This is a genomic window from Streptomyces sp. NPDC023481 (assembly GCF_055560195.1).
Genome location: NZ_JBVHJE010000004.1, coordinates 285,429 through 341,466, shown reverse-complemented (window position 1 = coordinate 341,466; position 56,038 = coordinate 285,429). Strand labels below are relative to the sequence as shown.

The window sequence follows — 56,038 nt, the reverse complement described above, 5'->3', positions numbered from 1 at the left end:
TGTTGAGTGCCTCCCAGGCCATGCCTCCGGTCAGCGCGCCGTCACCGATGACGGCGACCACATGGCCCTTCTCCCCCAGCACCTGGTGGGCCTTGGCGAGGCCGTCGGCCCAGCCGAGCGCGGTGGAGGCGTGACTGTTCTCGACGACGTCGTGCTCGGACTCCTCGCGCGAGGGGTAGCCCGACAGTCCGCCCTTGCCCCGCAGCTTCGAGAAGTCCTGACGGCCGGTCAGCAGCTTGTGGACGTAGCTCTGGTGGCCGGTGTCCCACAGGATCCGGTCGGCGGGTGACTCGAAGACGCGGTGCAGGGCGACGGTCAGTTCCACCACGCCCAGGTTGGGCCCGAGGTGGCCGCCGGTCCGCGACACCGCGTGCACCAGGAACTCGCGTATCTCCTCGGACAGTTCACCCAGTTCCGCCTCGGACAGCGCCTTCAGGTCGCGTGGTCCACGGATGCTCTCCAGAATGGTCACGCTCGGGCCCCCTCTCGGTCCGTGCCTTGCCTCAATCCGACTGTTCCGCGGCGCTCGTCCGCTCGGCGAGCTTCATGGCCTCCTCGATGAGGGTCTCCACGATCTTCGACTCCGGTACGGTCCTGACGACCTCGCCCCTGACGAAAATCTGCCCCTTGCCGTTGCCCGAGGCGACCCCGAGGTCGGCTTCCCGGGCCTCCCCCGGACCGTTGACCACGCATCCCATCACGGCGACCCTGAGCGGCACTTCCATGCCGTCCAGGCCCGCGGTGACCTCCTCCGCGAGCTTGTAGACGTCGACCTGGGCGCGGCCGCAGGACGGGCAGGAGACGATCTCCAGGCCGCGCCGGCGCAGGCCGAGCGACTGGAGGATCTGGAGGCCGACCTTGACCTCCTCGACGGGCGGCGCGCTCAGGGAGACCCGGATGGTGTCGCCGATGCCCTGGGAGAGCAACGCCCCGAAGGCAACGGCGGACTTGATGGTGCCCTGGAAGGCGGGGCCGGCCTCGGTGACGCCGAGGTGGAGGGGGTAGTCGCAGCTCTCGGCGAGCCGGCGGTAGGCCTCGATCATGACGACCGGGTCGTTGTGCTTGACCGAGATCTTGATGTCCCGGAAGTCGTGCTCCTCGAAGAGGGACGCCTCCCACAGGGCCGACTCGACCAGGGCCTCGGGGGTGGCCTTGCCGTACTTCTGGAGCAGGCGCCGGTCGAGGGAACCGGCGTTGACGCCGATGCGGATCGGGGTGCCGTGGTCCTTGGCGGCCCGCGCGATCTCCTTGACCCTGTCGTCGAACTGCTTGATGTTGCCGGGGTTGACGCGGACGGCGGCGCAGCCGGCCTCGATGGCGGCGAAGACGTACTTGGGCTGGAAGTGGATGTCCGCGATCACCGGGATCTGCGACTTGCGGGCGATGGTCGCGAGGGCGTCCGCGTCGTCCTGCGTGGGGCAGGCGACGCGGACGATCTGGCAGCCGGCGGCGGTGAGTTCCGCGATCTGCTGGAGGGTGGCGCCGATGTCGGAGGTACGGGTCGTCGTCATCGACTGCACCGACACAGGCGCCCCGCCCCCGACCGCCACCGGCCCGACCTGGATCCGCCGCGAGGGCCGCCGCGGCGCGACCGGGCGGACCGGTACCTCGGGAACGCCCAAGGGGACGGCGGTCACCGGGTCAGTCCCGGTTTCCGGAGACGGTCTCGCGCATCGCCCGCAGCGACTCCTTCAGGGAGCCCATGGTGGCGAGGACGGCGGTGGGCTCGTAGCCGCAGTGCGCCATGCAGTTGGCGCAGCGCGGGTCCTTGCCGCGGCCGTACTTGTCCCAGTCGGTCTTCTCGATGAGTTCACGGTACGTCGGCACGTACCCGTCGCTCATCAGGTAGCAGGGGCGCTGCCAGCCGAAGAGCGAGTAGTTGGGGATCGCCCACGCGGTGCACGGGAAGTCGACCTTGCCCTCCAGGAAGTCCAGGAAGAGCGGGGAGTGGTTGAGCCGCCACTTCTTGCGGTTGCCGCCCGCGAAGGCCTTCTTGAACAGCTCGCGGGTCTGCTCGACGCCCAGGAAGTGCTCCTGGTCGGGGGCCTTCTCGTAGGCGTAGGCGGGCGAGATCATCATTTCGTCGACCTTGAGGTCGTCGTTGAGGAAGTTGAGCACCTCGATGATGGTCTGCGGGGTGTCGGTGTTGAAGAAGGTGGAGTTGGTGGTCACCCGGAAGCCGCGCCGCTTGGCCTCCTTGATGGCCTCCACCGCCTCGTCGAACACCCCCTCCTTCGCCACGGACTCGTCGTGCCGCTCACGCAGTCCGTCGATGTGTACGGCGAAGGCGAAATAGGGCGAGGGGGTGAACTTGTCCATCTTCTTGCGCAGCAGCATCGCGTTGGTGCACAGGAAGACGTATTTCCGCTTCGCCACCAGCTGCCGGACGATCTCGTCGATCTGGGGGTGCATCAGCGGCTCGCCGCCCGCGATGGAGACCATCGGCGCACCGGACTCCAGCACCGCGCCCACCGCCTGGGCGACCGGCATGCGCTGCTTGAGCACACCGGCCGGGTGCTGGATCTTGCCGCAGCCCTCGCACTTCAGATTGCAGGCGAACAACGGTTCCAGTTCCACGATGAGCGGGAACTTGTCCCGCCTGCGGATCTTCTGTTCAGCCAGGTATGTAGCGACCTTGATGGACTGGCGCAACGGCATGGCCATCTGGCTCACCTCCGGGGGAGCAGCAAAGAACGGTGCCATTCGAAAAATGCGGGAAGGATGGAACGCAGAACACGGAAGGCGGTTATTCCACCGCGCACCGTGCCGATCCGGACGAGTTCGTGTTCGGGAGCGTCCACGACCACCCGGACGGCCGCGACCGGGCGTTCGCCCGTGCGGACGGCGGCCAGCAGCGTGGCCGCGGACTCCATGTCGACCGCGATCGCGCCGGTGGCGAGCAGATCGGACCGCTCGGGCCCTCGGACGACGTGGCCGGAGCCGGTGAGCGGGCCGGTGTGGACCGTGCGGCCGGGCAGCAGCCGCACGAGTTCCTTGACCAGCCGTTCGGTGCCCACGCACGGGACGGTCCCGCGCGGGTCCCGGGTCTCCTCGGCGACGACCAGGTCGCCGGGGTGCATGCCGGAGGCGAGCCCGGCGCAGAAACCGGTGGCCAGCACGGCCGTGTCGGCCGCCGCCGGGCCGGCCAGGCGCCGGGTGACGGAGCGTTCCGCCGCACGGGGGCCCATGCCCGTGCGGACGAGGGTGACCGGCCCGCCGGCGCCGCCGTGGTCACCGGTGCGCAGGGCGAGGTGCTCGATGCCGAGCGCGCAGGCGATCAGCAGCGGGGCCGGTGCGGGCTGGTTGCTCACCTCAGCTCACCTTGGCCCCGGACAGCGGCTTCCTGGTGAGCAGATGGCGCTCGAAGGGGTCGCCGTGCAGGTACCGGCCGAGCGCGGTGAGCGGGAACACCTGCCGGTACAGGTGGTAGTTGATGGAGAAGTCCCAGGGGAAGCCGGTGCCGGTGAAGTACGGCTCGTCCCAGGTGCCGTCCTCCCGCTGGGTCTCGGCCAGCCACTGCACGCCGCGCTCGACGGCCTTGGACTCCTTCTCGCCGGCGGCGAGCAGCGCCATGAGCGCCCACGCGGTCTGCGAGGCGGTGGAGGCGCCCCGGCCGCTCCACTCCTTGGCGTACTTGTAGGAGCGCAGGTCCTCGCCCCAGCCGCCGTCGTCGTTCTGGACGCTCTCCAGCCAGGCCACGGCCCGCCGGATCGCGGGATGCGAGCCGGGCAGTCCGGCTGCCGTCAGGGCGGGCACCACGGACCCGGTGCCGTACACGTAGTTGACGCCCCAGCGCCCGAACCACGAGCCGTTGGGCTCCTGTTCGGCGAGCAGCCAGTCGATGCCGCGCCGGGTGCGCGGGTCGTCGGCCAGGCCCTCGGCGGCGAGCATCTCCACGACGTGCGCGGTGACGTCGGCGGACGGCGGGTCGATGACCTCGCCGAAGTCGCAGAACGGCAGCCGGTTGGGGAACGGGCTGGTGTTGTCGACGTCGAAGGCGCCCCAGGCACCGTTCTTCGACTGCATGCCGAGGTTCCAGCGCACCGCCCGCCCGATGGCCTTGTCCACCCGCTCCGGGTCGTGGTGGCGGACCCGGCGCAGCGCGAGGGCGACCTCGGCGGTGTCGTCGATGTCGGGGTAGTTGTCGTTGTGGAACTCGAACGCCCAGCCTCCCGGCGGAAGGTGGGGGCGGCGAACGGCCCAGTCGCCGGGCCGGACGATCTCCTCGCCGAGCATCCAGTCGGCCGCCTTGACCAGTTGCGGATGGTCGACGGGGAGCCCGGCGTCGACGAGCGCGATGGTGGCCAGGCAGGTGTCCCAGACCGGGGACTGGCAGGCCTCGATCATCCGGGCGCCGTCCTCGCGCCAGACGGCGAAGCGGTCCAGCGAGGCGAGGCCCTCGCGCAGCACCGGGTGCTCCAGGTCGTAGCCGAGCAGGTGCAGGGCGATCACCGAGTACACGGCCGGGGGCTGGATGCCGCCCCAGCAGCCGTCGTTCTCCTGGCGTTCGATGATCCAGCGGGCCGCCGAGTTCATCGCGGCTCTGCGGAGTCTGCGCACGGCGACCCTGCGGTAACCGCGGACCACCTTGTCCAGCCGCTGGAAGACGCCGTCCCAGCTCGCCACCGGGGCGAGCGGCTGCGGCGGGTTCGGCTGCGCGGGGTCGGTGTGCAGCTCGTCCAGGGCGAAGGGGGCCGGGCGGACCGGGCGTTTGGCGGAGACGATGGTGAGCGGCACGATGGTCTGCCGCGCCCAGCAGCCGAAGTTGTAGATGTTGAGCGGGAACCAGGTGGGGAAGTAGATGAGTTCCGGGGGAAGTTCGGGCAGGTCCTCCCACTTCCACCAGCCGAACAGGGCGAGCCAGATCCGGGTGAAGACCCGGGCGGCCGCGATGCCCCCGCGTTCGCGGATCCAGGCGGAGGCCTTGGCCATGTGCGGGGCGTCGGGCGCGTCGCCGGCCAGGCGCAGGGCGACGTACGCCTCGACGGTCGCGGACAGGTCGCCGGGCCCGCCGTAGAAGGTGGCCCAGGCGCCGTCCTCGCGCTGCTCGCCGCGGACGAACTTCGCGGCCGCCCCCGCGGTCTCGTCGTCCAGGATGCCCAGGAACTGGCGGAGCATCAGGTCCTCGGCGTCCATGGTGACGTTGGTCTCCAGGTCGCCCTTCCACCAGCCCTGGGCGTCCTGCGTGGCGAGCAGGAAGTCGGTGGCGCGGCGGGCGGCGCGGGCGGCGGCTTCGGGTACCCCGGCCGTCTCGGGGGTGGTGAGGGTGGTGTCGCTGGCCGCGGCAGCGCGGGACGGCAAGGTCGCCCCGGTGCTTCCGTCGGTCGTCGCTGTCATGGCTTCCCCTTCGTGCAGTCGTGCGAGTCGTGCTGCTGTGGGTCCGCCGTCGGCCGGTGTCCGTGAACCCTTCGGCACCGGCCGGCGACTACGCGAGGCTTATCAGGCCGATAGTGATCATCTCTTTCGTACGACGACGAAGTCCGCGAGCGCCGAGAAGGCGTCCCGCACCCGGTCGGGCATGTGGACGGCGTCGAGGGCCTCGATGGCGACGGTGTGCTGGCGGCGCGCTTCCTCGGCCGTCCACGCGCGCCCGCCGGCCTCCTCGATGAGCGCGGCACGGGCGGCGAACTCCTCCTCGGAGAAGTTCTCGAAGTCGCTGGCCTTGGCGTCGGCGGCGAGGATCTCGCCGAGTCGCTCGGAGGCGGGACCGCCGGCCGCGAGCGCGGCCACCACCGGCAGGGACTTCTTGCGCTGGCGCAGGTCGCTCCAGGTCTGCTTGCCGGTGGCCTCCGGGTCGCCCCAGATGCCGAGCAGGTCGTCCACGGCCTGGAAGGCGAGGCCGAGGTGGTAGCCGTACCGTTCCAGCGCGTCGGCGGTGGCGTCGTCCGCGCCGCCGAGGACCGCGCCGATGGAGGAGGCGCAGGCGAGCAGGGCGCCGGTCTTGTTGCCCTCCATCTCCAGGCACTCCTCGACGCTGACCCGGTCGCGGTGCTCGTAGGAGATGTCCTGGGCCTGGCCGTCGATCAGGGCGCGGGTGGCCGTGGTCAGGCGGCGGGTGGCGCGGCCGGCCTCGACCGTGCCGAGTTCCAGCAGGACCTCGCCGGCGAGCGCGAACAGGGCGTCGCCGACCAGGATGGCCTGGGCGGGGCCGTGCACCTTCCAGACGGTGTCGCGGTGCCGGCGCTGCTCGTCGCCGTCCATCAGGTCGTCGTGCAGCAGCGAGAAGTTGTGCACGAGTTCGACGGCGACCGCGCCCGGGATGCCCACCTCGGGGGCGGCGCCGGTGACCTCGGCGGAGAGCACGGCGAGCGCGGGGCGGACGGCCTTGCCGCCGTCGCCGTCGGCGGGGTTGCCGGCGGCGTCGATCCAGCCGAAGTGGTAGGCGGCGACGGTGTCCATGGGAGGCGCCAGGCGGTCGACGGCCGCGCGCAGCACCGGTGTGGCCAGGGTCCGGCCGCGCTCCAGCAGCGCGGTGACGTCCACCGCGGCCCGTGGAGCGGGCGTCGGGGCCGGGGGCACAGGGGGCACAGTCTCTCCTCTTGTTGCGGTGCCGGGGGTGCGGGGGCGCGCCGCCTGCTGATCGGGCATCAGGCCGCCTCCTCGAACTCGAAGAGGTGGCGGGGACGGGGCCGGCCCAGGGCGCCGAGGGCGGCGTCGGCCGCGCTCACTCCGCTGCGGACCGCACTCTCCATGGTCGCGGGCCACCCGGTGGCGGTCCACGCTCCGGCCAGGTACAGGCCGGGGGCCTTGGTGCGGGCGCCGGGCCGCAGCCGCCCGACGCCGGGGGTGGGGGCGAACGTCGCCGTGCGCTCCCGGGTCACGAAGAAGTCCTCCACCACGGCCGCGCGCGCACCCGGGACGATCCGTTCCAGCTCGGGCAGGTAGCGCTCGCGCAGCTCGGCGACGGGGGTGTCGATCTCGTCCTGCGCGGCCGACTGCGACAGCGCGAGGTACTGGCCCGAGCGCAGCCCGGACGCGTGGGTGCGGTCGAACACCCACTGCACGGGGCTGCCGAGGGCGGCGAAGAAGGGCCGCGCGAGCACCGGGCGGTCGTAGACCACATGGACGTTGAGGATGGGCGCGGTGCCGATCTCCAGCAGCCGCTCGGGCGCGTCGAGGGCGCCGGGCGGCAGCAGGTCGTGGGCCTCGCGCTGGGGTACGGCGAGGACGACGGCGTCCGCGGTGAGCGTCTCGCCGGGAACCTGAACGCTCCAGGCCCCGTTCTCGTTGGAGGAGACGGAGGTGACGCGTGTACGGACCTCGGTACGCACGCCCGCGGAGTCGAGCGCCCTGCGGGCCAGCCGGTCGTGCAGTTCGCCCAGCGGGACGCGGGCCCAGCCGATGTCGGCCGCGCCCGGGTCGGACAGCAGACCGGTCTTGAAGACCATCGCGGCGAGCCCCAGCGAGGCGTCGCCCGCGACCGCGTTGAGGGTGGCGACGCCGACCAGGTCCCACAGGGCCTCGACGGCGCGCGCCGACTGGCCGTGCGCGGCCAGCCAGCTGCCGAAGTCCTGGGTGTCCAGGGCCGGATCGGCGAGGTCGAGCCTCTTGAGCGCGAGCGCGGCACGCCCGACGGCCGCGCGCTCGGCGAGCGAGAGGTGCGGATAGGCGGCCAGGCTGCGCCCCAGGTGGAGGGGGACGGGCAGCGGGTCGCGCCGCAGCCGGCCGAGCCGCCGTCCCTCGGACTTGGCGGCGTCGACGACGGGCACGTCCAGGCGGTCCTGCAGCGGTGCCAGCGCCGCGCCCTCGATCCGGTCGAGGAACCAGCGGTAGGCGGTGCAGCAGCGCAGGTACACGTGCTGGCCGTTGTCGACGGTCAGTTCGCCGCGCTGGAAGGAGAAGGCCAGGCCGCCGAGCCTGGGCCTGCCTTCGAGCAGGGTGACGTGGACGCCCGCGTCGGCGAGGGCGAGCGCCGCGGTGATCCCGGCGAGGCCGCCGCCGACCACGACCGCACTGCGGCCTGTGGTGCGCGGGGCGCCGGGCCGCGCCGGTGCGGGGGGTGAGCCGTCGCTCATCGTGCGTCCTTCCCTACGTGCGCGTGCGCTGCGCGGGCCGGGCGGGGAGGGGCCGCCCTTCGTCCGCGGCTTCCTCGTGGCCGGTCGTGCCCACGCGGCGGTGGCCGCAGGCCCGACAGGGCCTCGCGGCCCCCGGGGGCGCGCGTGTGCTGGTTGAACGGTGCACGCCCGGCCGTCGCAGTCAGGGACGCCACGCCGCAGGGAGGGGTTGCCTGTCGCGTGTCGTCCGCTCTGGCCGGCTCTGGCGCGGTGCGCTGCATCAGGCGCGCCTCCGGACCGAGCGCCGGGAGACCTGGCGGGTCACGTGCCGGGTGTCGAGGCCGGACAGGCCGCGCACGGCGACGTAGGCCTTCTCGTGGCCGGGCAGCGAGACCCGGCCGCGCAGCACGGCCTCCGGGTCGCGCTCGATGCGGTCCAGCAGCCGGCGGTAGATGCCGGCCATCGCGGCCACACAGGCGCCGCTGCGCCGGTCGAGCATGGGCAGCAGCCGGTAGCCCTCGGCGAACAGGGCCCGGGCGCGTCGCACTTCGAAGTGGACGAGGCCGGCGAAGTCGGAGCCCTCCGGTGCGGTCGGCCCGTGGAACCCGGCCGAGCAGCCGAACTTGGCGAGGTCGTCGGCGGGCAGGTAGGTACGGCCGCCGGCCGCGTCCTCGCGGACGTCGCGCAGGATGTTGGTGAGCTGCAGGGCGAGGCCGAGCGTGTCGGCGTACTCGGCGGCGCGTTCGGCGCCGCGGGCGCCGGGTTCGGTGCCGAACACGCCGAGCGAGAGGCGGCCGATGGCACCGGCGACACACCGGCAGTACGTCTTCAGGTCGTCCCAGGTCTCGTAGGTCTCCCCTCGTACGTCCATCTGGACGCCGTCGATAAGTTCGTCGAGGCCGCCGAGCGGGATCGGGAAGGCGTCCGCGGCGTGGCTGAGGGCGACGGCCACCGGGTCGGTGTCGTCCTCCTCGACCTCGCCCCCGCGGATCCGGGCGAGCAGCGCCCGGGTGTCCTCCAGGCGCGTCAGCTTGACCTCGTCGGCCAGGTCGCCGTCGCCGATGTCGTCCACGCGCCGGGAGAACGCGTACAGCGCCGACATGGCTCGGCGCTTGGCCGTCGGCAGCAGCCGGATGCCGTACGCGAAGTTGCGGGCCTGCTGCCCGGTCACGGCCTCGCAGTAGCTGTAGGCGGCGAGTACCGGCGCGGACACGTGCGACGGAGACTCCACGGTCCGGATCACCCCTCTCCTCGCAGGATCACGCCCGCCTCGCGCAGCAACTGGACCTTGCCGGGTCTGGGCGGGCCGGGAAGTACGTCGTACTCGGCGTCGGCGATCGCCCGGATCGCCGCCCTTCCCCCCGCCACGAACCCCGCGAGCAGCAGCTTCAGCCTTCCGTGGACGCTACCCACCAGAGGGGCGCCTTCATTCAGCAGATCGCGGGCGCGTTGTGCTTCGTATGCAACCAGGGCGCGCACCGATGCGCCCGCGGTTTTCGCGGCGAGGTCCGTTTCCCGGACGTGGAAGCGCTTCATGTCCGCGGCGGGGAGGTAGATCCGGTCGCGGCCGAGGTCCTCGGCGACGTCCTGGAGGTCTTCCACGATCTGCAGGGCCGTGCAGATCGCGTCGGACAGCCGGACCCGTTCGGGGGTGGAGGTGCCGGTGACGGCGAGGACGAGGCGGCCGACGGGGTTGGCGGACAGTTCGCAGTAGGCGAGGAGGTCGTCGTAGGTCTCGTACCGGGTGACGAGCTGGTCCTGGCGGTTGGCGGCGATCAGGCCGAGGAAGGGTTCGGGGGTGAGGGCGCGGCGGCGGACGGTGGGCTGCAGGCGGCGCAGCAGCGGGTGGTTCGGGGTGCCGCCGAAGACGCGGCGCAGGTCGGCCTCGAAGGCGTCGAGCAGGACCAGCCGGTCCGCGGCCGCGGCGGGCGACACGCCGAGCAGCCGGGCGTCCGCGCCGCCGGGGGCGAGGTCGCCGTCGCCGATGTCGTCCACGAGGCGGGCGAAGCCGTAGACGGCCATGAGGTCCTCGCGCCAGGCCCGGGGCAGGAAGAAGGGGGCCACGGGGAAGTTCTCACCCGCGGCCTTGTCCAGCGTGGCGCGTTCCAGACCGGGCGCCGTGCCGGTGGCCGTCATCGGGCGGTGCCCGGGGCCGGGACGGCACATGCTGCGCTGAGCAGGGGAGTTTCCGTAGCCATTGCCGTCACATCTCCCGTTCTACACTGCCGACCCAATACACACTATTTCGGACACGCCGCCCCGCACCGCGGGGGGCCGTCCCGTCGCAGGGTGTCGCGTGTTATCGCCCCACTTGCCGGTTTCCGGCACCGGTACAGCTTACGTTGTACAACGATGCACGGACCGTCGGGGTGTCCTGCACATCACAACAACACACCGATTGATGCCAAGATTCCTAACGCCAGGCCGAGTTGACGTTTCCTTTGCAGACGCGGGGCCCCGCCGGAGGAGGTCCGGCGGGGCCCTGGCCGAAACGCGTCACTTGCCGGTGAACTTCTCGTACTCCTTCAGGACCTCTTCGGTGGGGCCGTCCATGCGCAGTTCACCGCGTTCCAGCCACAGCACGCGGTTGCAGGTGTCGCGGATGGACTTGTTGTTGTGACTGACCAGGAAGACCGTGCCGGCCTCCTTGCGCAGTTCCCGGATGCGTTCCTCGGAGCGCTTCTGGAACTTGCGGTCGCCGGTGGCCAGCGCCTCGTCGATCATGAGGACGTCGTGGTCCTTGGCGGCCGCGATGGAGAAGCGCAGACGCGCCGCCATACCGGAGGAGTACGTGCGCATCGGCAGGGTGATGAAGTCGCCCTTCTCGTTGATGCCCGAGAAGTCGACGATGTCCTGGTAGCGCTCCTTGATCTGCTCCCGGGACATGCCCATGGCCAGACCGCCCAGGATGATGTTCCGCTCGCCCGTCAGGTCGTTCATCAGGGCCGCGTTCACGCCCAGCAGGGAGGGCTGGCCGTCGGTGAAGACCTTGCCCTTCTCCGCGGGCAGCAGGCCGGCGATGGCGCGCAGCAGGGTGGACTTGCCGGAGCCGTTGGAGCCGATCAGGCCGATGGCCTCGCCGCGGTAGGCGACGAACGACACCCCGCGCACGGCGTGCACCTTGCGCACCCCGCGCGCCGTGTCGTCGGAGCCCCGCCTGAGGATGCGGCTCAGGGCCGCGGTCGCGCTGCCCCTGCCGGTCTTGGCCCCGTTGACCCGGTAGACGATGTGCAGGTCGTCCGCGATGACCGTCGGGCGCAGGTCCCCGCCGGACTCGGTGTCCGTCTCAACCACGGCCGTACCTCTCCTCCGCCTTCCAGAAGTACACGAAACCGCCGGCGAAGGCGGCCACGGCCCAGAACAGGGCGATGACCCAGACGTGCGGCGGAAGGTTCGAGGCACCGTAGCCGTCGATCAGGGCGTAGCGCATGAGGTCCATGTAGACGGCGGCCGGGTTGACCTGGAGCAGCCGGACCGCGATCTCGGAGCGGCCCTCCATCATCTTGTTGATGGAGAACATGACACCCGAGGTGTACATCCAGGTCCGCAGGATGAACGGCATGAGCTGGGCCAGGTCGGGGGTCTTGGCGCCCATGCGGGCCACGATCAGCGCGAGCCCGGTGTTGAACAGGAACTGCAGCAGCAGGACCGGCACGATCAGCAGCCAGGACGGGCCCGGGTAGCTGCCGAAGCCGATCGCCACGACGAACATGACGATCATCGAGAAGAGCAGCTGCTGGAGCTGCTGGAGCGAGAAGGAGATCGGCAGCGAGGCGCGCGGGAAGTGCAGGGCGCGCACCAGTCCCAGGTTGCCGGAGATCGCGCGGACGCCCGACATGACCGAGCTCTGCGTGAAGGTGAACACGAACACGCCGGTGACCAGGAACGGGATGTAGACGTCCTGGGACAGGCCGCGGCTCGCGTGCAGGATCACGCCGAAGATGAAGTAGTAGACCCCCGCGTTCAGCAGCGGTGTGGCCACCTGCCAGAGCTGGCCGAGCTTGGCCTGGCTGTACTGCGCGGTCAGCTTCGCCTGGGAGAAGGCGAGGATGAAGTGGCGGCGCCCCCAGAGCTGACGGACGTACTCCACGAGCGAGGGCCGGGCGCCGCTCACGGAGAGCCCGTACCTGGCGGCCAGCGCGGCCGCCGTCAGTCCCTCGTCGGGCGACGGGGCCGCGGTCGGCGCGGCCGTGCCGTCGTGCGTGGTCTCACTCACAGGTGTGCAAACTTTCGTCTTCGTCTTCGGTTCGCGTTCGTCCTGCCGGCGCGCGGGCGCACCGGCGCACAGGGACGAGCTTGTCAGATGACCGGGGGACGGCCCAGTCGGGTGAGCCGCCACACCGTACGCCAGCGCATCGGGCGGCGCGGTCCGCAGGGCGTGGTCCAGCCTTCCCGGAAACCGCCGAACCATGCCTTCAGGGCCGGTCCCGAGGGGCGGCGGAGCAGGGTGAGCAGCAGCCAGACGCCCAGATAGACCGGGACCAGGAGGGCGGGGAGGTTGCGGCGGGCGAGCCAGACGCGGTTGCGGGCGACCATGCGGTGGTAGACCGCGTGCCGCGAGGGGGCGGTCGTCGGGTGGTACAGCACCATGTCGGACCGGTAGTCGATCATCCAGCCGGCGTCGAGTGCCCGCCAGGCCAGGTCGGTCTCCTCGTGCGCGTAGAAGAACGCGTCGGGCAGGCCCCCGACCTCGGCGAGGACGCGGGTGCGGACGGCGTTGGCGCCGCCGAGGAAGGTGGTGACACGGGAGGAGCGCATCGGGTCGGAGGCGCGCAGCCGCGGCACGTGCCGGCGCTGGGTCTCGCCGGTGTCGGGGTCGGCGATGCGGAAGCTGATGATGCCCAGCTGGGGGTCGGCGGCGAAGGCCTCGCGGCACAGCTCGGCGGTGTCGTGCCGGGCGAGCAGGCCGTCGTCGTCCAGGAAGAGCAATATGTCGACATCGCGGCCGCTGGGGCCGAAGGCCTCTATGCCGACGTTGCGCCCGCCGGGGATGCCCAGGTTCTCGGGCAGCTCTATGGTCCGCACGCCCTCGGGGACGTCCGGGACGGGCGAGCCGTTGCCGACGACGACCACCTCGACCGGGTCACCCTCCTGCCGGGCGACCGAGTCCAGCAGGGCGCGCAGCTCCTCGGGCCGGTTGCCCATCGTGATGACGACGGCGCCGACCTTCGCGGGCGCGCTCACTTCAGCCTGCTGGAGGCGAGGATGGACACCAGGTGCAGCAGGGTCTGCAGCAGGGCGATGCCCGCGAGGACGGCCGTACCGAGGCGGGTGAAGAACAGGTCGCCGCGGGCCTGGTCCACGAGCGCGAGGACCAGGATGAGCAGCGAGGCCTCGATACCGAGGATCAGCCGGTGGAACTTCAGCGCGGCGGCGGCCCGCCGGGCCAGCGCCATCCCGGAGGTGCGCATCTCGGCGGCGGTCTCCTGGACCGGCGGCTTGCCGGCCTGGTGGCGGGCGACACCGACCAGGTCCGTCTCGGCCTTGATCAGGATCGCGCCGAGCGCGGCGAGGGTGCCGAGGAACGCCCACAGCCAGTCGACGCGGCCGCCGCCCCACAGGTCGGCGGCGCGCAGGCCGAGGCCGACCAGGACGGCCGCGTCGGTCAGGTACGCGCCGACGCGGTCCAGGTAGACGCCGTTCAGCGAGTACTGCTTCTTCCAGCGGGCGATCTCGCCGTCGACGCAGTCCAGCAGCAGGTACAGCTGGACGCACACCACGCCGAGGACGGCGCCCCAGACCCCCGGCACCAGCAGTGCCGGGGCGGCGAGCACGCCGAAGACGGTCATCAGGTACGTGAGCTGGTTGGGCGTGACCCTGGTGTTGACCAGGTAGCGGTCGACCCGCAGGGACACCTCACGCATGTAGAGGCGTCCCATCCAGTGCTCACCGCTGCGCCGGTCCTTCACCCCCGCGGGGTGGACGACCGGACGGAGTTCAGCTACCGATGGCCTTGACATAGTCGGCGTAGATGTCCTTGATCTGGTTCGTCTTGAGGTCGAGGTGTTCGAGGATCGTGTAGCGGCCGGGCCGGGTCTCGGGGGCGAACGCCACCGCGCGGACGAACTCGTCCAGCGTGAAGCCGATCTCCTCCGGGAGCACCGGGAGCCCGTGCCGGCGCAGCACCTGGGCCATGTACGCCGACTCCTCGTGGGCGCCCCGCAGGTACATCGCGAAGGCCGCGCCGAGGCCGCACTGCTCGCCGTGGGCGGCGGCGCGCTTGGGGTAGAGCAGGTCGAAGGCGTGGTTGATCTCGTGGCAGGCGCCGGAGGACGGACGGGAGTCGCCCGACACGGACATGGCGATGCCGGTGAGGACCAGCGCCTCGGCGAGGACCTGGAGGAAGCCGTCGTCGCCGACTCCGCCGGGGTGCCGGAGCACCGCCTCGCCTGCCTGGCGGGCCATGGCGGCGGCCAGTCCGTCGATCTTCTCGCCGTTGACCCGGGCCGCCAGCTCCCAGTCCGCGACCGCGGAGATGTTGGAGATGGCGTCGCCGATGCCGGAGCGGACGAACCGGACGGGCGCCTCGCGGATCACGTCGAGGTCGATGATGACCGCGATCGGGTTGGGCACGCCGTACGAGCCGCGGCCCGCGTCGTTGTCGAGGGTGGCGACCGGGGAGCACAGGCCGTCGTGGGCGAGGTTGGTGGCGACCGCGACCAGCGGCAGGCCGACCCGGGCCGCCGCGAACTTGGCGCAGTCGATGATCTTGCCGCCGCCGAGGCCGACGACCGCGTCGTAGCGGCCGCCCTTTATGTCGCCGGCCAGCCGCACCGCGTCGTCGATGGTGCCGCCGTCGACCTCGTACCAGCTGGCGCCGGGCAGTGTGGGGGCGATCCGTTCGCGCAGCCGGGCGCCGGAGCCGCCGCTGACGGCGATGGCCAGGCGGCCCGAGGTCGAGATGCGCTCGTCGGCGAGGACCCCGCCGAGGTCGTCGAGGGCACCCGGGCGGATGTCCACGACGACCGGCGAGGGGATGAGCCGGGTCAGTACTGGCACGCGATCTCCCGTCCACGGGCGAGATCGTCGTGGTTGTCGATCTCGACCCACTTGACGTCGCCGATCGGCGCAACGTCGATGCGGAAGCCCCGGTTGACGAGTTCCTGGTAGCCGTGCTCGTAGAACTGCTGCGGGTCGGTCTCCCAGACCGTCTTCAGCGCGTCGGCCAGCTCGGGGGCGGCGTCGCCCTCGATGAGGGTGACGCCGATGTACTCGCCGGTGGCCTCGGCCGGGTCCATCAGCTTGGTGATCTTCGTCATGCCCTTGTCGGGGTCGACGACGACCTTCATCTCCTCGTCGGCGAGGTCCTTGACGGTGTCCAGGGCCAGGATGATGCGCCGGCCCTCACCGCGCGCGGCGAGCAGGGTCTTCTCGACGGAGACCGGGTGGACGGTGTCGCCGTTGGCGAGGATCACGCCGTCCTTGAGGGCGTCACGGCCGCACCACAGGGAGTAGGCGTTGTTCCACTCCTCGGCCTTGTCGTTGTCGATGAGGGTGAGCTTGAGGCCGTACTTGGCCTCCAGGGCCGCCTTGCGCTCGTAGACGGCCTCCTTGCGGTAGCCGACGATGACCGCGACCTCGGTCAGCCCGATCTCGGCGAAGTTGCCGAGGGTCAGGTCCAGCACCGTGATCGAGTCCTCTATGCCCGCGGGCCCCACCGGCACCAGCGCCTTGGGCAGGCTGTCGGTGTACGGGCGCAGACGCCGTCCGGCGCCGGCCGCGAGCACGAGGCCGATCATGCGGTTTCTCCTTCGTCGTGTACAGCGGGCGCCCCGGCGGACACCCAGAAGCGGATGCTCTCGACGAGCACCACCAGGGCGACGGCCACGGCGAGGACCGTGAGCGCGGCCTTGAACTGCGCGGCGGTGAGCAGCGCGGCGAGGACGGTGACGAGCAGCGTCCGCCCCTCGTGCCCCCCGATGGCGCGCACCAGCCGGGCCGGCGGCGCTCCGGCGTTGCCGCGGATGCGGTACACCGTGTCGTAGTGATGGTAGGCGACGGCCGCCACCAGGCCGAAAGCCGCAGGAAGCGCCCCGTTCACCCCGGCCTTGGCGGCCAGGGCGAGGACCGTGCCGTACTCGGCGGCCCGGAAGAAGGGCGGGACCAGCCAGTCGAGGGCGCCCTTGAGGGGGCGGGCGACGGCGAGGGCCGAGGTGAGGACGTACACGGCGGCGCCGGCGACCGGCAGCGGGCCACCGAAGTCCGTGAGGGCCGAGGCCGCGGTGACGGCGGCGGCGCCGAGCAGGGCGACGGCGGGTACGGCGATCCCGGGCAGCCCCCGGCCGGCCAGGCGCCGCAGGGCCGCGGCGAGCGGTCCGGAGTCGGCGAGGTCGGCGAGGGCCTGGGCCGCCCGATCGGTCCGCCGCGCCTTGCGGGTCAGGGAGCGCAGCACCCGGCCCGCGGTGGTGTAGGTCGCGGCGAAGGCGCAGCCGGCGAGGAGGACGTAGAAGGTGATCCGCGGGGTGGTGGCCGCGGTGAGGACCGCGATCATCGCCCAGCGCTCGCCGATCGGCAGGACGATCATGCGGCGCAGCCAGACCGTCCAGCCGACGCTGTCGAGCTTGTCGGAGAGGGCGGCGGTGGGGCTGGTGTTGGCGGTGGCGTCGTGGTTGGCCTCGTTGAAGGAGAAGTCGACCACGTGCCGGCAGGTCTGCAGGATCATCGCGCCGAGGGCGAGGGCCCACACGTCGTCGCCGCCGCGGGCCGCGCCGAGCGCGAGGCCGGCGTAGTAGGCGTACTCCTTGGCCCGGTCGAAGGTGGCGTCGAGCCAGGCGCCGAGGGTGGAGTACTTCAGCGCGTAGCGGGCGAGCTGGCCGTCGGTGCAGTCCAGGACGAAGGAGGCGATCAGCAGCACACCGGCCGCGATGAAACCGGCGCGGGTGCCGGTCGCCGCGCAGCCCGCCGCTATCAGCGCGGTGAGCAGCGACGCCGTGGTGACCTGGTTCGGGGTCAGGCCGCGGCGGGCGCACCAGCGGGCGAGGTAGCGGGAGTACGGGCTGATGAAGAACGTGGTGAAGAAGCCGTCGCGGGACTTCACGGCCGACTTCAGGCGTACGGCCTCGTCGTCGACGGCGGCCACGGCCTGCCGGGCCTCGTTGCGGGCCTGCGGGTCGGCCGGGACGGTGGCGACCAGGCTGCCCAGCTCGGGCCGGTGCACCGCGCCGCCGTCGGCGTCGAGCGCGGTGGCGACGCGGTCGGCGAGGCTGTCCACGGCGAGCGCGGGGGCGCCGCCGGACCCGGTGGTGCCGTCGTCGGCGGAGGTCTCGCGGGCCAGGGCGCGGGTGAGCGCCTGCCGGGCGGCGGGCTGGGCGGTGACGGCGCCGGGCACGGCGGCGAGGGGGAAGCGCGGGTCGGTCAGGCCGAGGCGCAGCGCGTGCGGGTGGCCGACGAAGCGGGCGTCGACCAGGGCCACGCGCCGGTCGGCCGGTACGGCGGCGAGCAGGGACTCCGTCCCGGCGGCGTCGGCCGCCACCCGCACCTCGAAGCCGAGGGACCGCAGATCGTGCTCCAGGGTCGATCCGGGGACCGGCTGACCGGTGACGATGGCGGTCGGCAACCGAACTCACTCCCTGGGTGCCGGCGCGCGGGCGCCGGTCGTCTGCGTGGTGGGGCGCCCCTGCCTGCGGCACCCGGGCGGCATGTCGGCAGAGGCTATCGGATGGGCCGGAGCCCGTGTTCACCGGCCGTTCACGGCCCGGCCCCCGGGGAGCTGCCCCGGCCTCTGCCGCGATCATCATCGGGGATCGGGGGCCCGGCCCACAAACCGGTGGGGCAGACCCGGGCAACCGGGACACCGGGCGGCTCGGCATAGGGTGGTCGACCATGACGTGGCTGATCACCGGCGGAGCCGGATACATCGGGGCGCATGTGGCACGGGCCATGACGGGCGCCGGGGAGAACGTCGTGGCACTGGACGACCTGTCGGCCGCCGTGCCCGCGCGGCTGCCGGCCGAGGTGCCGCTGGTCCGGGGCTCGACGCTGGACGGGGACCTGCTCAAGCGGGTCTGCGCGGAGTACGGCGTGACGGGCGTGGTCCATCTCGCGGCACGCAAGCAGGTCGCGGAGTCGGTGGCGCAGCCCACCCGCTACTACCGGGAGAACGTGGGCGGCCTGGCCACCCTGCTGGACGCGGTCGCCGAGGCGGGCGTCGGCCGGCTGCTGTTCTCCTCGTCGGCGGCCGTGTACGGCAACCCGGACGTGGACCTGATCACCGAGGACACCCCGTGCGCGCCGGTGAACCCGTACGGCGAGACCAAGCTGGCCGGGGAGTGGCTGGTGCGGGCGGCGGGCCGGGCGCACGGCATCTCCACGGTCTGTCTGCGCTATTTCAACGTGGCGGGCGCGGCGGCGCCGGAGCTGGCGGACACGGGCGTGTTCAACATCGTGCCGATGGTCTTCGACCGGCTCACCCGCGGCGAGGCCCCGCGCGTCTTCGGCGACGACTACCCGACCCCGGACGGCACCTGCGTCCGGGACTACATCCATGTCGCCGACCTCGCGGAGGCCCATCTGGCGGCGGCGCGGCGGCTGGACGCCGGCGGCCTGTCCGGCGATCTGACGCTGAACATCGGCCGGGGCGAGGGCGTCTCGGTGCGCGAGCTGATCACGGTCGTCGGGGAGGTCACCGGGGACCGCCGGGCGCCCGTGGTGGAGGCCCGCCGTCCCGGTGACGCGCCGCGCGCGGTGGCTTCGGCCGAGCGGGCCGCCGAGGCGCTGGGCTGGCGGGCCCGGCGCGGGGTGCGGGAGATGGTCGAGTCGGCGTGGGCGGGCTGGCGGCTGCACCACGGCCAGTGAGCCGGACCAGCCGTGACCTGCGGAACGTTTCCGCAGGTCACGGCACATGACAACGGTGTTCAGTGCCGCGTTGCCCCATACCCCTACCCCGTAGTTCACTGGGCCTTCGGGCAGGCACACGGAAGGCGGTAGTCATGGGGGCAGGGCACGACCACGGGCACGCGCACTCCCACGCGCCGGCCCCGGGTACGGCCACGGCCGCGTACCGGGGACGGCTGCGGATCGCGCTCGGCATCACGCTCACCGTGATGGTGGTCGAGATCGTCGGTGGCCTGGTCGCGGACTCGCTCGCGCTGATCGCGGACGCGGCCCACATGGCGACCGACGCGGTGGGCCTCGGCATGGCGCTGGTCGCCGTGCACTTCGCGAACCGCCCGGCGAGCGCCAACCGCACCTTCGGCTACGCCCGCGCCGAGATCCTCGCGGCCCTGGCCAACTGTCTGCTGCTGCTCGGGGTCGGCGGATACGTGCTGTACGAGGCGGTCCAGCGGTTCGTGGAACCCGCGCCGACCCGGGGCGGCCTGATGGTCGTGTTCGGCCTCATCGGCCTGGTCGCGAACTCCGTCTCGCTGGTCCTGCTGATGCGCGGCCAGAAGGAGAGCCTGAACGTGCGCGGCGCCTTCCTCGAGGTGGCCGCGGACGCGCTGGGCTCGGTGGCGGTGCTGATCTCGGCGGCGGTGATCCTGACCACCGGCTGGCAGGCCGCGGACCCGGTCGCCTCGCTGGTCATCGGGCTGATGATCGTGCCGCGGACGCTGAGGCTGCTGCGCGAGACGCTGGACGTGCTGCTGGAGGCGGCCCCCAAGGGCGTCGACATGGCGGAGGTCCGGGCGCACATCCTGGCGCTGGACGGCGTGGAGGACGTACACGACCTGCACGCCTGGACGATCACCTCGGGCATGCCGGTGCTGTCGGCGCACGTGGTGGTCAGCTCCGAGGCACTGAACGCCATCGGGCACGAGAAGATGCTGCACGAGCTGCAGGGCTGCATCGGCCACCACTTCGACGTGGAGCACTGCACCTTCCAGCTGGAGCCGGGCGGCCACGCGGAGCACGAAGCGCGGCTGTGCCACTGACCGTACGCACTCCCGTTCGGCGCGTCCCCGGACGGTTCCCCCGGGTGGTCGCCGGGCACGATGAGCTACCGGGTCCGACTCCCGGTGCCGCGCCGCGCGCGGACCGTGGACGTGCCGGGAGTGCCGGATTCGTACGGCAGACTTGGGGTGCGAAGACCGAGGCGAAGGATGGGTATGCCGATCACACCTGCCACCGCGACGCACAGCTCGTCGGAGGGCACCGCAGAGCCGATTTTGCTGGAACTGGTCGACGAGAAGGGTGTGACGACCGGCACGGCGGAGAAGCTCGCCGCCCACCAGCCGCCCGGGCAGCTGCACCGGGCGTTCTCGGTGTTCCTCTTCGACGAGCAGGGCAGGCTGCTGCTCCAGCAGCGGGCGCTCGGCAAGTACCACTCCCCCGGTGTGTGGTCCAACACCTGCTGCGGCCACCCGTACCCGGGTGAGGCGCCGTTCGCGGCGGCGGCCCGGCGCACGCACGAGGAGCTGGGTGTGTCGCCGTCGCTGCTCGCGGAGGCCGGCACGGTCCGGTACAACCACCCGGACCCCGCCTCGGGTCTGGTGGAGCAGGAGTTCAACCACCTGTTCGTCGGCCTGGTGCAGGCGCCGCTCGGACCGGACCCCGAGGAGGTCGCCCAGACCGCCTTCGTGACGGCGGCCGAGCTGGCCGAGCGGCATGCCGCGGACCCGTTCTCGGCCTGGTTCATGACCGTCCTGGACGCGGCCCGCCCGGCGATCAGGGAACTGACGGGCCCGTCCGCGGGCTGGTAGGCGCCGGCTGGAGCGGGGCCGCGGGCTTGAGCGGGAGGGCGGCCCAGATCACCTTGCCGCCGCTCGCGGTGTGCTCCACGTCGACCACCCCGCCCGCCTCCCGGGCCACCTCGCGCACCAGGAGCAGTCCCCTGCCGCCGGTCTGGCCGTGGTCGGCCTCCAGGGCGGTGGGGCGGTAGGGGTGGTTGTCCTCCACCGACACCCGCACCCACTCGGCTCCGACGGCCACCTCCACGGCGAGCACCGGCGACAGCAGCGCCGCGTGCCGTACCGCGTTGGTGACCAGCTCGGAGACGATCAGCAGCAGGCCGTGCACCAGGTCGTCGGAGACCGGCACCCCCTGGCGCAGCAGCAGGTCCCGCACCGCGTGCCGGGCCTGCGGGACCGAGGCGTCCACCGCGGCCGCGGTGAACCGCCAGACACCTTCGTACGGCAGGGGGTCCGGCGGCCGCCCGGCGCCGCCCCCCGCTGGGCCCGGGCCGTCCCCGCGCCCCTGGTCGTCCATCGTCCGGTCGCCACCCTCGCGCTCGATTGTCACCACACGTCGAGTGTTGGGAACGATGCGCTCCGGCCCGGATGTCTGAACACAAGTCGGCGGGTATCGAACGGATTCTGACCGACTCCGTATGACCTGGTCGCGGTCGGGACTGTTCCTGTTCCCCCGGCGCCGGTTCGCGAACTAGTCGGGTTGTACGAGGCCGACGATACGATCCCCGCATGGAGCCCCAGCTGTCCCACCAGGTCACCGACTCCGTCGCCACCGTAGTGATCCGTCATCCCGCCAAGCGCAACGCCATGACGACCGCGATGTGGCGGGCCCTGCCCCCGCTGCTGGACGCGCTGGCCCGTGACGGCGGGGTACGGGCGCTGGTGCTGACCGGCGAGGGCGCCACCTTCTGCGCGGGCGCCGACATCTCCACGCTGCAGGGCTCGCCGGAGGAGGCACAGGGTCTCGCGGTCGCGGCGGAGGAGGCCCTGGCCGCGTTCCCGAAGCCGACCCTGGCCGCGGTGCGCGGGCACTGCGTGGGCGGGGGGACGCAGCTCGCGGCGGCCTGCGATCTGCGGCTGGCCGAGGAGGGAACGCTGTTCGGGGTGACACCGGCGAAGCTCGGCGTCGTCTACCCGTCCTCCTCGACCCGCCGGCTGGTGTCCCTGGTGGGTCCGGCCACGGCCAAGTACCTGCTGTTCACGGGCGAGTTGATCGACACGGGACGGGCGCTGGCCACCGGTCTGGTGGACGAGGTGCTGCCCGAGGGGGACCTGGACCAGCGGGTCGCGGACCTGACCCGGGTCCTGGTGTCCCGCTCGCAGCTCACCCAGGCCGCCGCCAAGGAGTTCGCCGACGGCCGCACCGACCGCGACGCCCACTGGACCGCGCAGGCCCGCGCAGGCGGCGACCTCGCGGAGGGGGTCGCCGCGTTCCTGGAACGCCGTCGGCCGCGCTTCACCTGGAGCGTCTCTACGCCAGGCTGAACCGCCGGCCCGCGCGCAGTTCCTCGACCAGGTACGCGGGCGCCTTGTGCGGGGAGCCGGCGTCGTAGGGCGGCTGGGGGTCGTACTCGGTCAGCAGCTGGACGGCCTGGGCGTGTTCGTCGCCCGCGATCCGGCCGACCAGGGTGAGCGCCATGTCGATGCCGGCGGACACCCCGGCGGCGGTGACGTACTTGCCGTCGGTCACGACCCGCTCCCCCGTCGGCTCGGCGCCGAACCCGCGCAGCAGGTCCAGGGCGGCGAAGTGGCTGGTCGCGCGGCGGCCGCGGAGCAGTCCCGCGGCGGCCAGCAGCAGCGAGCCGGAGCAGACCGACGTCGTCCAGGTGCTCGTCTCGTCGGCCGCGCGCAGCCAGTCCAGCAGGGCCGGGTTCTCCAGCTGGGCCATGGTGCCGGGCCCGCCGGAGACCACCACCAGGTCGGGATCGGGCAGCTCGGCCAGGGCCCGGTCGGCGGTGACGGCGAGGAACCCGGTGTCCGTCCGGACCGGGCCGGCCCGTTCGGCGACGAAGGCGAGGCGCACGTCCGGCAGCCGGCTGAGCATCTCGTAGGGTCCCACGACGTCCAGGGCGGTGAAGCGATCGTAGACGACCAGGGCGATCCGCATCATTTTCCTCTCAGTGGGCGGGGGCCGGCCTGAACCGGCGCCGGTATTCGGCCGGGGCCGTGCCGAGCGCCTTGACGAAGGCGCGGCGCATGGCCTCCGGGGTGCCGTAGCCGCTGGCGCGGGCGACCTCCTCGATGCCGGCGGGGGTGTCCTCCAGCAGACGGCGGGCGTGTTCCAGGCGGACCCGGTCGACGTAGCGGCCGGGGGTGGTGCCGGTCTCCTCCCGGAAGGCGCGGGCGAAGTGCCGCGGTGACAGCCGGGCCCTGGCGGCGAGCGAGTCGACCGTGAGGTCGCCGGCCGGGTGCTCGGTGATCCACCGCTGCACCTCGCGCAGCGGTGCCCGCTGGGCGGTCTGGGCGGCGAGCTGGGCGCTGAACTGCGCCTGGTTGCCTGGCCGGCGCAGGAAGACCACCAGGTGCCGGGCGACCGCGAGGGCGACGTCCCGGTCCAGGTCCTCCTCGACCAGGGCGAGGGCCAGGTCGATGCCGGCCGTCACCCCGGCCGAGGTGGCGACGTGCCCGTCCCGGACGTAGATCGGCTCCGGGTCGACGTCGACGGCCGGGTGGTCCTGGGCGAGTGTGCCGCAGTACGCCCAGTGGGTCGTCGCCCGGCGGCCGTCGAGGAGTCCGGCGGCGGCGAGCAGGACGGCGCCCGTGCAGACGGAGACCAGGCGCGGGGCGCGCGGCCCGTGGGTGCGCAGCCACTCGGTCAGCCGCGGGTCGGGGGCGCGGGTGCCCTCGCCGCCGGGGACCAGCAGGGTGTGCGGGCCGGCCGCCGCGGTGAGCGCCTCGTCCGGTACGAGGGTCAGGCCGGAGGAGCTGCGCACCGGGCCGCCGTCCAGGGAGGCCGTACGGATCCGGTAGGTGCCCGGTGTGTGCTTCTCGGCGCCGGCGAACACTTCCAGCGGACCGGTGACGTCGAGGCTCTGGACGCCGTCGAAGAGGACGAAGAGGAGGGTGCGCTGCGCCATGCCCCCGATTCTTCGCGGCCCCGGTCGTGGCCGCAATGACGTCCTTCCCACCTTTTCTGCCATGCGGTCCCGTCCGGCGGACCGGGGCCCGCGGAAGGCCCGGCGCCCCGCCGGATGTGCCCTGATCCCCGGGATGCCGGTGTCACCTGCCACAATTGCCGCGCAACCTTGAGTGGAGAAGGCGGTACGGGATCGTGACGACACCCGGGTCCCTCGGAGCAGGGTCCATCGAAGGCAGGATCGCCGAGGAACTCGGCGTACGGGAGCGGCAGGTGAGGGCCGCGGTGGAACTGCTCGACGGCGGTTCCACCGTGCCCTTCATCGCTCGCTACCGCAAGGAAGCGACCGAGATGCTCGACGACGCGCAGCTGCGCACCATCGAGGAGCGGCTGCGCTACCTGCGGGAGCTGGAGGAGCGGCGCACCGCGATCCTGGAGTCGGTGCGGGAGCAGGGCAAGCTCACCGAGGAGCTTGAGGCGCGGATCCGCGGCGCCGAGACCAAGGCGCGGCTGGAGGACATCTACCTCCCGTACAAGCCCAAGCGGCGCACCAAGGCGCAGATCGCGCGCGAGGCCGGCCTGGAGCCGCTCGCGGAGGGGCTGCTGACGGACCCCACGGTCGAACCGCTGGCGGCGGCCGCCGCGTTCGTGGACGCGGACAAGGGCGTCGCCGATCAGCAGGCCGCGCTGGAGGGCGCCCGGGCGATTCTCACCGAGCGGTTCTCGGAGGACGCCGACCTGATCGGCGAGCTGCGCGAGCGCATGTGGGTGCGCGGGCGTTTGGCCGCGAAGGTGCGGGAGGGCAAGGAGGAGGCGGGCGCCAAGTTCGCCGACTACTTCGACTTCGCCGAGCCGTTCACCGAGCTGCCCTCGCACCGGGTCCTGGCCATGCTGCGCGGGGAGAAGGAGGAGGTCCTGGACCTCGTCCTGGAGCCTGAGGAGGCCACGGAGGGCCCGTCGTCGTACGAGGGCGTCATCGCCCACCGGTTCGGGATCGCCGACCGGGGCCGCCCGGCCGACAAGTGGCTGACGGACACGGTCCGCTGGGCCTGGCGGACCCGCGTCCTGGTCCACCTCGGGATCGACATCCGCCTCAGGCTGCGGACGGCCGCCGAGGACGAGGCGGTGAACGTGTTCGCGGCGAACCTGCGGGACCTGCTGCTGGCCGCCCCGGCCGGCACCCGTGCGACGCTCGGCCTGGACCCCGGTTTCCGTACGGGGGTGAAGGTCGCCGTGGTCGACGCCACCGGCAAGGTCGTCGCCACGGACGTGATCTACCCGCACGTCCCGGCCAACAAGTGGGACGAGGCCCTCGCCAAGCTCGCCCGGCTGGCGAAGGAGCACGCGGTCGAGCTGGTCGCGATCGGCAACGGCACGGCGTCCCGCGAGACCGACAAGCTCGCCGGTGAACTCATCGCCCGGCACCCGGAGCTGAAGCTCACGAAGGTGATGGTGTCCGAGGCGGGCGCGTCGGTGTACTCCGCCTCGCCGTACGCCTCTCAGGAACTGCCGGACATGGACGTGTCGCTGCGCGGCGCCGTCTCCATCGCCCGCCGGCTCCAGGACCCGCTGGCCGAGCTGGTGAAGATCGACCCGAAGTCGATCGGTGTCGGCCAGTACCAGCACGACCTGTCCGAGGTGAAGCTGTCCCGCTCGCTGGACGCGGTGGTCGAGGACTGTGTGAACGGCGTCGGCGTGGACGTCAACACCGCGTCCGTGCCGCTGCTCGCCCGGGTCTCGGGCATCTCGGCCGGGCTCGCCGAGAACATCGTCGCGCACCGGGACCAGAACGGGCCGTTCTCGTCCCGCTCCGAGCTGAAGAAGGTGGCGCGGCTCGGCCCGAAGGCGTACGAGCAGTGCGCGGGCTTCCTGCGGATCCGCGGCGGCGACCCGCTGGACGCGTCCAGCGTGCACCCCGAGGCCTACCCGGTGGTCCGCCGCATGGTGAAGACCACGGGCCAGGAGGTGGCGTCCCTCATCGGCAACACGGGCGTGCTGCGCTCGCTGCGGCCGGCCGACTTCGTGGACGACACCTTCGGTCTGCCGACCGTCACCGACATCCTCAGGGAGCTGGAGAAGCCGGGCCGCGACCCACGGCCGGCGTTCCGGACGGCCACCTTCAAGGAGGGCGTCGAGAAGATCTCCGACCTGTCCGCCGGGATGGTGTTGGAGGGCGTGGTCACCAACGTGGCCGCCTTCGGTGCGTTCGTGGACGTCGGTGTCCACCAGGACGGTCTGGTGCACGTCTCGGCGATGTCGAAGTCGTTCGTCAAGGACCCGCGGGACGTGGTGAAGCCCGGGGACATCGTCAGGGTGAAGGTGCTGGACGTCGACATCCCGCGCAAGCGCATCGCGCTGACGCTGCGGCTGGACGACGAGGCGGCCCCGCAGGAGCAGCGCGGTGGCGGGGCGCGCCCGCCGCAGCAGCGGCAGGGCGGCGGCCGGCGGCAGCCCCGGGGCGGTGCCGACCGCGGCGGCCGGCAGGCCGCGGCGCCGGCGCCCTCCAACAGCGCGATGGCGGACGCGCTGCGCCGCGCGGGCCTGCTGGACCCGAAGAAACGCTGACGGGCGACGCCGGGGCGGGGCGGGCCGCCCGGCCCCGGCACGCCCCGGCGGACCACTGGTGAGGCCGAGCCGGGCGCGGACCGGCAGGAGCCGGGGGGGCGTCACCGGGCGGGACCGGTGGCCGGGCACCCCCGCCCACTCGACGCGGAGCGTCGGCGACCGACGACGACGCCGCGGATGTGCGTGCCGGGGCCCGCGACGCCGGCAAAGTCCGAAAAAGAGGGCCTAGCGTTCCGTCACCTTGCCGTCGGCGACCTCCAGGCGGCGGGTCACCCGGACCGCGTCCAGCATGCGGCGGTCGTGGGTGACCAGCAGCAGCGTGCCCGTGTAGGCGTCGAGGGCGCCCTCCAGCTGCTCGATGGCCGGCAGGTCCAGGTGGTTCGTCGGCTCGTCCAGGACGAGGAGGTTGACGCCCCGCCCCTGGAGCAGGGCGAGCGCGGCGCGGGTGCGTTCCCCCGGGGACAGGGTCGCGGCCGGGCGCAGCACATGGGCGGCCTTCAGGCCGAACTTGGCCAGCAGTGTGCGGACCTCCGCCGGTTCGGTGTCGGGGACGGCGGCGCAGAAGGCGTCGAGCAGGGTCTCCGGGCCGTGGAACAGCCCCCGGGCCTGGTCGACCTCGCCGACCAGGACCCCCGAGCCGAGGGCCGCGTGACCGGAGTCGAGCGGGACGCGGCCCAGCAGCGCGCCGAGCAGGGTGGACTTGCCGGAGCCGTTGGCGCCCGTCACCGCGATCCGGTCCGCCCAGTCGATCTGCAGCGAGACCGGCCCGAAGGTGAAGTCGCCGCGCCGCACCTCGGCGTCCCGCAGCGTCGCCACGACCGCGCCCGAGCGCGCGGCGGACGCGATCTCCATGCGCAGCTCCCACTCCTTGCGCGGTTCCTCGACCACCTCGAGGCGCTCGATCATGCGCTGGGTCTGCCGGGCCTTGGCGGCCTGCTTCTCGCTGGCCTCGCTGCGGAACTTGCGGCCGATCTTGTCGTTGTCGTTGCCCGCCTTGCGACGGGCGTTCTTCACGCCCTTGTCCATCCAGGCCCGCTGGGTCTGCGCACGGTCCTGGAGGGCGGCCTTCTTGTCGGCGTACTCCTCGTAGTCCTCGCGGGCGTGCCGGCGGGCCACCTCGCGCTCCTCCAGGTAGGCCGCGTAGCCACCGCCGTAGAGGTTGATCCGCTGCTGGGCGAGGTCGAGTTCGAGCACCTTGGTGACGGTGCGGGTGAGGAACTCGCGGTCGTGGCTGACGACGACCGTGCCGGCGCGCAGGCCGGTGACGAACCGTTCCAGACGCTCCAGTCCGTCCAGGTCGAGGTCGTTGGTGGGCTCGTCCAGGAGGAAGACGTCGTAGCGGGACAGCAGCAGGGAGGCGAGGCCGGCGCGGGCCGCCTGGCCGCCGGAGAGGGCGGTCATCGGCCGGTCCAGGTCCACGGCCAGGCCGAGGGAGTCGGCGACCTCCTCCGCGCGCTCCTCCAGGTCGGCGCCGCCCAGGTCGAGCCAGCGCTCCAGGGCGGCCGCGTAGGCGTCGTCGGCGCCGGGCGCGCCGTCGACCAGTGCCTGGGTGGCCTCGTCCATCGTCCGCTGGGCCTCGGCGACCCCGGTGCGGCGGGCCAGGAACTCCCCGACGGTCTCCCCCGGCCGGCGCTCCGGCTCCTGCGGCAGGTGGCCGACGGTGGCGGTGGGCGGGGACAGGCGCAGTTCGCCCTGCTCGGGCCGGACGAGCCCGGCGAGCATCCGCAGCAGGGTCGACTTTCCCGCGCCGTTGGCACCGACCAGCCCGATCACGTCGCCGGGCGCGACGACCAGGTCGAGCCCGGAGAACAGCGAGCGGTCACCGTGCCCGGCGGCGAGGTTCTTGGCAACGAGGGTGGCAGTCATCAGGACGTCGATCCTAACGGCGGCGGGTGTGCGCCCCCGCCACGTTTTCCGCTTCCGGCGCCGGTCGCCCCCGCCACGTATTCCGCGTCCCGCGCCGGTCGCCGCCGGTACGGCCCCGGCCTGCCGGCGTCGGACGCGCGGGCCTATCGTCCTGCCGTGGACAGTGAGCCGAGAGACGAAGTGATCGTGGTCGGCGGCGGGATCGCCGGTCTGACGACGGCCGTGCTGCTGGCCGAGTCCGGGCGGCGGGTGCGGGTGTGGACGCGGGAGCCGGCCGAGCGGACCACGTCGGCGGTCGCGGGGGGCCTGTGGTGGCCGTACCGCATCGAACCCGAGCCGCTGGCCGGAGTGTGGGCGCTGACGTCCCTCGGGGTGTACGAGGAGCTGGCGGAGCATCCCGCCGAGACGGGGGTGCGTCTGCTCGACGGCGTGCACCACGGGAGCCGGCTGGAGGAGCTGGGCGCGTGGGCGGGGCGGGTGCCGGGGCTGCGGGCGGTGGCCGAGGGGCTCGCGGCGCGGCTGCCGGTGATCGACATGCCGGTGCACCTGGCGTGGCTGCGCGAGCGGCTGGCGGCGGCGGGCGGTGCGGTGGAGGTCCGTGAGGTGACCGACCTGGCCGCCGTGCCCGCCTCCGTGGTGGTCAACTGCACCGGTCTCGGGGCGCGTTCACTGGTGCCGGACCCGGCGGTGCGTCCGGTGCGCGGGCAGCTGGTCGTGGTGGAGAACCCGGGCGTCACCGACTGGTTCACCTCCGTCGACCACTCCTCGGCCGCCTCCACCTACTTCATTCCGCAGCCGGGACGGCTGCTCCTGGGCGGTACGGCCGAGGAGGACGACTGGACCCCGGAGCCGGACCCGGCCACCGCCGCGGCGATCGTCGCCCGGTGCGCGGCCGTCCGCCCGGAGATCGCCGGGGCGCGCGTGCTCGCGCACCGGGTGGGCCTGCGGCCGGCCCGGGAGGCGGTACGGCTGGAGCGCCTCCCGCTCCCGGACGGCCGCGTGCTGGTGCACAACTACGGCCACGGCGGCGCCGGCATCACGGTGGCCTGGGGCTGCGCACGCGAGGCGGCCGAACTGGCGTCACCGACCGCCTGACACGTCAGCCGGACGCGACGACCGGCCGGCCCGACCGGTCGGCCGGACGCGACGACCAGCCACCCCGGGGGGCGCGCGGAACGGCGCGGCCGGCCCGCGCCTACCCGCGGCCGGACACCATGCCCGGCCACCGCCGAACCGGCGCCGCCCCCCGGATCACCGCCGCGCACCGGTCCGTCAGCCCGCCGGAACGTGCCGGACGGCGCGCGGTGCCCGAACGCCCTCCAGCGCCGTCGGCGCGGGCGCCCCGCCGCCGCCGGAGGTGGCCCGGGCGAAGGCCGCCGGACCGCCCACCAGCGGGAGGGCGGCCGTCGTACGGGACAGGTCCACGGTGAGCGTCGGCCTGGTGGACGGCGGGTCGATGAGGTCCTTGTCCGTGCCGGCGACGATCAGGGCCAGGCGGTGCCCCGCGGGGACGACGTGGTCGGTGGCCGCGAGGGTGAGGGTGAGGGTGTACGCCCGGCCCGGGGTGAGCGGGACGCCCTTCGCCGGCCAGGCGTAGTGGCCGAGGTCGGCCCAGCCGCGGCTGACCACGGTGTAGTCGACGGCGGCCGTCTTCGCCCTGGTCTCCTTGAAGCAGGCGCTGTCCCCGGCCGTGCTCGCGCCCCAGCAGGTGCGGTCGGTGAGGGTGGTGATGCCCTCGCCCGGGTCGGCGTAGTCGCGGATGGTGTCCGGGCCGACGTCGACCAGGACGGCGGAGAGGTGGGCCGAGGCCGTGGTCGGGGTCGCCCTGACCGTCACTGTGGAGGAACCGGACAGGCGCACCCCGCGGGTGAGCGGCGCGGTGAGGAAGCCGGCCTTCTCCGGGGTGGAGGTGGTCAGGTGCGCGGCCCAGTCGGTTTCGCCGCGCGCCGGGTCGTCGGTGAAGGTCTCGGTGCCCTTGGCCGGGCGCAGGCCGAGGGTGCCGACGCCGGCCAGGTTGCCGGTGGCCGGGTGCAGGACGGTGGCGCGGGTGCCGTGCGGGGGCCACGCGGCGGAGGTCACCCACTGGTCGGGGTGGCGTTCGATGTCGGCCATGGGTTCGCGGTCGATGCCGTTGTCGTAGCCGAGGAGTTCGTGGTCGAACCAACGGTGCAGGGTGTCGACCCAGGCGCCGCGCCGGTAGTCGAACGGGTCGACGTGCCCGGTCTGGGAGAGCCAGATCTTGCGCTGCACACCGTGCTTCGCGAGGGCGTCCCACCACTGGCCGAAGTGCTTGGTGCGGACGTTGAGGTCCTGCATGCCGTGCACCAGGAACACGCTGGCGCGCACCTTGGCCGCGTCCTTGACGTAGTCCCGCTCGGTCCACAGCCGGGTCCAGTCGCCGCTGCGCGGGCTGCCGTCGGCGAGCTTCTTCTGTACGGCCGCGCAGTGCGCCTGTGCGCCGGGGCTCTCGACGTAGCCGGCCAGGTCGTCGGGGCCGCCGTCGTAGAGGGGGGCGCCCTGGGCGAAGTAGTAGTCGTACCAGGAGGAGATGCCGCTGATCGGGACGATCGTCTTCAGGCCCTTGACGCCGGTGGCGGCGACGCCGTTGGCGATGGTGGCGTCCCAGCTCTTGCCGATCATGCCGGTGTGGCCGTTGGTCCAGCCGGCCCGCACGGGGGTGCCGCCGGTGCGGCTGGTGTAGGCCCTGGCGCGGCCGTTCAGCCAGTCGATCACCGCCTTGGCGGACTGGATGTCGGAGCGGCCGCCGACGTCGACGCAGCCGTCGGAGCGGTTGGAGCCGGCGAGGTCGACGCCGACGAAGGCGTAGCCGCGGGGCACGAAGTAGTTGTCGTGGAACAGCGGCATCCGGACGACGTGGCCCTGTGCGTCGTACGTCTTGAGCTGGCTCTCGTTGCCGCGCCCGCAGCAGGAGTAGTACGGGCTGGCGTCCATGATGACCGGCACCTTGCGGCCCTGCCGGGCCGGTTCGGCGGGCCGGACGATGTCGGCGGCGACGCGGTCGGTCCGCCCGTCGCCGTCCTCGTCGAGGCCGGTGTCCACCCACACGGACTCGCGGACGGCGTCGGCGTAGGAGTAGACGGGGCGGCTCTCGCGGGGCGCGGCCTGGGCGGTGGCCGGGGCGAGGAAGGCGGCCGTCAGGGTGGTGACGGCGGCGGTGACGAGCGTTCTCCAGAGCGTGGAGCGCGTGCGTTTCGGCATGCGCGGACGGTACTCCGGTCAACTCCCGCACAGAAGAGGGCTCTCTGATGGTGCGTGACGGCTGAATGGCGATCGTGTGACAGCAGGGGTCATGGACAGGTCAGGGGCCACAGGGACTGAATAGGCTCCGAACAGACTTCTCCGAACGGACCGACAGTCCTGACGACTTGGAGCTGACGTGCACCGCAGAATCATCGCCCCGGGCGCACTGGCGGCGGCCTCCCTGCTGCTGGCGATCCCGGCATCGGCCGCGAGCCAGTCCCCCGGCGCGCCGGGCATCGGCGACCCCTACTACCCGACCTACGGCAACGGCGGCTACGACGTAGCCCACTACGACCTGAGGCTGCAGTACCAGCCGAAGACGGACGAGTTGCAGGGCACGGCGACGATCCTGGCGAGGACCACCCAGGATCTGTCCAGCTTCGACCTGGACTTCCTGCTGGACGTGAGCGAGGTGCGGGTCAACGGCACCAAGGCGGCCTTCACGACGTCCGACCAGCACGAACTGGTCGTCACCCCGAAGACGCCGCTGGCCAGGGGAACGCAGGTCACGGTCGTGGTCCGCTACAGCGGGGTGCCGTCGACGAAGAGCGCCTACGGCTTCTCCACCTGGCACCGCACGCCGGACGGCGCGGTCGCCGCCGACGAGCCCGAGGCGGCCTGGTGGTGGTTCCCGAGCAACGACCACCCGAGCGACAAGGCCACCTACGACGTGTCGGTGGCGGTGCCGGACGGCACCCAGGCCATCTCCAACGGCACGCTCCAGTCGACCTCTTCGAAGCTGGGCTGGACCCGCTACACCTGGCGGGAGAACAAGCCGCAGGCGACCTATCTGGCCACGCTCGCGGTCGGGAAGTTCGACATCACCACCGGCACCTCCGACGGCGGGGTGCCCGTCGTCAACGCCTACAGCAAGGACCTCGGCGACAACGACGGCGCCGCGCGGGCCAGCGTGGAGCGCACCGGGGAGCTCGTGGACTGGCTGAGCGGCTACTTCGGGCCGTATCCGTTCGACTCGGCGGGCGGCTACGTGCCGAACACCACCACCGGGTACGCGCTGGAGACGCAGACCCGTGTCTACTACAGCCCGCGGCAGTTCGCGAACGGCTCCAACACCTCGGTGGTCGTGCACGAGCTGGCCCACCAGTGGTACGGCGACTCCGTGTCGCTCAAGGGCTGGAAGGACATCTGGATCAACGAGGGCTTCGCCCGGTACGCGCAGTGGCTGTGGTCCGAGCACGAGGGCGAGGGCACCCCGCAGGAACTCGCCGACTACGTGTACGCCTCGCACCCGGCCGACGACCCGTTCTGGACGGTGAAGCCCGGCGACCCGGGCCCGGACGAGCAGTTCGGTGCCGCCGTCTACGACCGGGGCGCCCTGGCCATCCAGGCGCTGCGCAACAGGATCGGTGACGACGCGTTCTTCGCCATCCTGAAGGGCTGGCCGAAGGAGCACGCCTACGGCAACGCGTCGGTGGCCGACTTCCAGCGGTACGCCGAGCAGGTGTCCGGCAAGCCGCTGGCCGCGCTGTTCGACACCTGGCTGTTCCAGCCGTCGAAGCCGGCCACGTCGGCGGTCCGCTCCCTGGTGAAGACGGGCACGGCGGTGCAGCGGCCGAAGTCCTGGCAGAAGATCGAGGCGACGAACGACGTGCACGGGCACTGACGCCTCACCGGTCCGTCCCGGCCGCCCGTCGCAGGAGGTCCGCCCGGCCTATCGCGTCCGCGCGGGAGGCCGGGACGGTACAGGCGTGGGCGCCCGCCACCGCGCCGTACCGGGCGCACCGCTCGGGCGGCTCGCCGCTCAGCCGGCCGTAGAGGAACGCGGCGGCGAAGGCGTCGCCCGCGCCGTTGGAGTCGACCACCGGCGCGGGCGGGGCCGCCGCCGGCACCCGGGTCAGCTCGCCGTCGGCCAGCAGGTACGCGCCGTCCGCCCCGGCGGTGGCGACGACCGTCCGGGCCCGGCCCCGCTCGGCGATGCGCCGCATGGTCCGCTCGGGGTCGGCGAGGGCGGCGGCCGACAGGAAGACGACGTCGGCCGCGCGGGCGAACGGCTCGTGGTACGGGTTCTCGCCGTCCCAGTCGTGCAGGTCCGTGGAGAGCGGTACGCCCGCCTCCCGGAGGACCGGCAGGGCGTGGGCGCAGGGCTGGGTGATCGTCACGTGGACGTGCCGGCTCGAGGCGGTCAGCGCGCGCAGGGTGGCCTCGGGGAACCGGTCGTCGGGGTGGGCGCGGCTGGTGTCGTACAGCGACAGGCGGCGGCCGTCCGGGCCGACGAGGTTGACCGCCCGCCTGGTGCCGGCGGGCTGGGGCAGCGCGGTGAGGGCGATGCCGTGCTCGCGGTGGAGGGCGCGGACGAGGGCGCCCTCCGGGTCGTCGCCGAGCAGGTCGAGGTGGTGGGTGCGCAGCCCGAGCCGGGCCAGGCCCAGGGCGACGAAGTCACCGGTCTGCCCGGCACGGGTGCGGATCCCCGAGTCGATCATGTAGCTGTCGGCGTACGGCAGGGGCAGCTCGGGGACGTGGACGATCGTGTCCACACCGGCCCCGCCCAGTACCAGCACATCGCTCGCGTCCGTTCGCACGGCCCGTCCCCCGCTCCCCCGCCGGGACGCCCTCGGCACGACGGCACGGTGGCGCCACCCCGGATCCGCATGATCTGTCGTGGTGACGCCACCGTAGACGATGCCACCGACAGTGGCCCCGAGCGGCTAGCGAGGCAGCCCGGTCGGCTCCTGGCCGGCGTTCTGCGCCACCCGGCGGCGGACGCCGAACCAGCCGGCCACCAGCATGACCGCGATCACCGGGATGAGCAGCAGGGTCTTGCGGCCGACCTCGGCGTCGTTCCACATCATGCCGAGGCAGACCAGCAGGAACACGATGGTGGCGATCTCGGTGACCGGGGTGAACTTCAGCTGGAAGTGCGGCCGGGTCACCAGGCCCGCGCGGGCCCGGCGGACGAAGACCACGTGGCAGACCATGATGATCACCCAGGTGCTGATGATGCCGAGCGAGGCGACGTTCAGCACGATCTCGAAGGCCTGGCTGGGCACCAGGTAGTTCAGGCCGACGCCGAGCACGCAGACCGCGCAGGTCAGCAGGATGCCGCCGTAGGGCACCTGGCTGCGGTTCATGCGGGCGGTGAACTTCGGCGCCGAGCCGGCCGTGGCCATGGAGCGCAGGATGCGCCCGGTGGAGTAGAGGCCCGAGTTGAGCGAGGACATGGCGGCGGTCAGCACGACCAGGTTCATCACGTCACCGGCCGCCGGCACGCCGATCTTGGACAGCACGGTCACGAACGGGCTCTCGTCGGCGGAGTACACCGAGCCGGGCAGCAGCAGGGCGAGCAGCACGACCGAGCCGACGTAGAACACGCCGACCCGCCACATGATCGAGTTCACCGCGCGCGGGACGACCTTCTCCGGCTCGGCGGTCTCGCCGGCCGCCACACCGACCAGCTCCAGGGCGGCGTAGGCGAAGATCACGCCCTGCATGACCAGGACCACGGGCATCATGCCGTGCGGGAAGACACCGCCGTTGCCGCTGATGACGCCCAGGCCCGGCGTGCTGCCGCCGACGTCGTGCCGGGTCGCCAGCAGGAAGATGCCGATCAGCATGAAGCCGACGAGGGTGGCGACCTTGATGATCGCGAACCAGAACTCCATCTCGCCGAAGATCTTCACCGAGATCAGGTTCACGGTGAGGACCACCGCGAGGGCGATCAGCGCCAGCACCCACTGGGGTATGGAGGTGAACATGCTCCAGTAGTGCGTGTACAGCGCGATCGCGGTGATGTCGGCGATACCGGTGGTCGACCAGTTCAGGAAGTACATCCAGCCGGCGACATAGGCGCCCTTCTCGCCGAGGAACTCGCGCGCGTACGACACGAAGGACCCGGAGGACGGGCGGTACAGGACCAGCTCGCCCAGGGCGCGGACGACGAAGAAGGCGAAGACGCCGCAGACCAGGTAGGCCAGGGCCAGCGCCGGACCGGCGTTGTGCAGCCGGCCGCCGGCTCCCAGGAAGAGGCCGGTGCCGATGGCCCCGCCGATGGCGATCATGTTGACGTGGCGGGCCTTGAGGTCCTTGCTGTAACCGGCGTCGCCCGCGTCCGCGGGCTCCTGGGCCACCTGAGCCACCTGGGGGTGGAGGGTGGCCTGTGCCGATTCCACGGCTTCCTTGCTCACGGGTGGTTCCACTTCCTGGTACGCCCGGACCTCATGGGCCCGGGGTTCGTGCAGGTCTCGGCCCGCACCACCCTTGTGTCGGGGCACAGACCAAGCCAGCAGCTTCCCAGACGTTTCGGCCGGCATGCGGTGGTCCACGTCACAGAGCGGTTCTTCTCACACGGTCACCACGGGCCCTCCCCGGCTGTCACACCATTGGTGGGACAGCGATACTGCTGCGCATGACGACCGACACCGGGGAGCCCACCCTGACGATCGACGAGCTGGCCGCGCGGGCGGGCGTCACGGTCCGCACGGTCCGCTTCTACGGCACCAGGGGGCTGCTGCCGCCGCCGGTGATCGGTCCGCGCCGGGTGGGCCACTACGGCCGCGAACACCTGGCCCGGCTCGCGCTGATCGAGGAGATGCAGCAGCAGGGCATGACCCTGGCGGCGATCGAGCGGCACCTGCGGCAGCTGCCGGCGGACCTCGGCCCGCACGACCTGGCGATCCACCGGGCGGTGGTCGCCTCCTGGGCACCGGACACCGTGGAGAGCGTGTCCCGCCCGGAGCTGGAGCGGCGGGCGGGACGCCGGCTGACCGGGGAGGACGTGGACCGGCTGGCCGCGATGAACGTGGTGACCCGGGACGGGGAGGCCTACCGGGTGGACTGCGGTCTGCTGCGGCTCGCGGTGCAGCTGCTGGACGTACCGCTGGCCCAGGAGACGATCCTGGCCGCCCGGACCGTCCTGACCGACCACGCGCGCGCGGCGGCACACGAGCTGTCGGACCTGCTGCGCGAGGCCGTGGCCGAACGCGACACGCGGGATGTGAAGTCGCTGTCGGCCCATGTGCACCCGCTCGTGGTGCAGGCGCTGCTCACCACCTTCCAGCGGTCGCTGAAGGACGAGCTGCGCCAGTGGCTGGACGGGTCGGCGGCCCCAGAGGCGGAGTCCCGGGGCACGCCGTCCGCGTGAGGCCGGTCAGCGCCCGTCGGTGAAGGTCTCCCCCTTCTCGGCCTTCGACACGAGCAGGGCGGGCGGGGTGAACCGCTCGCCGTAGCGCTCGGCCAGCTCGCGGGCGCGGGCGACGAAGCCGGGCAGGCCGCCCTCGTATCCGTTGATGTACTGCAGCACGCCGCCGGTCCAGCCGGGGAAGCCGATGCCGAGGATGGAGCCGATGTTGGCGTCGGCGACGGAGGTGAGGACGCCCTCCTCCAGGAGGCGTACGGTGTCGAGCGCCTCGGCGAAGAGCATGCGCTCCTGCATGTCCCGGAACGGGATCTCGTGCCCGGGCCGGGTGAAGTGCTCGCGCAGGCCCGGCCAGAGCCCGGAGCGCCTGCCGTCCTCGGTGTAGTCGTAGAAGCCGGCGCCGCCGCTGCGGCCGGTGCGGCCGAACTCGTCCACCATGCGGTCGATGACGGCCTCCGCGGGGTGCGCGGTCCAGGTGCCGCCCGCCTCCTGCACCGCCTGCCTCGTCTCGTTGCGGATCTTGCGCGGGAGGGTGAGGGTCAGCTCGTCCATGAGGGAGAGCACCTTCGCCGGGTAGCCGGCCTGGGCGGCGGCCTGCTCCACGGAGGCGGGCTCGACGCCCTCGCCGACCATGGCGACGCCCTCGTTGATGAAGTGGCCGATCACCCGGGAGGTGAAGAAGCCGCGCGAGTCGTTGACGACGATCGGGGTCTTGTTGATCTGCCGGACCAGGTCGAAGGCCCGCGCGAGGGCCTCGTCGCCGGTGCGTTCCCCCTTGATGATCTCGACCAGGGGCATCTTGTCGACCGGTGAGAAGAAGTGCAGTCCGATGAAGTCGGCCTGGCGCTGCACGCCCTCGGCGAGGGTGGTGATGGGCAGCGTGGAGGTGTTGGAGCACAGCAGCGCGTCGGGGGCGACGACCTGCTCGATCTCCTGGAACACCTTGTGCTTGAGGGCGGTGTCCTCGAACACGGCCTCGATCACCGCGTCGCAGCCGGCGAGGTCGGCCGCCTCGGCGGTGGGGATGATCCGGGCGAGCAGCGCGTCCGCCTTCTCCTGGCTGGTACGGCCCTTGGCGACGGCCTTGGCGCACAGCTTCTCGGAGTACGCCTTGCCCTTGAGGGCCGCCTCCAGGGAGACGTCCTTGAGGACGACGTCGATGCCGGCGCGGGCACACGCGTAGGCGATGCCGGCGCCCATCATGCCGGCGCCGAGGACGGCCGCCCTGCGGACCTGGCGGGGCTCGACGCCCTGGGGGCGGTTGGCGCCCGAGTTGACCGCCTGGAGGTCGAAGAAGAAGGCCTGGATCATGTTCTTCGAGGTCTGCCCGGCGGCCAGTTCCACGAAGTAGCGGGCCTCGATGACCTGGGCGGTCTCGAAGTCGACCTGGGAGCCCTCGACGGCGGCGGCGAGGATGTTGCGCGGCGCCGGGTAGGGGGCGCCGGCCGTCTGCTTGCGCAGGTTCGCCGGGAAGGCGGGCAGGTTGGCGGCGAACTTCGGGTGGGCGGGGGTGCCGCCGGGGATCCGGTAGCCCGGCGTGTCCCAGGGCTGCTGGGACTCGGGGTGGGCGTCGATGAACGCGCGGGCCTTGTCGAGCAGTTCCCCGGGGGTGGCGGCGACCTCGTGGACGAGGCCGTTCTCCTGGGCGCGCCGCGCGTTGTACTGCTGTCCCTGGAGGAGCACCTTCATCAGGGCGTCCGTGATGCCGAGCAGCCGTACGGTGCGGACGACTCCGCCGCCGCCGGGCAGCAGGCCGAGGGTGACCTCGGGGCAGCCGATCCTGGTTCCGGGGGTGTCGAGGGCCACCCGGTGGTGACAGGCGAGGGCCAGTTCGAAGCCGCCGCCGAGGGCCGCGCCGTTGATCGCGGCGACGACCGGCTTGCCGAGGGTCTCGATGCGGCGCAGGTTCCGCTTGATGGCGAGGCCGCCGTCGAACAGGTCCTGCGCGGTCTGCGGCGTGACCCGGATGAGGTCGCGCAGGTCGCCGCCCGCGAAGAAGGTCTTCTTGGCGGACGTGAGGATGATGCCACGGATGGTGTCCCGCTCCGCCTCCAGCCGGTCGGTGATCACGGCGAGGGAGTCGCGGAACGCCTGGTTCATGGTGTTCGCGGACTGGTTCGGGTCGTCCAGGACGAGGGTGACGACACCGGTGTCGTCCTGCTCCCAGCGGATGGTGGTGCTCTCGGTCATGACAGTCGTCTCCGTTGAAGTCGCTCGGTTCCGCGGGGAGTTCAGATGCGTTCGATGATGGTGGCGATGCCCATGCCGCCGCCGACGCACAGGGTGGCCAGTCCGCGGCGTTTGTCCTGGCGTTCCAGTTCGTCCACGAGCGAGCCGAGGATCATGGCGCCGGTGGCACCGAGCGGGTGGCCGAGGGCGATGGCGCCGCCGTTGACGTTGACCTTGTCCAGGGTGAGGCCCATGTCCTTCACGAAGCGCAGGACGACCGCGGCGAACGCCTCGTTGATCTCGACCAGGTCGATGTCGTCGATGGTGAGGCCGGCCTTGGCCAGTGCCTTGCGGGTGGCGGGGGCGGGTCCGGTGAGCATGATGGTGGGCTCGGAGCCGGAGACGGCCGCGGAGACGATCCGCGCGCGCGGGGTGAGGCCGTAGCGCTCGCCGACCTCGCGGGAGCCGATGGCGACGAGGGAGGCGCCGTCCACGATCCCGGAGGAGTTGCCCGCGTGGTGGACGTGGTCGATCTTCTCCACCCAGTGGTACTTCTGCAGCGCGACCGCGTCGAAGCCGCCCAGGTCGCCGATGTCCGCGAACGACGGCTTGAGCTTGCCGAGGGAGTCGGCGGTGGTGCCGGGGCGCAGGTGCTCGTCGTGGTCGAGGACGACCAGGCCGGTGCGGTCCTTCACGGGGACCACGGAGCGGTCGAAGCGGCCCTCCTTCCAGGCGGTGGCGGCGCGCTCCTGGGACAGCGCCGCGTACTCGTCGACGTCGCGGCGGGAGAAGCCCTCGATGGTGGCGATCAGGTCGGCACCGATGCCCTGCGGCACGAAGTTGACGGCGAGGTTGGTCATCGGGTCGTTGAACCAGGCACCGCCGTCCGAGGCCATCGGGACCCGGGACATGGACTCGACACCGCCCGCGAGGACCAGGTCCTCCCAGCCCGCGCGGACCTTGGCGGCGGCCAGGTTGACGGCCTCCAGACCGGAGGCACAGAAGCGGTTCTCCTGCACGCCCGCGACCGTGTCCGGCAGTCCGGCGGCGATGGCGGCGATCCGGGCGATGTCGGAGCCCTGGTCGCCCACGGGGCCGACGACGCCGAGCACGATGTCGTCGATCGCGGCCGGGTCCAGGCCGGGGAAGCGGTCGCGGATCTCGTGGATGAGGCCGACGACCAGGTCGATGGGCTTCGTGCCGTGCAGGGCGCCGTTCGCCTTGCCGCGGCCGCGCGGGGTGCGGATCGCGTCGTACACGTACGCTTCGGTGCTCACTGGGGTGCCTTTCGGGAGGGTGGGCCGAGCGGGGTGCGGGGTCGGCCGCGGTCGGTGACGAGGTCGTCGGGTGCGTCCTGCTCGCCGGCGGGGCGGGCCGGTGTCCCCCAGTCCCGGGCGACCGCCTCCGTGTCCGCGCCGGGCCGGGCGGGGCCGGTGCGGACGGCGGTGGGGGTCGCGGAGAAGCGGGGGGCGGGGGCGGGCTGGGTGATGCCGTCGTGGTCGGTGAAGGTGCCGCGGGCGGCCAGGTGCGGGTGGCCGGGGGCCTCGCGGAGGCTCAGAACGGGTGCCACGCAGGCGTCGGAGTCCTCGAAGACGGCGGTCCACTCCGCCCGGGTGCGGGAGCGGAAGGCGGCGGCGACGCGTGCGCGCAGCTCGCCCCAGCGGGCCGGGTCCCTGCGGGCGGGCAGCAGGTCGTCCACGTCGTCCAGGCCGAGCAGGCGCAGGAACTCCTCGTAGAACCTGGCCTCCAGGGCGCCGACCGCCATGTACCGCCCGTCGGCGGTCTCGTAGGTGCCGTAGTACGGGCAGCCGCCGTCCAGGAGGTTGGCGGCGCGCCGGTCCTGCCAGCCGCCGGCGGCGAGCATGCCGTGGATCATCGCGGACAGGTGGGCGGTGCCGTCCACGATGGCCGCGTCGACCACCTGGCCGGTGCCGGTGGCGCGCGCGTGGTGCAGGGCGGCGAGGACGCCGACGACCAGGTAGAGGGAGCCGCCCGCGTAGTCCCCGAGGAGGTTGGCGGGCACGGCCGGGGGCTCGTCGGGGCGGCCGATCATGCCGAGGGTGCCGGTGAGCGCGATGTAGGCGATGTCGTGGCCGGCGCGGTGGGCGAGGGGGCCGTCCTGGCCCCAGCCGGTCATCCGGCCGTAGACCAGGCGGGGGTTGCGGGCGTGGCAGTCCGCGGGGCCGATGCCGAGCCGCTCGGCGACGCCCGGGCGGTAGCCCTCGACGAGGATGTCGGCGCGCTCGGCGAGGTCCAGGACGCGCGCCGGGCCGTCCGGCGCCTTCAGGTCGACCACGATCGAGCGCTTGTTGCGGTTGGTGACGTCGTGGGCCGGATCGATCGCGAGGCCCGGGCCGCCCGGGCGGTCCACCCGGACCACGTCGGCGCCCAGGTCGGCCAGCAGCATGGCGGCGAACGGGCCCGGCCCGATGCCGGCGAGCTCGACCACGCGCACGCCGGTCAGCGGGCCGTGGCCCGGCGTCGGCGGCGTCTGTGCCGTTGTCATGCTCCAGCCCCCACGTGCGTGTGACACAACCGATGTAACACCGGTGATGCTAGGAACGCGTTCCACCGGGCACAAGACCTGAACGAGCAAGCGCTTAGCCAAGTGCCCCGCACGCCATCCCTCACCCGGACGAGTGACCGGACCGCCGCGGGGCGTGCGCCGGCCTCCCGCTGCTCCAAGGCGTTTCCGGCTACGGCCACCGCTGCCTCCGGGCTGGTCGTCGGGCTCCGCGCTCCTCACGCTAGCCTCGGCCACCGACAGCGGCGCGGGCTGTGCGGCGTCCGCACGAACCTAGGGGTGTCATGAGCAGGATGAGCAGGACGGACCGTCCGTACGACCTCGTGCTCTTCGGAGCCACGGGCTTCGTCGGCGCGCTCACCGCCCACTATCTCGCCGAGCACGCGCCGGGGGACCTGCGCTGGGCGGTCGCCGGCCGCGACGAACGGCGGCTGGAACGGCTGCGCGCCGGCCTGCCGGGCGGCGCGGACGTCGGCGTCCTGCGGGCCGACGCGGCCGAACCGGCCACCCTGCGGGCTCTCGCCGAGCACGCGCGCGTGGTCGCCACGACCGTGGGGCCCTACCTGCTGTACGGCGAGGACCTCGTCGCCGCCTGCGCCGACACCGGCACCGACTACCTGGACCTGACCGGCGAGCCGGAGTTCGTGGACCTGACGTACGTCCGGCACGACGCACGCGCGCGGGAGACGGGCGCCCGCCTGGTGCACGCGTGCGGTTTCGACTCCGTACCGCACGACCTGGGCGTGTACTTCACCGTCCGGCAGCTCCCCGAGGGCGTGCCGCTGACCGTCGACGGCTATGTGACCGCCGCCGGGGCCTTCTCCGGCGGCACCCTCGCCTCGGCCCTGCACCAGCTGGCCCGCGGGCGGCGGATGCGGGCCGCCGCGCGCGAGCGGGCCCGGCACGAGCCGCGGCTGCCCGGGCGCCGGGTGTCGGCGCCGGCCGGCACGCCGAGGTTCGCCGCGGAGGTCGGCGCGTGGGCCTTGCCGCTGCCCACCATCGACCCGGGGATCGTGCGCCGTTCGGCGCGGGCGCTGGAGCGGTACGGCCCGGACTTCCGCTACCGGCACTACGCGGCCGTGCGGCGGCTGCCGGTCGCCCTCGGCGGGGTCGCCGCCGTCGGCGCGGTGGCGGCCGCGGCCCAGCTGCCGCCTGTGCGGCGCCGGCTGTCGGCCCGGCTCGCACCGGGCGAGGGGCCGAGCGCGCGGAAGCGGGCGGAGAGCTGGTTCTCGGTGCGGTTCGTCGGCGAGGGTGCCGGCCGGCGCGTGTACACCGAGGTCGCGGGCGGCGACCCGGGCTACGACGAGACGGCGAAGATGTTCGCCGAAGCGGCCCTGTGCCTGGCCTTCGACGACCTTCCGGAGACGGCCGGCCAGGTCACCACGGCACAGGCGATGGGCGACGCCCTGACCGAGCGGCTGCGCGCGGCGGGCATCACCTTCCGGGTGGCGGCCCGGCGCTAGCTCGTGGCCGCCCCGGGGCACGGGCGGGTGGTCGTCCGGCAGGATGGGGGCTCATCCCGGACGACCCAAGGAGGCGGAGCGGACGTGAAGTTCGTACTGGAGGTGACCGTGGACGACGGCGCGGTGGCGCGGGACCGGGTGGGCGAGCTGGAGCGCATCCTGCGGTACTGGGGTGGCAACCTGCGCCATTACGCCCTGGAACCCGGCGACGGTTCGGCCGTCTACGACTCGGCGTACCAGGAGGTCGGCGCCTGGCGCGTCGTGGATTCCTGAGCCCCGCCGCCGGCCGGGCCCCGCGCCGCCTCGCGCAGGGCCCGCCGGCACAGGGCGTCCGCGCGCCGGGTGGTCTCCGGCAGCCGGAACCGCGGGGTCAGCGCGAGCGTGTGCGCCACGGCGTTGGCGAGGCTCACCCGGTGGCCGACCGACACGAAGACCGGCTTGACGCCGTCCCGGGTGCGCAGGGCCCGCCCGACCTCCTCGGTTCCGGCGAGCAGCGGCGCGGAGCGGCCCCGCTCCGGCCCGGGGTCGTCGTACGTGAACGTGAACGGGTTCTTGGCGACGCCGAGGGTGGGCAGGCCGGTGATCACGCCCAGGTGGCTGGCCAGGCCGAAGCGGCGCGGGTGGGCCAGGCCGTAGCCGTCGCACACGACGAGCCCGGGCGGGCACGGCAGCCGTTCCAGGGCGGCGCGGACGGTGGGGATCTCGCGGAAGGCGAGGAGCCCGGGCACGTACGGGAAGGACACCCGGCCCACGGCGGTCGCCTCCGCGACGACGTCCAGGGTGGCGGCGTCCAGCACGACGGCGGCCGCCGCGACCAGGTCCAGGGCGTCGTCGTAGGCGACGTCGACCCCCGTGACGCGGCCCGTGCCGGGCGGCGGTCCGGGCTCGTCCAGCACCACCCGCCCGCGCAGCCCGTCCTGCACGGCGCGGGCCTCCTCCTCCGTCGCGGGCCAGCCCGCGGGTACGCCGACGATCGTCATGCCGGGTGACTCTACGGGCCCGGCGCGGGCCACCCGGCCGGCGGGGGTAGGGTCGCGATCATGTTCGTACTGGAACTGACCTACACCGCACCGCTCGACGCCGTGGACGCCGTACTGCCGGACCACGTGGCCTGGCTGGAGGAGCAGTACGAGAAGGGCTTCTTCCTGGCCTCGGGGCGCAAGAACCCCCGCGACGGCGGGGTGATCCTCGCCGTCGCGGGGGACCGCGCCCGCATCGAGGAGCTCGTCGCGGGCGACCCGTTCACCGTGGCCGGCGTGTGCTCCTACCGGATCACGGAGTTCATCGCCACGAAGACGGCCCCCGAACTGGCCCGTCACCGGCAGACACTCGGCTGACGCCCCCGGTCGACGGCCGCGGCGCGTCCGGCCCGGCGGCCGTCAGCCCTTCTTGGACCTCAGGGCGCGCTGCAGCTCGTCCTTGTTCATGTGCGAACGGCCTTCGATGCCGCGCTGCTTCGCCTCGTTGTACAACTGGTCGCGCGTGGGGCCCTGCGGGCCCGTCCGGTTGCCCGACCGCTGACCGCCGCGCTTGGACGACGACATGTCCTGGGTCGAGCTGCGGCTGGCGGTCTTGGACTCGCCGGAGCGGGCGCGCTCCTTGTTGACCGTGCGCGCGGCGATCTCCTCGGCGCGCCCGGTGCTCTCCCCCCGCTCCTGCGCGCTCTTCTTGATGTGCTCGTACTGACGCTCGCGCTTGGGGCTGGAACCGGCTGGCATGATCGCTCCCTTCCTTTGCGGCAGGGAACGGGTACCCGGGTTCCGCGTCCTCACGTCACCGTTCGAGCCGTGCCACCCTTCCGTGTTCGCCGGCCGCCCAGCAGCTCGGGTCGGGCGTGCAGGCCACCGTGTCGTAGGAACCGGTGTCGATGGTGCGCCAGCTGCGGCCGCCGTCGGTGGTCAGGTCGGTGCCGGTGGGGCCGACGGCCAGCGCGGCGGTGCGGCTGTGGGGGAGCCAGGCGGCCCCGGAGCGGTAGGCGGGCGGCGGGGCGGCGGCGGGCCGCCAGGTGCGGCCCCCGTCGGCGCTGACCGCGGCTGCCTGCGGGGACGGCTGGCCGGGGCGGTAGTCGCCGCCGACCGCGATGCCGTGGACGCTGTCGCGGAAGGCGAGCGCGAAGACGCCCTTCGCCGGATCGCCCGCGGGGATCGGCGTGTCGGCGGCCGTCCAGGTCAGCCCCCGGTCGGCGGAGTGCAGCACGCGCGCGTGGGCGCCGCCGCCGGTGGCCAGCCAGACGTCCCGGGGGCCGGAGGCGACCAGGCACTGGCCGCTCGCGGCGAAGCCCGCCTCGCCGTCCAGCGCGGGCGGCATGCCGCCGGACGGCAGCACGCGCCAGGAGCGGCCGCCGTCGGCGGTGGACAGCAGGCGGAACCGGCCGTCCACGGGGTCGCTCAGGGCGAGGCCGTGCCGGCGGTCGAAGAAGGCGAGGCAGTCGTAGAAGGCCTTCGGGTCGGTGTTGCGGAAGGACTCCGTCCAGGTCGTACCGCCGTCGTCGGTGCGGTAGACCCGGGACGCCTCGCCCTCGCCGATGGCCAGCACCACCGCGCGCCGCGCGTCGAACGCCGTCACGTCGCGGAACTCCGCGTCGGCCGCACCCGGCGGAGAGACGTTCCGCCAGCTGGTGCCGCCGTCCGTGGTGCGCAGTACCGTACCGCCGGTGCCGGCCAGCCAGGCGGTGTGCCGGTCGACGGCCGCGAGCCCCCGGAAGCGGACCTGTGGCGTGCCGGGGTCCTTGGCCGCCCAGCGCCCGGGCGCCCGGCCGGAGTCCACCGGGCCGGTGCCGCCCTGCCCCAGCGGGCGGGCCCCTGCCGCCGGGGCCGTCAGGGCGGCCAGCGCCGCCGCGCACGCCACTCCCGCCGCCACCAGCCGGCCCGCCCGTCCCCCGCGTCGCGTGCTCCCCAAGCGCCTCATGGCGGGCGAAGCTAGCCCACCGCCCCGGCGCCGTCCAGAGGGCCTTCCGTACCGCGCGCGACGGGGACGCGTGGGAACAGCTGTGCGTTCCCGTGCATGAAGGCGGTGACCGAGGTCACTTGTTCCCCGTGTGCACGCACCGGCCGATTCCGTCGTCTCTTCCAGTGCCGGGTGCCGCACACCCGCGCGCCGTCCAGCCGTCACGAGGGAGCAACGCGTTGTCCACCGTCATCGAGCAGCCCGTAGAGGCCCGTCTCGTCGCCGCCGCACCGCGCATGCCGAGCATTCCCGCGACGCTGCGCTACGACCGGAGCGACCCGTTCGCCGTCCGTATGACCTTCCCGGCCCCGGCCACCCTGGAGGGGGTCGACGTGTGCTGGACCTTCTCCCGCGAACTGCTCGCGGCCGGGCTGCAGGGCCCCGAGGGCCACGGCGACGTCCGGGTGCGGCCGTACGGGTACGACCGCACGGTGCTGGAGTTCCACGCCCCGGAGGGCACCGCCGTCGTGCATGTGCGCTCGGGCGAGATACGGCAATTCCTCGAGGCGGCCGACGACCTGGTCCCGGTCGGCCGGGAGCACCTCCAGCTGGACCTGGACCACGACCTGGCCGAGCTGATGCGGGACGCCTGCTGAACACGGCTTCGTGAGCGTCACGCGCGTGTGGGCGGCGTTTTCGTTAATGCGTTGACAGCCTTCCGGCGCGCTTCTACGGTGTATGACGGTTCTGTTGCCGTCGATTGGAGAAGGACGTTGCTCGTCTGAGGTCCTGAGGCACCGCGTCGCACCGGTGAGGTGTGCGCGGCGTACGACCTCGGCGTCCGAGCCGTCCCCCCGGCACAGGCCTTCTTCCGTGGCCCTCCGTGCCGGCCTCCGGTTTCCGCCTCGCGGTGTCTCCCTACGCGTCCACCCGAACGCTCACACCCCTCGCGAGGCGCCCATGTCCGCATCCCTCACCGCCCACTCCCTGTCCTTCGCCTGGCCCGACGGCACCGTCGTCCTCGACGGCCTGGACATCGCCTTCGGCCCCGGCAGGACCGGGCTCGTCGGCGCCAACGGCTCAGGCAAGTCGACCCTGCTCAAGCTGCTGGCCGGGGAACTCGTCCCGGCCGACGGCACCGTCCGCGCGGCCGGCGAGATCGGCCACCTCCCGCAGAACGTCACCCTCGACACCGCGCTCCGCGTCGACCAGGCCCTCGGCATCGCCGAACAGCGGCGCGCCCTGCACGCCATCGAGGCGGGCGACGTCGCCGACGAGCACTTCGAGACCGTCGGCGACGACTGGGACGTCGAGGAACGCGCCCTGGCCACCCTCGGCGAACTCGGCCTCGGCCACATCGGCCTGGACCGGACCGTCGGCGAGGTGTCCGGCGGCGAGTCGGTGCTGCTGCGGCTCGCCGCGCTGCTGCTGCGCCGCCCCGACGTCCTGCTGCTGGACGAGCCCACCAACAACCTCGACCTGTACGCACGCCGGCGGCTGTACCAGGCCGTCGCCTCCTGGCCGGGCGTCCTGATCGTGGTCAGCCACGACCGGGAACTGCTCGACCTGGTCGACCGGATCGCGGAGCTGCACTCCGGGGAGGTCACCTGGTACGGCGGCAACTTCTCGGCCTACGAGGAGGCCCTGGCCGTCGAGCAGGAGGCGGCCGAGCGCATGGTGCGCGTCGCCGAGGCCGATGTGCGCAAGCAGCGGCGCGAACTGGCCGACGCCCAGGTCAAACTGGCCCGCCGCAAGCGGTACGGCCAGAAGATGTGGGACGCCAAACGCGAACCGAAGATCGTCATGGGCGCGCGCAAACGCGCGGCCCAGGAGTCCGCGGGCAAGCACCGCATCATGCACCAGGAGCGGCTCGCCGAGGCCCGGGAGCGGCTGGACGACGCGGTGGAGGCCGTACGGGACGACGACGAGATCCGCGTCGACCTGCCCTACACCGCCGTACCGCCCGGCCGGCAGGTGCTCACGCTGGAGAACCTGGAAACGGCCTGCCACGCGCGCGTGGAGGGCGTTCTCGACCTGCGGGGCCCCGAACGGATCGCCCTGGTGGGCCGCAACGGCTCCGGGAAGACGACGCTGCTGCGGACGATCGCCGGGGAGCTGGCGCCACTGGCCGGCACGGCGACGGCGCACGTCCCGCTGCGGTTCCTGCCCCAGCGGCTGGACGTGCTGGACGACGCGCTGTCGGTCGCCGAGAACGTGGCCCGGTTCGCGCCGGACGCCACCCCCAACCGGATCCGGGCCCGTCTCGCCCGCTTCCTGTTCCGGGGCGCGCGGGCCGACCAGCAGGCGGGCACCCTGTCGGGCGGCGAGCGTTTCCGGGCGGCCCTGGCCGCACTGATGCTCGCCGAGCCCGCACCGCGCCTGCTGCTGCTGGACGAGCCGACCAACAACCTCGACATGGCCAGTGTCCGGCAGCTGACCACGGCCCTGGAGTCGTACCAGGGAGCGCTGGTCGTCGCCGGTCACGACCTGCCGTTCCTGGAGTCGATCGGGATCACCCGCTGGCTGCTGATGGAGGGAGGGGTGCTCAGGGAGACGACACCGGAGGCGCTCGGGGACCCGGCCTGACCGGTCGGCGACGTCCCGGGGCGGGCGGCGAGGTTTTGTCCTGGCCCGAGCGCCCTGCATGATGACGGACCGGCGCCGTTGTGCTCGGCGCCGGACACCGCACCATCGCACCGACCGATTCGAAAGGCCCCTCGTGCCCAGCAAGAAGGCCCTCGTCCGCCGCCCCGGTCCCCGCCTCGCCGACGGCCTGGTGACGCACGTCGAGCGGGAGAAGGTCGATGCCGGTCTCGCCGGCGAACAGTGGGAGGCCTACGTCGAGGCCCTGCGCACGCACGGCTGGGAGACGATCGAGGTCGAACCGGCCGACGACTGCCCCGACGCGGTGTTCGTCGAGGACACCGTCGTCATGTACCGGAACGTGGCGCTGATCACCCGGCCCGGCGCCGAGTCCCGGCGGGCGGAGACCGCCGGCGTCGAGGAGGCGGTGGCCCGCCTGGGCTGCTCGGTGAACTGGATATGGGAGCCGGGCACGCTGGACGGCGGTGACGTGCTGAAGGTCGGCGAGACCGTGTACGTCGGCCGCGGCGGGCGGACCAACGCGGCCGGCGTGCAGCAGCTGCGGGCGGCCTTCGAACCGCTGGGCGCCCGTGTGGTCGCCGTGCCCGTGAGCCGGGTGCTGCACCTGAAGTCGGCGGTGACCGCGCTGCCCGACGGCACGGTCATCGGGCACATCCCGAAGATCGACCGGCCGTCACTGTTCCCGGGCTTCCTGTCGGTGCCGGAGGAGTCCGGCGCGCACGTGGTGCTGCTCGGCGGCAGCAAGCTGCTGATGGCGGCGAGCGCACCGAAGACCGCCGAGCTGCTGACCGACCTCGGCCACGAGGTGGTGACGGTCGACATCAGCGAGTTCGAGAAGCTGGAGGGCTGTGTGACCTGCCTCTCGGTGCGGCTGCGCGAGTTGTACGCCTGACCGGACGGTCGCGACGCCCCGACGGCCCCGGGACCTGCGGCTCCCGGGGCCGTCCGGCGCACCCGGGGTGGGCCGGGAGGATGGGCTGATCAGCGGTTCCTTACGGCCGCCTTAACCTACGGCTTCGTAACCTACGGGTTCGTACCCTACGATCACGTAGGTTTTCCGGCACCGCTCGCCGGACCGTCCCCTTCCACTTCCTTTGTTCGGCGTCCCCCTGGAGTTCCCGTGACGATCACTTCCCCTCACCTCGGCAGCCCGTCCGTCTGGACCGACGCGCGGCTGCTGTACGCGCTGGAGGAAGTGGTCGAGAAGGAACTGAACCGGCACCTGCAGGTCGCCAAGGACTGGATGCCGCACGAGTACGTGCCGTGGAGCGACGGCCGCAACTTCCCGGGCCTGTTCGAGGACGGCGAGGCCTGGGACAAGGAGCAGTCCAAGGTCACGGAGATCGGCCGTATCGCCCTCGTGGTCAACCTGCTGACCGAGGACAACCTGCCGAGCTACCACCACGAGATCGCCACGCTCTTCGGCCGCGAGGGCGCCTGGGGCACCTGGGTGCACCGCTGGACGGCCGAGGAGGGCCGGCACGGCATCGTCATGCGGGACTACCTGCTGGCCTCCCGCGCGGTCGACCCGGACCAGCTGGAACGGTTCCGCATGGCGCACATGAGCGAGGGCTTCGAGTCCGACAACCGGCACTCGATGCTGCACTCGATCGCCTACGTCGCCTTCCAGGAGCTGGCCACGCGGATCTCGCACCGCAACACCGGCCACCAGTCCGGGGACCCGATCTGCGACCGCATGCTGGCGCGCATCGCGACCGACGAGAACCTGCACATGGTCTTCTACCGCAACCTGCTCAAGGCCGCCTTCGAACTGGCCCCCGACCTGACCATGCGGGCGGTGCGGGACGTCGTCGTGGACTTCCGCATGCCCGGTCACGGCATCCCCGGCTTCGAGCGGGCCGCCGCGCAGATGGCCATCGGCGAGGTCTACAACCTGCGTATCCACCACGACGACGTGCTGCAGCCGGTGCTGCGCTTCCTGAAGGTCCTGGAGATCGACGGGCTCGGCCCCGAGGGGCTCCAGGCCCAGGAGGAACTCGGGCTGTACATGGGCGGCCTGGACGCGGAGGCGGCGAAGTTCGACGCGAAGCTGGCCGCGCGCAAGGCCCGGATGGCGGCACGCGCAGCGGGCTGACGGCACGCGCGCGGGGCGCGGTGTCCATGGCCGGCGGGGCCTGCAGGGCTCACGGGACCCGTGGGTCCGGTCGGCGGTGGTGTCGCGGTGGTGTCAGTGGGCGGTGCGGCGCAGGGCCAGGCGTTCCTTCTCCGAGAGGCCGCCCCAGACGCCGAACCGCTCGTCGTGCGCCAGCGCGTACTCCAGACAGGCCGGGCGCATCTCGCACATGGCGCAGATGCGCTTCGCCTCGCGCACCGAGCTGCCGGGGTCGGGGAAGAAGAAGTCCGGCCCGGTCTGCGCGCACAGGGCCTGCGCCTGCCAGGTCTCGTCGGCCGGGGTGAGGGTGTCGAAGTGCATGGCCAGGAGCCTGCCCGACGCCGGAAAACGTTCGATCAACGCCGGCTCAACGGCACGCCCAGGGGTCCTCGGCCGCCCCGATGATGCTCCCCCGGCCCGGCACGCGCACGGCGGCGCGCGGAGCCGGTACGACATGCGGGCGGCGCGGTGTGCCCGAGGGCCCCGGCGGCGATTGTCAGTGGGCGGTGCGAGACTCGGCAGTGCACAGGACGGGACCCCTTGCGAGGAGGGCCGAGATGCTCACCACCCGTTTCGTCGACGGCGCGCCCAACTGGACCGACGTCACCAGCCCCGACATCGACGGCACCGTCTCCTTCTACGGCGGCCTGTTCGGCTGGGAGTTCCGGTCGGCGGGGCCGGACGCCGGCGGTTACGGCTTCTTCCAGCTGGACGGCCGGACCGTGGCGGGCGGCGCGCCGGCCGGCCCCGGGCAGGCGCCCCCGGCCTGGACGGTGTACTTCCGCACCGAGGACGCCCAGACCACCGCCGAGACCGCCGAACGGGCCCACGGCAGAGTGCTGTTCCCGCCGACGGACGTGATGGACCGGGGCCGTATGGCGGTCCTCGCCGACCAGGCGGGCGTGCACTTCGGCATCTGGCAGCCGGGGCGGACCAAGGGCGTGGACGTGGCGAACGAGCCGGGCGCGCTGTGCTGGGTCGAGCTGTACACGCCGGACATCGCGGCGGCCGCCGCGTTCTACCGGCGGGTGCTCGGCCTGGAGACGTCCGGGGTGCCCTTCCCCGGCGGGACGTACACCTGCGTCAACCCGGACGGCGGCGGGGAGGACGCGATGTTCGGCGGGATGGTGGACCTGGCCGACGATCCGGCCGGGAAGGAGTCCGGTCCGTACTGGCTGCCGTACTTCGAGGTGGAGGACACCGACGCCGTGGTGGCGCGGGCCGAGCGGCTCGGCGGGGCGGTGCGGATGCCCGCGACGACCGTGGCGGGCGTGGGCCGCATGGCCAGGCTGGCCGATCCGTACGGGGTCCGCTTCGCGGTGATCAGGAGCGAGCCGGGGCAGGGCTGATCCCGGCGGGGTGCCGCCGCGGTCACGCGGAGGCGCGGCGTATCAGGGTCGTCGGCAGGATCACTCCTCCGGCCGGTGCGTCCGGGCCGCCGGCCGTCGCGCGGTCCCGGTCCCGGCCGTCGGACAGACCCCGGAGCAGCAGGCGGGCCATCAGCCGGCCCATCTCCTCGATGTCCTGACGGACCGTGGTCAGCGGGGGGTCGGTCTGCTCGGTGACCGGCAGCATGTCGTCGAAGCCGACCACGGCCACGTCCTCGGGCACCCGCCGGCCGCTCTCGCGCAGCACCCGGAGCGCGCCGAGCGCGGTGAGGTCGTTGGCGGCGAACACGGCGTCGACGTCCGGGCAGCGCTCGAGGAGTTCCCGCATGGCGCGTTCGCCGCCGGACGGGGTGAAGTCGCTCTCCACGACCAGCAGGGGATCGCTCTCGCCCAGCACGTCGGCCATGACCTGCCGGTAGCCGTCGAGCCGGTCCACCGCCGAGGTCTGGTCCAGCGCCCCGGTGAGGTGCGCGACGCGCCGGCGGCCGAGGCCCAGCAGATGCCGTACGGCCGCGCGCGCCCCGCCCCGGTTGTCGCAGTCGACGTACACCACGCCCGGGTCCTCCGCCCGCGCGTCCGCGCCCCAGTCGGGGCGTCCGCCGAACACGGTGGGCACGCCGGCGTCGCGGATGAGACCGGGCAGCGGGTCGTCCAGGTGCAGGGAGAAGACGAGCGCGCCGTCGACATGCCCGCCGGCGAGGTACCGGGCCACCCGCGCGTGGTCGGCGCGGCCCTCGGTGAGCAGCAGCACCAGCTGGTTGTCGTGTGCGGTCAGCTCCTTGCTGATGCCGCGCAGCTGGAGGGCGAAGAAGGGGTCGGCGAACACCCGGGCCTCGGGCTCGGCGATGACGACCGCGACGGCGTCGTGGCGCCGGGTGACGAGGCTGCGCGCCGCCTGGTTGGGCACGTAGCCCAGTTCCTCCACGGCCCGCCGGACCCGCTCGGCCAGCGGCTCGCGGACCCCGTCGCCGCCGTTGACCACGCGGGACACGGTGGCCCGGGACACCCCGGCCCGCGCGGCCACGGCCTCCAGCGTGGGACGCGACACTGCCTCGGTCACTTCGGGACTCCTCCTCGGCGGCTGGCGATCAGAATAGCCGCGCGCCGCCGGTCCGGCCGGTGCCCGGAACACTCGGTACGCGCCTTCACCGGGTACGCGTCGGGGCCGGGCGGCAGGCCGGGGATGAGCGCGGTGGCCGTGCCGGGGAACGGCAGGCCGGTGCGGACCCGCTGCCGCGCCGCCCGTCAGGGCTTCTGCCGGGCCCGGCTCGGCTGGACGCGGGTGGGTTCGCCGGGCATCTTCGGGTACTCCGGCGGGTACGGCAGGTCGCCGAGGCCGTGGTCGTGCTCGTCCCGGCGGGCCAGTTCCAGCAGCGCCTCCAGGGAGTGGGCGTGGTCGTCCATGCCGGCGTGCACGTCGCCGAGTTCGGCGAACCGGGCCGGCATGGTGGCCAGGTCGAAGTCCCGGGGCTCGGCCACGCCGACCTCCTCCCAGCGCAGCGGCGCCGAGACGGGGGCGTGCGGGCGGGGGCGTACCGAGTAGGCGGAGGCGATGGTGCGGTCCCTCGCCGTCTGGTTGTAGTCGAGGAAGATCCGGCGCCCGCGTTCCTCCTTCCACCACTTGATGGTCACCTGGTCGGGCATCCGGCGTTCCATCTCCCGGCCGACCGCGATCGCCGCGCGGCGCACCTGGGTGAAGGTCCAGCGCGGCTCGATGGGCACGAAGACGTGCAGGCCCCGGCCGCCGGAGGTTTTCGGCCAGCCGCGCAGGCCGCCGAACTCGTCCAGCACGGCCCGCAGTTCCTGGGCGGCGCGGGCCGCGTCGGCGTAGTCGGTGCCGGGCTGCGGATCGAGGTCGATGCGCAGTTCGTCGGGGCGGTCCACGTCGGTGGCGCGCACCGGCCAGGGATGGAAGGTGAGGGTGCCGTACTGGGCGGCCCACACCACGGCGGCCTCCTCGGTGGGGCACATCTCGTCCGCGCTGCGCCCGCTGGGGAAGGTGATGTGGGCGGTCGGGATCCAGTCGGGCATGCCCTTCGGGGCCCGCTTCTGGTAGAACCACTCGCCGCCGACGCCGTCCGGGTAGCGCTCCAGGGTGGTGGGCCGGTTGCGCAGGGCGCGCAGGATGCCGGGGCCGACGGAGGCGTAGTACCGGGCGAGGTCCAGCTTGGTGAAACCGCGCTCCGGGAAGAACACCTTGTCCGGGCTGGACAGCCGTACCGTCCGGCCGCCCACGTCGAGTTCCACCGCATCACCCATGCGGCCACGGTAGGCGCACCCCGCACAGCGCGCATACCGGGCGAATCCATAGGTGTGCGAGCAGAATCGAGACATGGATCTCCCCGTCATGCCGCCCGTGAAGCCGATGCTCGCCAAGTCGGTGGCGAAGATCCCGCCGGGGATGCACTACGAGGCCAAGTGGGACGGATTCCGGTCGATCGTGTTCCGGGACGGGGCCGAGGTCGAGCTGGGCAGCCGCACGGGGAAGCCGCTGACCAGGTACTTCCCCGAACTGGTCGCGGCGCTGAAGGAGCGGGTGCCCGAGCGGTGCGTGCTGGACGGGGAGATCGTGATCGCGCGCGCCGGCCGGCTGGACTTCGACGCGCTGACCGAGCGGATCCACCCGGCGGCCTCCCGGGTGCGGATGCTCGCCGAGAAGACCCCGGCGTCCTTCGTCGCCTTCGACCTGCTGGCCCTGGACGACCACGCCCTGCTCGACGTACCGCTGACCGACCGCCGCGCCCTGCTGGACCGGGCCCTCGCCGGGGCCACCCCGCCGGTGCACCTGGCGCCCTCCACCACCGACATCGAGGTGGCCCGGCAGTGGTTCGACCAGTTCGAGGGCGCCGGCCTGGACGGCGTCGTGGCCAAACCGCCCACCCTGCACTACCTCCAGGACGAGCGGGCCATGTTCAAGATCAAGCACGAGCGGACGGCGGACGTCGTGGTCGCCGGGTACCGCTTCCACAAGAGCGGCCCGGTGGTCGGCTCGCTGCTGCTCGGCCTGTACGACGAGAGCGGCCGGCTCCAGCACGTCGGCGTGTCGGCCGCGTTCGCCATGAAGAGGCGCGCCGAGCTGGTCGAGGAGCTGGCGCCGCTGCGGATGGACGACGTCTCCGGGCACCCGTGGGCCGCCTGGACGGACGAGGCCGCGCACGAGACGGCCCGGCTGCCGGGTGCGCCGAGCCGCTGGTCCGGGAAGAAGGACCTGTCCTGGGTGCCGCTGCGGCCGGAGCGGGTGGCCGAAGTGGCCTACGACCACATGGAGAACGGGCAGCGGTTCCGGCACACCGCCCGCTTCCGCCGCTGGCGCCCGGACCGGACGCCGGAGAGCTGCACCTACACCCAGCTGGAGGAGCCCGTACGCTACGACCTCGCCGCGATCCTCGGCGAGAAGGAGGACCGCGGCTGAGCCCGGCGCCGGCCCCGGCCGCCCTGCTACGGCTGCATGAGGATCTTGACGGCGCCGTCCTGCTTGCGCTGGAACATCTCGTACGCGTGCGGCGCCTCCGACAGCGGCACCCGGTGCGTGGCGAAGTCGTCGACGCCGAGGGTGTCCTCGTCCGTCAGGTAGGGCAGGATCAGGTCGGTCCAGCGGCGGACGTTGGCCTGGCCCATGCGCAGCTGGATCTGCTTGTCGAACAGGGTGAGCATCGGCATGGGGTCGGCCATGCCGCCGTAGACACCGCTGAGCGAGATCGTGCCGCCGCGGCGGACCAGGTCGATGGCCGTGTACAGGGCGCCGAGCCGGTCGATGCTGAAGCGTTCCGCGAGCGGCGCGCTCAGCTTGCGGGGCATCAGCGCGGTGGCCGTCTGGGCGAGTTTCGCGGCGGCACTGCCGTGCGCCTCGGTGCCGACGGCGTCGATCACCGCGTCCGGGCCCCGGCCGGCGGTCTCGTCCCGGATGGCCTGGACCAGCGACTTCTCGTTGTCGAAGGCCCTGAGGTCGAACGTCTCGACGCCCCGCCGCTGCGCCCGGGCGAGCCGCTCGGGCACCAGGTCCACGCCGAAGACACGCTCGGCCCCGCGGGCCAGGGCGATCCGGCACGCCATGTCACCGATCGGGCCGAGGCCGAGGACCGCGAGGGTGCCGCCGGGCGGGACGGCGGCGTACTCGACGGCCTGCCAGGCGGTGGGCAGCACGTCGGAGAGGTACACGAACCGGTCGTCCGGCGGGCCATCGGGCACCTTGATCGGCCCGAACTGGGCCTGCGGGACGCGCAGGTACTCGGCCTGGGCGCCGGGCACGGAACCGTACAGGCGGCTGTAACCGAAGATGGCGGCGCCCATGCCCTCGCCGGTGACCTGGGTGGTCTCGCACTGGGTGGGCAGCCCGGTCAGGCACATCCAGCAGTCGCCGCAGGCGATCTGGAACGGCACCACGACCCGGTCCCCCACCGCGAGGTCCGGC

At 73.0% G+C, this 56,038-nt stretch carries 51 protein-coding genes (2 of these 51 only partly in view); 17 read left to right on the top strand and 34 right to left on the bottom strand.

The window, feature by feature from the left end; all coding sequences use genetic code 11:
• The 17 genes from dxs to ACZ3ZD_RS11590 form a co-directional block, all read right to left on the bottom strand.
• Positions 1–472, bottom strand: the start of a protein-coding gene (gene dxs, locus ACZ3ZD_RS11670; protein WP_467395585.1) for a 1-deoxy-D-xylulose-5-phosphate synthase. Its footprint begins 1,427 nt before the window's first position; only the first 472 of its 1,899 coding nucleotides appear in the window; the start codon lies at positions 470–472; its stop codon lies off the left edge, out of view.
• A gap of 31 nt (positions 473–503) precedes the next feature.
• Positions 504–1,637, bottom strand: a complete 1,134-nt coding sequence (gene ispG, locus ACZ3ZD_RS11665) for a flavodoxin-dependent (E)-4-hydroxy-3-methylbut-2-enyl-diphosphate synthase (RefSeq protein ID WP_467395584.1) — start codon at positions 1,635–1,637, stop codon at positions 504–506.
• A 4-nt stretch (positions 1,638–1,641) separates the two neighbouring features.
• A complete protein-coding gene (hpnH, locus tag ACZ3ZD_RS11660) occupies positions 1,642–2,664 on the bottom strand; it encodes an adenosyl-hopene transferase HpnH (RefSeq protein WP_467395583.1) in 1,023 nt (340 codons plus the stop codon).
• A gap of 5 nt (positions 2,665–2,669) precedes the next feature.
• On the bottom strand, positions 2,670–3,311 hold the full coding sequence (locus ACZ3ZD_RS11655; protein ID WP_467395582.1) for a phosphorylase family protein: 642 nt from the start codon (positions 3,309–3,311) through the stop codon (positions 2,670–2,672).
• A 1-nt stretch (position 3,312) separates the two neighbouring features.
• On the bottom strand, positions 3,313–5,337 hold the full coding sequence (gene shc / locus ACZ3ZD_RS11650) for a squalene--hopene cyclase (protein ID WP_467395581.1): 2,025 nt from the start codon (positions 5,335–5,337) through the stop codon (positions 3,313–3,315).
• Positions 5,338–5,454: 117 nt separating this feature from the next.
• On the bottom strand, positions 5,455–6,519 hold the full coding sequence (locus tag ACZ3ZD_RS11645; protein ID WP_467395824.1) for a polyprenyl synthetase family protein: 1,065 nt from the start codon (positions 6,517–6,519) through the stop codon (positions 5,455–5,457).
• A 68-nt stretch (positions 6,520–6,587) separates the two neighbouring features.
• Positions 6,588–8,015 carry a hydroxysqualene dehydroxylase HpnE gene (gene hpnE, locus ACZ3ZD_RS11640; RefSeq protein WP_467395580.1) on the bottom strand — a complete coding sequence of 476 codons (1,428 nt, stop codon included), beginning with the start codon at positions 8,013–8,015 and terminating at the stop codon, positions 6,588–6,590.
• Positions 8,012–8,275, bottom strand: a complete 264-nt coding sequence (locus tag ACZ3ZD_RS11635) for a DUF6380 family protein (protein WP_467395579.1) — start codon at positions 8,273–8,275, stop codon at positions 8,012–8,014. Before ACZ3ZD_RS11635 ends, hpnE begins: the two co-directional genes overlap by 4 nt.
• Positions 8,275–9,237, bottom strand: a complete 963-nt coding sequence (gene hpnD, locus ACZ3ZD_RS11630) for a presqualene diphosphate synthase HpnD (protein WP_467395578.1) — start codon at positions 9,235–9,237, stop codon at positions 8,275–8,277. The genes ACZ3ZD_RS11635 and hpnD overlap by 1 nt, the downstream gene beginning before the upstream one ends.
• Positions 9,234–10,130 carry a squalene synthase HpnC gene (hpnC, locus tag ACZ3ZD_RS11625; RefSeq protein ID WP_467395577.1) on the bottom strand — a complete coding sequence of 299 codons (897 nt, stop codon included), beginning with the start codon at positions 10,128–10,130 and terminating at the stop codon, positions 9,234–9,236. The genes hpnD and hpnC overlap by 4 nt, the downstream gene beginning before the upstream one ends.
• A gap of 360 nt (positions 10,131–10,490) precedes the next feature.
• Entirely contained in the window at positions 10,491–11,288 is a 798-nt protein-coding gene (locus ACZ3ZD_RS11620; RefSeq protein WP_467395576.1) for an ABC transporter ATP-binding protein, read from the bottom strand.
• A complete protein-coding gene (locus tag ACZ3ZD_RS11615) occupies positions 11,281–12,210 on the bottom strand; it encodes an ABC transporter permease (RefSeq protein WP_467395575.1) in 930 nt (309 codons plus the stop codon). Before ACZ3ZD_RS11615 ends, ACZ3ZD_RS11620 begins: the two co-directional genes overlap by 8 nt.
• An 83-nt stretch (positions 12,211–12,293) precedes the next feature.
• Positions 12,294–13,139, bottom strand: a complete 846-nt coding sequence (locus tag ACZ3ZD_RS11610) for a glycosyltransferase family 2 protein (RefSeq protein WP_467395823.1) — start codon at positions 13,137–13,139, stop codon at positions 12,294–12,296.
• 35 nt (positions 13,140–13,174) lie between these two features.
• Positions 13,175–13,954: a CDP-alcohol phosphatidyltransferase family protein gene (locus tag ACZ3ZD_RS11605; protein ID WP_467395574.1), complete on the bottom strand. Its 780-nt coding sequence runs from the start codon at positions 13,952–13,954 to the stop codon at positions 13,175–13,177.
• Positions 13,932–14,993 carry an iron-containing alcohol dehydrogenase family protein gene (locus ACZ3ZD_RS11600; RefSeq protein ID WP_467395573.1) on the bottom strand — a complete coding sequence of 354 codons (1,062 nt, stop codon included), beginning with the start codon at positions 14,991–14,993 and terminating at the stop codon, positions 13,932–13,934. The genes ACZ3ZD_RS11605 and ACZ3ZD_RS11600 overlap by 23 nt, the downstream gene beginning before the upstream one ends.
• Positions 14,981–15,733, bottom strand: a complete 753-nt coding sequence (locus ACZ3ZD_RS11595; RefSeq protein WP_467395572.1) for a phosphocholine cytidylyltransferase family protein — start codon at positions 15,731–15,733, stop codon at positions 14,981–14,983. Before ACZ3ZD_RS11595 ends, ACZ3ZD_RS11600 begins: the two co-directional genes overlap by 13 nt.
• A complete protein-coding gene (locus ACZ3ZD_RS11590; protein WP_467395571.1) occupies positions 15,730–17,550 on the bottom strand; it encodes a DUF5941 domain-containing protein in 1,821 nt (606 codons plus the stop codon). Before ACZ3ZD_RS11590 ends, ACZ3ZD_RS11595 begins: the two co-directional genes overlap by 4 nt.
• 266 nt (positions 17,551–17,816) lie before the next feature.
• Between ACZ3ZD_RS11590 and galE the strand changes: the two genes are divergently transcribed.
• The 3 genes from galE (at position 17,817) to idi (ending at position 20,632) form a co-directional block, all read left to right on the top strand.
• On the top strand, positions 17,817–18,788 hold the full coding sequence (gene galE / locus ACZ3ZD_RS11585) for a UDP-glucose 4-epimerase GalE (RefSeq protein ID WP_467395570.1): 972 nt from the start codon (positions 17,817–17,819) through the stop codon (positions 18,786–18,788).
• Positions 18,789–18,922: 134 nt separating this feature from the next.
• Positions 18,923–19,864 (top strand): cation diffusion facilitator family transporter, encoded by a 942-nt coding sequence (locus ACZ3ZD_RS11580; protein WP_467395569.1) that lies wholly within the window; start codon positions 18,923–18,925, stop codon positions 19,862–19,864.
• A 174-nt stretch (positions 19,865–20,038) separates the two neighbouring features.
• Positions 20,039–20,632, top strand: a complete 594-nt coding sequence (idi, locus tag ACZ3ZD_RS11575) for an isopentenyl-diphosphate Delta-isomerase (RefSeq protein ID WP_467395568.1) — start codon at positions 20,039–20,041, stop codon at positions 20,630–20,632.
• Here idi and ACZ3ZD_RS11570 read toward each other — a convergent pair.
• Complete coding sequence (locus tag ACZ3ZD_RS11570) at positions 20,598–21,137, bottom strand: ATP-binding protein (RefSeq protein ID WP_467395821.1); 540 nt, start codon at positions 21,135–21,137, stop codon at positions 20,598–20,600. The genes idi and ACZ3ZD_RS11570 overlap by 35 nt on opposite strands.
• A 212-nt stretch (positions 21,138–21,349) precedes the next feature.
• Here ACZ3ZD_RS11570 and ACZ3ZD_RS11565 point away from each other — a divergent pair, with 212 nt between their 5' ends.
• Complete coding sequence (locus tag ACZ3ZD_RS11565) at positions 21,350–22,105, top strand: enoyl-CoA hydratase/isomerase family protein (protein WP_467395567.1); 756 nt, start codon at positions 21,350–21,352, stop codon at positions 22,103–22,105.
• Here ACZ3ZD_RS11565 and ACZ3ZD_RS11560 read toward each other — a convergent pair.
• On the bottom strand, positions 22,092–22,727 hold the full coding sequence (locus ACZ3ZD_RS11560; RefSeq protein ID WP_467395819.1) for a DJ-1/PfpI family protein: 636 nt from the start codon (positions 22,725–22,727) through the stop codon (positions 22,092–22,094). The two genes, ACZ3ZD_RS11565 and ACZ3ZD_RS11560, sit on opposite strands and share 14 nt — an antisense overlap.
• Positions 22,728–22,737: 10 nt before the next feature.
• Positions 22,738–23,697 (bottom strand): GlxA family transcriptional regulator, encoded by a 960-nt coding sequence (locus ACZ3ZD_RS11555; RefSeq protein ID WP_467395566.1) that lies wholly within the window; start codon positions 23,695–23,697, stop codon positions 22,738–22,740.
• 194 nt (positions 23,698–23,891) lie between these two features.
• On the opposite strand from ACZ3ZD_RS11555, the gene ACZ3ZD_RS11550 reads away from it, so the two are divergent.
• Positions 23,892–26,261 (top strand): Tex family protein, encoded by a 2,370-nt coding sequence (locus ACZ3ZD_RS11550; protein WP_467395565.1) that lies wholly within the window; start codon positions 23,892–23,894, stop codon positions 26,259–26,261.
• A gap of 225 nt (positions 26,262–26,486) precedes the next feature.
• Here the strand turns inward: ACZ3ZD_RS11550 and ACZ3ZD_RS11545 are convergent, their stop codons facing one another.
• On the bottom strand, positions 26,487–28,127 hold the full coding sequence (locus tag ACZ3ZD_RS11545) for an ABC-F family ATP-binding cassette domain-containing protein (RefSeq protein WP_467395564.1): 1,641 nt from the start codon (positions 28,125–28,127) through the stop codon (positions 26,487–26,489).
• Positions 28,128–28,307: 180 nt separating this feature from the next.
• Here ACZ3ZD_RS11545 and ACZ3ZD_RS11540 point away from each other — a divergent pair, with 180 nt between their 5' ends.
• On the top strand, positions 28,308–29,222 hold the full coding sequence (locus ACZ3ZD_RS11540) for an NAD(P)/FAD-dependent oxidoreductase (protein WP_467395817.1): 915 nt from the start codon (positions 28,308–28,310) through the stop codon (positions 29,220–29,222).
• Positions 29,223–29,399: 177 nt separating this feature from the next.
• On the opposite strand, the gene ACZ3ZD_RS11535 is transcribed toward ACZ3ZD_RS11540, so the two are convergent.
• A complete protein-coding gene (locus ACZ3ZD_RS11535) occupies positions 29,400–31,346 on the bottom strand; it encodes a Xaa-Pro dipeptidyl-peptidase (protein WP_467395563.1) in 1,947 nt (648 codons plus the stop codon).
• Positions 31,347–31,524: 178 nt separating this feature from the next.
• On the opposite strand from ACZ3ZD_RS11535, the gene ACZ3ZD_RS11530 reads away from it, so the two are divergent.
• Positions 31,525–33,012 (top strand): M1 family metallopeptidase, encoded by a 1,488-nt coding sequence (locus tag ACZ3ZD_RS11530; RefSeq protein ID WP_467395562.1) that lies wholly within the window; start codon positions 31,525–31,527, stop codon positions 33,010–33,012.
• A 4-nt stretch (positions 33,013–33,016) separates the two neighbouring features.
• Here the strand turns inward: ACZ3ZD_RS11530 and ACZ3ZD_RS11525 are convergent, their stop codons facing one another.
• Both ACZ3ZD_RS11525 and ACZ3ZD_RS11520 read right to left on the bottom strand, forming a co-directional pair.
• On the bottom strand, positions 33,017–33,928 hold the full coding sequence (locus tag ACZ3ZD_RS11525; RefSeq protein WP_467395561.1) for a PfkB family carbohydrate kinase: 912 nt from the start codon (positions 33,926–33,928) through the stop codon (positions 33,017–33,019).
• Positions 33,929–34,054: 126 nt separating this feature from the next.
• The gene (locus ACZ3ZD_RS11520) at positions 34,055–35,530 is read right to left on the bottom strand and encodes an amino acid permease (RefSeq protein ID WP_467395560.1); all 1,476 of its coding nucleotides are present in this window, start codon (positions 35,528–35,530) and stop codon (positions 34,055–34,057) included.
• Between the two features lie 221 nt (positions 35,531–35,751).
• On the opposite strand from ACZ3ZD_RS11520, the gene ACZ3ZD_RS11515 reads away from it, so the two are divergent.
• The gene (locus ACZ3ZD_RS11515; RefSeq protein WP_467395559.1) at positions 35,752–36,486 is read left to right on the top strand and encodes a MerR family transcriptional regulator; all 735 of its coding nucleotides are present in this window, start codon (positions 35,752–35,754) and stop codon (positions 36,484–36,486) included.
• Positions 36,487–36,492: 6 nt separating this feature from the next.
• On the opposite strand, the gene ACZ3ZD_RS11510 is transcribed toward ACZ3ZD_RS11515, so the two are convergent.
• The 3 genes from ACZ3ZD_RS11510 to ACZ3ZD_RS11500 are packed head-to-tail and all read right to left on the bottom strand — an operon-like array spanning position 36,493 to position 41,155.
• Entirely contained in the window at positions 36,493–38,670 is a 2,178-nt protein-coding gene (locus ACZ3ZD_RS11510; protein WP_467395558.1) for a 3-hydroxyacyl-CoA dehydrogenase NAD-binding domain-containing protein, read from the bottom strand.
• A 41-nt stretch (positions 38,671–38,711) separates the two neighbouring features.
• Positions 38,712–39,926: an acetyl-CoA C-acetyltransferase gene (locus ACZ3ZD_RS11505; RefSeq protein ID WP_467395557.1), complete on the bottom strand. Its 1,215-nt coding sequence runs from the start codon at positions 39,924–39,926 to the stop codon at positions 38,712–38,714.
• Positions 39,923–41,155, bottom strand: coding sequence for a CaiB/BaiF CoA transferase family protein (locus ACZ3ZD_RS11500; protein ID WP_467395556.1), 1,233 nt, complete (start codon positions 41,153–41,155; stop codon positions 39,923–39,925). The genes ACZ3ZD_RS11505 and ACZ3ZD_RS11500 overlap by 4 nt, the downstream gene beginning before the upstream one ends.
• 302 nt (positions 41,156–41,457) lie before the next feature.
• Here ACZ3ZD_RS11500 and ACZ3ZD_RS11495 point away from each other — a divergent pair, with 302 nt between their 5' ends.
• Entirely contained in the window at positions 41,458–42,636 is a 1,179-nt protein-coding gene (locus ACZ3ZD_RS11495; RefSeq protein WP_467395555.1) for a saccharopine dehydrogenase family protein, read from the top strand.
• Between the two features lie 84 nt (positions 42,637–42,720).
• On the top strand, positions 42,721–42,909 hold the full coding sequence (locus ACZ3ZD_RS11490; RefSeq protein WP_467395554.1) for a hypothetical protein: 189 nt from the start codon (positions 42,721–42,723) through the stop codon (positions 42,907–42,909).
• Here ACZ3ZD_RS11490 and ACZ3ZD_RS11485 read toward each other — a convergent pair.
• Complete coding sequence (locus ACZ3ZD_RS11485; protein ID WP_467395553.1) at positions 42,858–43,616, bottom strand: endonuclease V; 759 nt, start codon at positions 43,614–43,616, stop codon at positions 42,858–42,860. The two genes, ACZ3ZD_RS11490 and ACZ3ZD_RS11485, sit on opposite strands and share 52 nt — an antisense overlap.
• A gap of 60 nt (positions 43,617–43,676) precedes the next feature.
• Here ACZ3ZD_RS11485 and ACZ3ZD_RS11480 point away from each other — a divergent pair, with 60 nt between their 5' ends.
• On the top strand, positions 43,677–43,973 hold the full coding sequence (locus ACZ3ZD_RS11480) for a YciI family protein (protein ID WP_467395552.1): 297 nt from the start codon (positions 43,677–43,679) through the stop codon (positions 43,971–43,973).
• A 42-nt stretch (positions 43,974–44,015) separates the two neighbouring features.
• On the opposite strand, the gene ACZ3ZD_RS11475 is transcribed toward ACZ3ZD_RS11480, so the two are convergent.
• Positions 44,016–44,354: a plasmid stabilization protein gene (locus ACZ3ZD_RS11475; protein ID WP_467395551.1), complete on the bottom strand. Its 339-nt coding sequence runs from the start codon at positions 44,352–44,354 to the stop codon at positions 44,016–44,018.
• A gap of 55 nt (positions 44,355–44,409) precedes the next feature.
• Positions 44,410–45,543, bottom strand: coding sequence for a WD40/YVTN/BNR-like repeat-containing protein (locus ACZ3ZD_RS11470; RefSeq protein WP_467395550.1), 1,134 nt, complete (start codon positions 45,541–45,543; stop codon positions 44,410–44,412).
• A gap of 218 nt (positions 45,544–45,761) precedes the next feature.
• On the opposite strand from ACZ3ZD_RS11470, the gene ssgD reads away from it, so the two are divergent.
• The 4 genes from ssgD (at position 45,762) to ACZ3ZD_RS11450 (ending at position 50,221) form a co-directional block, all read left to right on the top strand.
• On the top strand, positions 45,762–46,178 hold the full coding sequence (gene ssgD, locus ACZ3ZD_RS11465) for a spore wall synthesis regulator SsgD (RefSeq protein WP_467395549.1): 417 nt from the start codon (positions 45,762–45,764) through the stop codon (positions 46,176–46,178).
• A 304-nt stretch (positions 46,179–46,482) separates the two neighbouring features.
• Entirely contained in the window at positions 46,483–48,108 is a 1,626-nt protein-coding gene (locus ACZ3ZD_RS11460) for an ABC-F family ATP-binding cassette domain-containing protein (RefSeq protein ID WP_467395548.1), read from the top strand.
• A 133-nt stretch (positions 48,109–48,241) separates the two neighbouring features.
• Complete coding sequence (gene ddaH, locus ACZ3ZD_RS11455) at positions 48,242–49,018, top strand: dimethylargininase (protein WP_467395547.1); 777 nt, start codon at positions 48,242–48,244, stop codon at positions 49,016–49,018.
• 228 nt (positions 49,019–49,246) lie between these two features.
• A complete protein-coding gene (locus ACZ3ZD_RS11450; RefSeq protein WP_467395546.1) occupies positions 49,247–50,221 on the top strand; it encodes an acyl-ACP desaturase in 975 nt (324 codons plus the stop codon).
• Between the two features lie 93 nt (positions 50,222–50,314).
• Here ACZ3ZD_RS11450 and ACZ3ZD_RS11445 read toward each other — a convergent pair whose 3' ends face one another.
• Positions 50,315–50,560 carry a WhiB family transcriptional regulator gene (locus ACZ3ZD_RS11445; RefSeq protein ID WP_467395545.1) on the bottom strand — a complete coding sequence of 82 codons (246 nt, stop codon included), beginning with the start codon at positions 50,558–50,560 and terminating at the stop codon, positions 50,315–50,317.
• A gap of 236 nt (positions 50,561–50,796) precedes the next feature.
• On the opposite strand from ACZ3ZD_RS11445, the gene ACZ3ZD_RS11440 reads away from it, so the two are divergent.
• Positions 50,797–51,588, top strand: a complete 792-nt coding sequence (locus ACZ3ZD_RS11440; RefSeq protein WP_467395544.1) for a VOC family protein — start codon at positions 50,797–50,799, stop codon at positions 51,586–51,588.
• 22 nt (positions 51,589–51,610) lie between these two features.
• Here the strand turns inward: ACZ3ZD_RS11440 and ACZ3ZD_RS11435 are convergent, their stop codons facing one another.
• Together ACZ3ZD_RS11435 and ligD are read right to left on the bottom strand one after the other, a co-directional pair.
• Complete coding sequence (locus ACZ3ZD_RS11435) at positions 51,611–52,687, bottom strand: LacI family DNA-binding transcriptional regulator (protein ID WP_467395543.1); 1,077 nt, start codon at positions 52,685–52,687, stop codon at positions 51,611–51,613.
• Positions 52,688–52,872: 185 nt separating this feature from the next.
• A complete protein-coding gene (gene ligD / locus ACZ3ZD_RS11430; RefSeq protein WP_467395542.1) occupies positions 52,873–53,886 on the bottom strand; it encodes a non-homologous end-joining DNA ligase in 1,014 nt (337 codons plus the stop codon).
• A gap of 73 nt (positions 53,887–53,959) precedes the next feature.
• On the opposite strand from ligD, the gene ACZ3ZD_RS11425 reads away from it, so the two are divergent.
• Positions 53,960–55,039, top strand: a complete 1,080-nt coding sequence (locus tag ACZ3ZD_RS11425) for an ATP-dependent DNA ligase (protein ID WP_467395541.1) — start codon at positions 53,960–53,962, stop codon at positions 55,037–55,039.
• Between the two features lie 26 nt (positions 55,040–55,065).
• Here the strand turns inward: ACZ3ZD_RS11425 and ACZ3ZD_RS11420 are convergent, their stop codons facing one another.
• Positions 55,066–56,038 carry the 3' portion of a zinc-dependent alcohol dehydrogenase gene (locus ACZ3ZD_RS11420; protein ID WP_467395540.1) on the bottom strand. Its footprint extends 218 nt past the window's final position, so 973 of the gene's 1,191 nt are visible here — the last part of the coding sequence; its start codon lies off the right edge, out of view; it ends in the stop codon at positions 55,066–55,068.

What these genes read in the sequence shown, in the direction of transcription:
- ACZ3ZD_RS11560 (WP_467395819.1), bottom strand. Translation starts at nt 22,727, where the DNA reads ATGCGGATCGCCCTGGTCGTCTACGATCGCTTCACCGCCCTGGACGTC.
- ACZ3ZD_RS11580 (WP_467395569.1), top strand. Translation starts at nt 18,923, where the DNA reads ATGGGGGCAGGGCACGACCACGGGCACGCGCACTCCCACGCGCCGGCC.
- hpnE (WP_467395580.1), bottom strand. Translation starts at nt 8,015, where the DNA reads ATGAGCGACGGCTCACCCCCCGCACCGGCGCGGCCCGGCGCCCCGCGC.
- ACZ3ZD_RS11605 (WP_467395574.1), bottom strand. Translation starts at nt 13,954, where the DNA reads ATGTCAAGGCCATCGGTAGCTGAACTCCGTCCGGTCGTCCACCCCGCG.
- ACZ3ZD_RS11510 (WP_467395558.1), bottom strand. Translation starts at nt 38,670, where the DNA reads ATGACCGAGAGCACCACCATCCGCTGGGAGCAGGACGACACCGGTGTC.
- ACZ3ZD_RS11595 (WP_467395572.1), bottom strand. Translation starts at nt 15,733, where the DNA reads ATGATCGGCCTCGTGCTCGCGGCCGGCGCCGGACGGCGTCTGCGCCCG.
- ACZ3ZD_RS11445 (WP_467395545.1), bottom strand. Translation starts at nt 50,560, where the DNA reads ATGCACTTCGACACCCTCACCCCGGCCGACGAGACCTGGCAGGCGCAG.
- ACZ3ZD_RS11515 (WP_467395559.1), top strand. Translation starts at nt 35,752, where the DNA reads ATGACGACCGACACCGGGGAGCCCACCCTGACGATCGACGAGCTGGCC.
- ACZ3ZD_RS11635 (WP_467395579.1), bottom strand. Translation starts at nt 8,275, where the DNA reads ATGCAGCGCACCGCGCCAGAGCCGGCCAGAGCGGACGACACGCGACAG.
- ACZ3ZD_RS11460 (WP_467395548.1), top strand. Translation starts at nt 46,483, where the DNA reads ATGTCCGCATCCCTCACCGCCCACTCCCTGTCCTTCGCCTGGCCCGAC.
- ACZ3ZD_RS11440 (WP_467395544.1), top strand. Translation starts at nt 50,797, where the DNA reads ATGCTCACCACCCGTTTCGTCGACGGCGCGCCCAACTGGACCGACGTC.
- galE (WP_467395570.1), top strand. Translation starts at nt 17,817, where the DNA reads ATGACGTGGCTGATCACCGGCGGAGCCGGATACATCGGGGCGCATGTG.
- ACZ3ZD_RS11535 (WP_467395563.1), bottom strand. Translation starts at nt 31,346, where the DNA reads ATGCCGAAACGCACGCGCTCCACGCTCTGGAGAACGCTCGTCACCGCC.
- ACZ3ZD_RS11475 (WP_467395551.1), bottom strand. Translation starts at nt 44,354, where the DNA reads ATGCCAGCCGGTTCCAGCCCCAAGCGCGAGCGTCAGTACGAGCACATC.
- shc (WP_467395581.1), bottom strand. Translation starts at nt 5,337, where the DNA reads ATGACAGCGACGACCGACGGAAGCACCGGGGCGACCTTGCCGTCCCGC.
- ACZ3ZD_RS11480 (WP_467395552.1), top strand. Translation starts at nt 43,677, where the DNA reads ATGTTCGTACTGGAACTGACCTACACCGCACCGCTCGACGCCGTGGAC.
- ACZ3ZD_RS11565 (WP_467395567.1), top strand. Translation starts at nt 21,350, where the DNA reads ATGGAGCCCCAGCTGTCCCACCAGGTCACCGACTCCGTCGCCACCGTA.
- hpnC (WP_467395577.1), bottom strand. Translation starts at nt 10,130, where the DNA reads ATGACGGCCACCGGCACGGCGCCCGGTCTGGAACGCGCCACGCTGGAC.
- ACZ3ZD_RS11470 (WP_467395550.1), bottom strand. Translation starts at nt 45,543, where the DNA reads ATGAGGCGCTTGGGGAGCACGCGACGCGGGGGACGGGCGGGCCGGCTG.
- ACZ3ZD_RS11610 (WP_467395823.1), bottom strand. Translation starts at nt 13,139, where the DNA reads ATGGGCAACCGGCCCGAGGAGCTGCGCGCCCTGCTGGACTCGGTCGCC.
- idi (WP_467395568.1), top strand. Translation starts at nt 20,039, where the DNA reads ATGCCGATCACACCTGCCACCGCGACGCACAGCTCGTCGGAGGGCACC.
- ACZ3ZD_RS11495 (WP_467395555.1), top strand. Translation starts at nt 41,458, where the DNA reads ATGAGCAGGATGAGCAGGACGGACCGTCCGTACGACCTCGTGCTCTTC.
- ACZ3ZD_RS11485 (WP_467395553.1), bottom strand. Translation starts at nt 43,616, where the DNA reads ATGACGATCGTCGGCGTACCCGCGGGCTGGCCCGCGACGGAGGAGGAG.
- hpnH (WP_467395583.1), bottom strand. Translation starts at nt 2,664, where the DNA reads ATGGCCATGCCGTTGCGCCAGTCCATCAAGGTCGCTACATACCTGGCT.
- ACZ3ZD_RS11425 (WP_467395541.1), top strand. Translation starts at nt 53,960, where the DNA reads ATGGATCTCCCCGTCATGCCGCCCGTGAAGCCGATGCTCGCCAAGTCG.
- ACZ3ZD_RS11545 (WP_467395564.1), bottom strand. Translation starts at nt 28,127, where the DNA reads ATGACTGCCACCCTCGTTGCCAAGAACCTCGCCGCCGGGCACGGTGAC.
- ACZ3ZD_RS11570 (WP_467395821.1), bottom strand. Translation starts at nt 21,137, where the DNA reads ATGGACGACCAGGGGCGCGGGGACGGCCCGGGCCCAGCGGGGGGCGGC.
- ACZ3ZD_RS11555 (WP_467395566.1), bottom strand. Translation starts at nt 23,697, where the DNA reads ATGGCGCAGCGCACCCTCCTCTTCGTCCTCTTCGACGGCGTCCAGAGC.
- ACZ3ZD_RS11500 (WP_467395556.1), bottom strand. Translation starts at nt 41,155, where the DNA reads ATGACAACGGCACAGACGCCGCCGACGCCGGGCCACGGCCCGCTGACC.
- ligD (WP_467395542.1), bottom strand. Translation starts at nt 53,886, where the DNA reads ATGGGTGATGCGGTGGAACTCGACGTGGGCGGCCGGACGGTACGGCTG.